Below are 57,671 nucleotides of genomic sequence, written 5' to 3'. Positions count from 1 at the left end.
CGGCGCGAGGGCGGCGCGCAAGTCGTTCATGTTGACCATCGCGCCGATGGTGATCGTCTCGTCATCCACCGTGATGTCCCGAAGATCGTCGCAGCGGTGCAGGAAGATCAGCGGATCGAGATCGCGCAACTGCTTCGTCACCCAGAGCCCCACATCGGTGGCGCCCGCAACAAGGGTCGCTTCGGGGTGGGCGGCGTAGAGCCCGGCCAGCTCTGCCGAGGAGCGGGGCAGCATGGCCGGTTCCGTGTCCGGCAGGTCGGACGCGGGGTGGGCCGCGATATGATCGGGCACCGGCCTTGTCGCCGCCTCCTCTGCCGCGCGTATGATCGGCGCATAGCCGGTGCAGCGGCACAGGTTGCCCGCAAGCTGATCGTCGTGATCGGTCGCTCCGTTTGCGTGGGCGGCGGTCATCGCGGCGATGAACCCCGGCGTGCAGAACCCGCATTGAGAGCCATGGTGATCGATCATCGCCTGCTGCACCGGATGCAGCGTGCCATCGGGCGCGGCGATGCCTTCGACGGTGCGGACCGATTTGCCGTGAAGCTGCGGCAGAAACAGGATGCAGGCATTGAGCGCCTGTGTGCCGCGATCGTCCTGAACGATGACGGAGCAGGCGCCACAATCCCCCTCATTGCAGCCCTCTTTCGTGCCGGTCAGACAGCGTGTCGTCCTCAGCCAGTCGAGCAGGGTCGCGGTAGGCGCGGGATCGCGCAGCGTGACCGGGTCGCCATTGAGATGGAAGCTGATATTCATGGTGCGGTCTGTCGTCCTTTTCTGTGCCCGGCTCTGTGGAATGGCATCTCGTCGCGATGCGTTGCACAGCTCCGTTTCGACCCGGACGACGATAGGGATCACCCTGTCGTATTGGCAAGGAAAATGTCCCGGGAAAGCCCGTGAAAACGGGGGGTTGCGGAAAATCCGGGCGTTATGTAACTGGCGAAAACCCTTTTACGTCAGGGCGTTGAGGGACCGGAATTTTCAACGTATTGTTGAAAGTGTTGTGGCCTTGGCTGAAAATGAATCCGCGGGGCCCATGGGCGCGAATGGGATTCCATTGCCCCGCGCACTCCGATAGCCTGCGGTCATGAGCAATGATCCCCGATTCATCCACCTGCGTGTGCATACCGAATATTCCCTTCTGGAAGGGGCGGTGCCAGTCAAGACGCTTCCGGCGCTATGTGCTGGCGCGGGCATGCCCGCCGTGGCGGTGACCGACAGCAATAACATGTTTTGCGCGCTGGAGTTCTCTGTCGCCGCCAGCGGCGCAGGCGTGCAGCCGATCATCGGATGTCAGGTGGATGTCGCCATGCCCGAGGGCGACAAGGGCGCGCGTAGCGGATTTCCCCCCGCCCCGGCCCCTGTGGTCCTTCTGGCGCAACGCGAGGAGGGGTATGAGAACCTGATGAAACTCAATTCCTGCCTGTATCTCGATGCGGGCGGGCAGTTGCCGCAGGTTTCGATAGAGGAATTGGCGCAGCATGGCGCGGGGCTGATCTGTCTGACGGGGGGGCCGGACGGGCCGGTGGGGCGGCTTCTGCGCACGGGGCAGGAGACGGCCGCCGAAGACCTGATGCGTCGTCTTCACGGCATTTTCGGCGACCGGCTTTACGTCGAATTGCAACGGCATCCCGGCGAATACGGCCCACCCGAGAAGGAAAAGCTGACCGAGCGCGGCTTTGTCGAGATGGCCTATGACATGGGCCTGCCGCTGGTGGCGACGAATGACGTCTATTTCCCCAAATCAGAGATGTACGAGGCGCATGATGCGCTGATCTGTATCGCGGAAGGGGCCTATGTCGATCAGTCGGAGCCGCGCCGGCGTCTGACCCCGCAGCATTATTTCAAGTCGCAGCAGGAGATGGTGACGCTTTTCGCCGATCTGCCCGAAGCGATTGAAAACACGGTGGAGATTGCGAAACGCTGCGCCTTCATGGCTTACAGGCGCGCGCCGATCCTGCCCAAATTCGCCGATGACGAGGTGGAAGAACTGCGTCGGCAGGCCAAGGAGGGTCTTCAGAAGCGGCTTGCCGTGATCCCCCATGCGGTGCCGCCGGAGGAGTATCAGAAACGGCTCGATTTCGAGTTGGGTATCATCGAGGGGATGGGGTTTCCGGGCTACTTTCTGATCGTGGCGGATTTCATCAAGTGGGCCAAGGATCACGACATTCCCGTGGGACCGGGGCGCGGGTCGGGCGCGGGGTCGCTGGTGGCCTATGCGCTGACCATCACCGATCTTGATCCGCTGCGCTACAGCCTTCTGTTCGAACGGTTCTTGAACCCCGAACGGGTGTCGATGCCGGATTTTGACATCGACTTCTGCATGGATCGCCGCGAAGAAGTGATCCGCTATGTGCAGGAGGTCTATGGCCGCGACAAGGTGGGTCAGATCATCACCTTCGGCGCGCTTCTGTCCAAGGCGGCGGTGCGTGATATCGGGCGGGTGCTGCAAATGCCCTATGGGCAGGTGGATCGTCTGTCGAAGATGATCCCGGTGGAGGGCGTCAAGCCGGTGAGCATCGAAAAGGCGCTCTCGGAAGAGCCGCGCCTGCGCGAGGAGGCCCGCAGCGAAGAGGTGGTGGACCGCCTTCTGAAATACGGGATGCAGGTGGAGGGGCTTTTGCGCAATGCTTCCACCCATGCCGCGGGGGTGGTGATCGGGGACCGGCCGCTCGATGAGCTGGTCCCTCTCTATCAGGATCCGCGCTCCGACATGCCGGCGACGCAGTTCAACATGAAATGGGTGGAGCAGGCGGGGCTGGTGAAGTTCGACTTTCTCGGGCTCAAGACGCTGACGGTGATCCAGAACGCCATCGACCTGATCCACGCCTCCGGCCGCGACCTGCATACGGCCGCCGATGGCAGCACCATCTATCAGCCGATCGCGGGGGCGGAGAACGATATAGGGCAAATTCCGCTTGATGATCCAAAGACTTACGAGCTTTACGCGCGGGCCAGAACGGTCGCCGTGTTCCAGGTGGAAAGCTCTGGCATGATGGATGCGCTCAAGCGGATGAAGCCCAACTGCATCGAGGATATCGTGGCGCTTGTGGCGCTCTATCGGCCCGGCCCGATGGAGAACATCCCGAAATACTGCGAGGTCAAGAACAAGCTGAGCGAACGCGACCGGCTGCATCCGTCGATCGACCATATCCTCGACGAGACGCAGGGCATCATCGTCTATCAGGAACAGGTGATGCAGATCGCGCAGGAGATGGCGGGCTATACGCTTGGCGGTGCGGACCTGCTGCGCCGGGCGATGGGCAAGAAGATCAGGGAGGCGATGGACGAGGAGCGCCCGAAATTCATCGACGGCGCCAAGGCCAACGGGGTCGATGACGCGAAGGCGCTGGAAGTGTGGAACCTGTTGGAAAAGTTCGCCAATTACGGGTTCAACAAGTCCCACGCCGCCGCCTATGCGGTGGTGAGCTATCAGACGGCGTGGCTCAAGGCCAATCACCCGGTGGAGTTCATGGGCGGGGTGATGAACTGCGATATTCATCTGACCGACAAGCTCGCCGTCTATTTCGAAGAGGTGAAGAAGGGGCTGGGCCTGCCCTTTGTGCCGCCCTGCGTGAACCGCTCTGAGGCGATGTTCACGGTCCGCGGCGGGGCGCTGGTCTACGGGCTCGGCGCGCTCAAGAATGTGGGGGGCGAGGCGATGCGCCTTGTCACCGAGGGGCGGAAGGTCGATGGGGCCGATAAGCCCTTCACAACGCTGTATGATTTCGCACGGAGGGTGGATCTCAAACGGGTCGGAAAACGCCCGCTGGAGATGCTGGCGCGGGCGGGGGCGTTTGATGAGCTGGACCGGAACCGGCGGCGGGTGCTGGAGAGTCTTGATGCGCTGGTGGCCTATTCGGCGGCGATTTTCGAGCAGCGGGCGAGCGCGCAGGTGTCGCTTTTCGGGGAGGCGGGCGACGACCTGCCGGAGCCGCGGCTGGCGCAGGTGGATGACTGGCTGCCGGCCGAAAAGCTTGATGAAGAGGCCAAGGCCATCGGCTTTTTCCTCTCGGGGCACCCGCTGGAGGATTACATGCCGGCGCTTCGGCGCAAGCAGGTTCTCACGCTCGACGAGGTGGGCGAGAAGGCGCGGTCCGGCCCTTGCGTGGTCAAGATCGCGGGCCGGGTATCGGCGCGGCAGGAGCGAAAATCTGCGCGCGGCAACCGCTTCGCCTTTGCCCAGCTTTCCGATCCGACCGGCACCTACGAAGTTACGATATTCTCGGAAACCCTAGAGAAATCAAGGCAGTATCTTGAGGCCGGATCGAAGGTCGTGATCACGGCGGAGGCCACGATGGAGAGCGATCAGCTCAAGCTGCTGGCGCGATCGGTGGCCCCGGCGGATACGGTCGTGGCCGATGCGGGCGCGGCGGGGCTGCGGGTCTATCTCGACGATCCGGGCGCGGTGCGGCAGGTGGCGAATGTCCTTCAGGGGGCGACGGATGCGGTGAAAACCGGGGCGCGGGGGCCGGTGAGTTTCTGCCTGATGAGCCCCGATCTGCCGGGCGAGGTGGAGATGGATCTCGGCCTGTCGTTTCCGGTCACGCCGCAGATCAAGGGCGCGCTGAAATCGCTGCCGGGGGTGATGGAAGTGCAGGAAATCTGACATCGCGGCGAATCAGGGTTAACGCGCTGAAATCACGAAAAAACCCGTTTCGGTATCACGTCGGTAAAACGTCGGTATTGCGTCGGTGCCGATGCGGCGCTGCGCGGGCCTTCGGGCATGATGAACGAGGCGCGCGTTGCGATATCTCCCTCGCGCGCGTCGTATACAGAAACGATATTAACAGTCGTGTTTCGGAATTTTGTTGGTGTTACTTAATCTGTTCGGATGCCGGAGTGCATCCCGGCCCAGAATCTGCCGCCTTTCCCGGCGGATTTTCTGCGAGCCAAGAGACAACAGGAAAGGTGACCAACCATGAATATACCCGAAGCAACCAAACCCGCGGTATGGGGCGCCATCGGCGGCGCCATTGTCGCGATGGTTATCGGTTTTGCCTGGGGCGGATGGGTGACGGGCGGAACGGCCCGCCAGATGCAGGCGTCCGGAGCGGAAACAGCCATCGTTCAGGCGTTCACACCGCTTTGCGTGGCCAAGGCCGAACAGGAGCCTGAACAGATCGCCCTTCTGAAGGAAGAACGGCGCTATCAGCGCGACAACTTCGTGGTCGAGGCCGGTTGGGTCGATAGTGTGAGCGAGAAGTATCGCTCTGATGTGGCCGATGCCTGCGCCGATACGATCGTGGAGGGCATGGAGTAACCTTCATGTGACCTGCATTATGTGACCTGCGGGGGCGGATGGTCCTCGCGGGTCGCACAATACCCGGAGCCGTCGGTATGACGGTTCGGACGGAAAGCCGCCGTTTACAGACGCGGCATCCCCACCCCGGATGTATCCGGGGCGGCTTTTTGGTCTGTCGATCTGATCGCAATATCGGGATAGGCCATTCATCGCCCAATCGGCGATGAACTGTGCTGTCAGCCATTGAATACTCAGGGCGGCGAAACGCCCTATGCCTAGTCTTTGACGGTGTCCGCATACCAATGCGTTGGAGGTTTGTGAAAATACCCGCCGCTCACGCAAGACTACGACAGCAACTGGACAGGAAAAATGTCGCGACTCGAAAGAATACATGACTATTTGGAGCTTAACCGGAGGGATCCGGAATACAACCGCTTTTTCATTTCCTACATCTTTCTTTTTTTCGCGCTGGGCTTCCTTGCCGTATTCGCTCTAATAGAAATTTTCTTACTAGATGATCGACACTGGGCACTTATCTTGGCGCTTCTCGCGCTTATCTGCTCTGGCACGATATACTACCTGTTCACCACCAAAGATATCGGTGCGGCGTCCCACCTAACGACAGCAATACTCGCTGTATTTCTATTAACCCAGGGTGCGATGGGTCAGGCGCACGAGTCCACCTTCATGATGGCTGCAATATTTCCCGGCGTGGCGCTTTTTCTTTTGGGCCACCGTCGAGGCGCGCTTTACGTCTTGCTGTTTTTCGCGACCTTCGGCCTGCTGTTCTGGTGGAATATGACTGTCTCGGTGGGGCCGGTATCCCAGGTTGATGTTGCCATAAACACGATCCTCACTCCTGTTATTATCACGCTCCAGCTATTTTTCTATGAAATTGCCCGAAAAGGGGCCAATGACGAGAACGCAAGATTGGTGGAGTATCTTGAAATCCTGTCCTCGAAGGACGGTCTGACCGGTCTTTGGAATCGCCGCCTCAGCGACGGTTTTCTGGAACAGGAGATTGCGCGGTCACAGAGACAGGGCAACAGGTTCTCTGTTGCGATCCTCGATATCGACCACTTCAAGAAGGTAAACGACGCCTACGGTCACGCCGAGGGCGACACCGTGCTCAAGGAAATAGCGCAGGAGTTTCGCACTATTGTCCGCGTTCAGGACAAGGTCGGACGCTGGGGAGGCGAGGAGTTTATCGTGATATGCTCCGATACCGGAATTGAGGATGCGGTTGCGCTTTTCAATCGGATACGCGCGCGCATCGAGGGTCATGATTTCAGCAACGGGGTAAATGTGACTGTCAGCATCGGAGTCGCCGAATACCGTGCCTCCGACAGTCCAACCACCTTGGCGGCGCGCGCCGACAAGGCATTGTATCACGCAAAGCAACATGGCCGGAACCGGGTGTGTACTTACAAACAATTCATCGAAGGGCGCGTTTGAAAAATCGTTGCCGACCCTCGGCATTGAGCCGGGCCAGCGGGCCGGCTGTGAGAGCATGGCGCGGCGGGGGCGGAGTCGTGCGCCCCTGTCAGGTCCAGCTTACATCGCCGAGAAAGATGTAACCGGCGCCGTAGATCGTCTTGATCAGGCGCGGGTTGCGCGGGTCTTCGCAGAGCTTGGTGCGCAGACGCGAGATGCGCACATCCATCGCGCGGTCGAAGCTTTCGCCCGCCGCGCCGCCGAGCGTTTCCTGCATATGCGCGCGGCTGATCAGGCGTTTGGGGCTTTCGAGAAAGAGGCGCAACACCTCGCCCTCGGCATGGGAGAAGGGGGTTTCCTCGCCCTTGTCGTTTTCAAGCGTGTAGCGGTTGAAATGCGCGGTCCAGCCGTTGAACCGCGCGGTGTCCGAGGCGCTTTGCGGCGCGGCGCGGTCGCGGCGCAGGCGGACGCGGACGCGGGCCACGACCTCGGCCGGATCGAAGGGTTTGATGATGTAGTCGTCGGCGCTCAGTTCCAGCCCGGTGACACGGTCCTGCACCTGCGCGCGGCCCGAGATGATGATCACCGCCGCCCCCTGTTCCAGCGCCAGCCGGTGCACGAGGGTCAGCCCGTCGCGGTCGGGCAGACCGAGATCGACAAGGCAGACATCGGGCGTGTGGGATTTCAGCGCGGCCTCGAACTCCGTCGCGCGGGAGAAGCTCATGGTGCGAAAGCCCGCATCCTCCAGCGCGTCGGCCAGCATGCTGCGGATTTCCGGCTCATCGTCGAGAATGGTCACAAGCGGCGCGGTCATGGCATCCCCTTCGGTTGCAGGAAGGCCGACAGCTCTTCGGCGGAGAAGGGTTTGGGCAGGACCGGCGCGCGCGCGGCCCCCTGAAGATAGAGCGGATGCGATTGCGGCAGGCTGGTCATCAGAAAGCAGGGCGGCGCGCCATCGGGCAGCGCGTGGAGCAGATCGACGCCGGTCTCGCCGCCTTCCAGCGAGATGTCGGAAAGCACGAGGGAGATCTCCGGCAACTGGTCCAGCAGGGCGCGGGCCTCTTCGGCGCTGGCGGCCTCGATCACGGCATGGTCCTGCGCGGTGAGCATGTCGCGGATCATGCCGCGCAGGTCGAGGTTGTCCTCGACCAGCAGGACGAGGCCCGGCGCGGCGTCAAGCCGAGCGCGGCGCAGCGGCAGGCGCAGGGTGACGCGGGCGCCGCCCTCGGCCGGGTTGGCGAGCTTCACCTCTCCGCCCATGATCTTGACGGTGTCATAGACCATCGCCAGCCCAAGGCCGGAGCCTTCGCCGCCCTTGGTGGTGAAGAAGGGATCGAGCGCGTGGGTCAGCGCCTCTTGCGAAAAGCCGGTGCCGGTGTCGGTGACGGTGATCTGCACCCATGTCTCCTGCACCAGCGCGGCGTGCAGGGTGATGGCGCCGGAGGGGCCGCAGGCGTCGCGGGCATTCAGGATCAGGTTCAGGAGCGCGTCCTGCAACATGCCGGAATCGAGCAGGATCGGCGCCTCGGGCACGGTGTTGTCGATCCGCAGCAGCAGGTCGCGCGGCAGGGACGGGCCGGCGAGCATTTGCAGATCGCGCAGGAAGGGGGTCATGCTCACCGGCTCCAGCTTGGGGGGGCGGTGGCCGGTCATGTCGGCGATGCGGTTGAGCAGGGCGCCGCCGCGGCGGGCCGCGCCCAGCGTCGCCTCCACCAGGTCGGCGCCTTCGGCGGGCAGGTCCATCCGCCCCAACCGGGATTGCATCCCGAGGATGATGGTCAGCAGGTTGGAGAAGTCATGCGCCAGCCCGCTTGTCATCTGCGCGGCCAGTTCGCGGCGGCGGGTCTGTTGCAGGGCGGCGCGGGTCTGGGTTTCCTCGGTGATGTCCATCGACAGGATATAGACGCCGCGCCGGGCGCCCTCCTCGGTATCGGGGGTGAAGGCGGCGCGGATGCGCCGCGTGCTGGGCGCGTCGGTGAACTCGAACACGCTGGCGCGGCCGTCGAATGCGGCGTCGAGATAGGGACGGATGCTGCGGTAGGCCGATTCGCCCAGCGCGTCGCGGATATGCTGGCCGACGATATTGGAGGGCCGCCCCGGCATCACCGATGTCAGCCGGCGGTTGGAATAGGTGTAATGCCGGTCGGGTCCGACATGGGCGATATGGGCCGGCATCATCTCCGTCGTCAGGCGGGTGCGCGCCTCGCTTTCGGTGATCTGGCGCTTGGCCTCCTCCAGCGCCTTGACGGCGGCCTCAAGCTCGCGGTTGGTGGTGGAGAGTTCCTCGGCGTATTGCAAAAGCTGACCGGAGAGTTCCTCGGAGCGGGTGCGCAGCAAATTCTCCTGCCGCTTGGTGCCGGTGATGTCGGTATAGACCGAGACCCATCCACCCTGCGGCAGGGGGGAGCCCTCCACGCTGACCCAGCGGCCATCGGCGCGCTGACGCTCGAAGTAGTGCGGCTCGAAGGCGAGGGCGCGATCGACCTTTTCGCGGATATACGCCTCCTTGTGCGCGATCTCGCCGTATTCGCCGCGTTCGACCAGAAAGCGGATGGTGTCCACGAAGCGCGCGCCGGGCTGCATCAGGGGATCGGGGATGTCGAACATCTCGCGGAAGCGGGCGTTGGCCACGACGAGCCGCAGGTCGCTGTCATAAATCGACAGGGCCTGTTGAATGAGGTTCAGGCCGGCCATCGTCATGGCCTGTGTGGTGCCGGAGTCGGCGGGCATGGCATGCTCCTTTGCCCTCTATCGCTAGCACCGGGGCGGGGGGGCGCAAAGCGGCAAATGCGGCCTGTTACAATTCGAAAGGATTGCGAAATGTTCAGGAAAAAGTTGACGAACAGGGTCTGCTCAGCCCCTTAATAGGGTCAGAATCGCGTAAGCGGTCGAAGCCTGCACAAGCGGGTGTTTGGGAGGAGAACATTTTGGCACAGTCGTCACAGGCGACCGGGGGGCTTTCGTCCATCCCGGCGCTGTTGCAGCGTAACGCCGAACGGTACGGGTCAAAGGACGCCTACCGCGAGAAGGAATTCGGCATCTGGCAGACCTGGACCTGGGCGCAGGCCGAGAAGGAGATCGAGGCGCTGGCGCTCGGTTTTCTCAATCTCGGAGTGGCCGAGGGCGATTTCGTCGCGATCAGCGGTCGCAACCGGCCGCACTTCTACTGGGCGATGGTGGCGGCGCAGTCGGTGGGCGCGGTGCCGGTGCCGGTCTATCAGGACAGCGGCGCCGAGGAGATGGCCTATGTTCTGGGCCATTGCGGCGCGCGGTTCATGGTGGCCGAGGATCAGGAGCAGGTCGACAAGGTGATCGACGTGCAGGACCAGCTTCATCAACTTGAGCATGTGATCTATATCGACCCGCGCGGGATGCGCAAATACGATCATCACAAGCTGCACCAGTTCACCCACATTCAGGAACAGGGCCGCGCCGCCCGCGAGGAGTTCCTTCCCGATCTCAAGGCGCGGCGCGAGAAGCTGGACTATGACGACACCTGCGTGATGCTTTACACCAGCGGCACGACCGGCAAGCCCAAGGGGGTGGTGCTGTCGAACCGCAATATCATCGAAAGCGCCAAGAACGCCTGCGAGTTCGACAGGCTCAATTCCAGCGACGAGGTGCTGGCCTATCTGCCGATGGCGTGGGTGGGCGATTTCATCTTTTCGATCGGGCAGGCCTATTGGACCGGGTTCTGCGTCAACTGCCCCGAGAGCCCCGAGACGATGATCACCGACCTGCGCGAGATCGGGCCGACCTATTACTTCTCTCCGCCACGGGTGTTCGAGACGCAGCTGACAAGCGTGATGATCCGCATGGAGGATGCCAGCCGGTTCAAGCAATGGCTGTTCCACCGCTTCATGGCGCACGCCAAGAAGGTCGGCGGGCGCATCCTTGACGGCAAGCCGGTGGGCCTGATGGACCGGCTGACATACGCGCTGGGCGACGTTCTGATCTACGGGCCGCTGAAGGACACGCTCGGGTTCGGGCGGGTGCGCGTGGGCTATACCGCCGGCGAGGCGATCGGGCCGGAGATCTTCGAATTCTACCGCTCGCTCGGGATCAACCTAAAACAGCTCTACGGGCAGACCGAGGCGTCGGTGTTCATCACCGTGCAGCCCGATGGCGAGGTGCGCGCCGACACGGTGGGTGTGCCGGCCCCGGACGTGGAGATCCGCATCGACGAGACAGGCGAGATCTACTACCGCTCGCCGGGGGTGTTCGTGGAGTATTACCGCAACCCCGAATCCACCGCCAAAACCAAGGACGAAGAGGGGTGGGTTGCCACCGGGGACGCCGGGTTCTTCGAGGAGGGCACCGGGCATCTGCGGATCATCGACCGCGCCAAGGACGTGGGCAAGATGGCCGACGGCAGTCTGTTCGCGCCGAAATACGTGGAGAACAAGCTCAAGTTCTATCCCGACATTCTGGAGGCGGTGCTGTTCGGCAATGGCCGCGATCATTGCGTCGCCTTCATCAATATCGACCTGTCGGCGATCGGCAACTGGGCTGAGCGCAACAATATCGCCTATGCTTCCTATCAGGAGCTGGCGGGGCATCCCAAGGTGCTGGCGTCGATTCAGGACCATGTGGAGGAGGTCAACCGATCTGTCGCCGAAGACCCGATGCTGTCGGGGTGCCAGGTGCATCGTTTCCTCGTGCTGCACAAGGAGCTTGACGCCGACGACGGCGAGATGACCCGCACGCGCAAGGTGCGCCGCGCGGTGGTGGCCGAGAAATTCAACGATCTTGTCGAGGCGCTTTACGACGGGTCCACCGAAGTCTCCACCGAGACGGAAGTGACCTATGAGGACGGGCGCAAGGGGTCGATCAAGGCGACGCTGGAGCTTTGCGACGCCAAGGTGGTGCCGGTCAACACGCAGAAAGTGGCGGCGGAATGAGGCGGGACGGAGGGACGGCGCTCGCCCTGCGGGCATCGCCCCGCCCACCGTCCCGCAAGGGAACTGCGGGCTGGCCGACCGGGAAAGGAAAGAAAACCGATGCTGGATGACACCGAAGGTTACGTCACCGAGGACGGCCGCAAGATCGGCGGCGTGGTGATGGAGATGAAGAACATCACCCTGAGATTCGGGGGGGTCGTGGCGATCAAGGATATTTCGTTCGATATCCGCGAGGGGGAGATCCGGGCGATCATCGGGCCGAATGGCGCGGGCAAATCCTCCATGCTCAACGTGATCTCGGGCTTCTATCATCCGCAGGAGGGCGAGGTCTGGTACAAGGGGAAGAAGCGTCCCGGCATGCGTCCCTATCAGGTGGCGCAGCAGGGTATCGCCCGCACCTTCCAGAACATCGCGCTTTTCGAGGGGATGAGCGTGCTCGACAACGTGATGACGGGGCGTATCCGTCAGATGAGCACCGGCATGTTCGCGCAGGCCCTTTGGAAAGGCAAGGCCGAGCAGGAAGAGGTCGAGAACCGCGAAACCGTTGAAAAGGTGATCGATTTTCTGGAAATCCAGCATATCCGCAAGACCCCGGTCGGGCGCCTTCCCTATGGTCTGAAAAAACGGGTGGAGCTGGCGCGGGCGCTGGCGGCGGAGCCGTCGATCCTTCTGCTGGATGAGCCGATGGCGGGGATGAACGTCGAGGAGAAAGAGGACATGAGCCGCTTCATCCTCGATGTGAACGACGAGTTCGGCACCACCATCGCGCTGATCGAGCATGACATGGGCGTTGTCATGGATCTCAGCGACCGTGTGGTGGTGATGGATTACGGCAAGAAGATCGGAGACGGCAGCCCCGACGAGGTGCGCAGCAACCAGGCGGTGATCGACGCCTATCTGGGGGTGCAGCATGATTGATCGGGGCAGTCTGCAACACGTCGGCAGAACGTCGGTATCGCGGCGGTGCGGCGCAGGGAACAACGGGGAGACGGGCAATGCCTGAACAGCTACTCTTTGCCAGCGAGGTATTTCTCAACGGGCTGATGGCGGGCGTGCTCTATGCGCTGGTCGCGCTGGGATTCGTGCTGATCTACAAGGCGTCGGGCATCTTCAACTTCAGCCAGGGGGTGATGGCGCTTTTCGCGGCGCTCACGCTGGTGGGGATCATGGAAGGGCGGGTGCCGTTCTCGCATGTGATCAACGCGACCTTCGACACCGAGATCCATCATTTCGGTTGGCATGTGCCGGCCTTCGCGGCGATCCTGATCACCATGGGGGTGATGGTGATTCTGGCCTATTGCGTGCAGCGGTTCATCTTTCGCCACCTTGTCGGACAGGAGCCGATCATCCTGTTCATGGCGACGATCGGGCTTGCCTATTTCCTTGAAGGGGTGGGCGATCTGATGTGGGGGTCGGACATCAAGAAACTCGATGTCGGCCTGCCGCAGGGGATCAACACATGGATCGACGAGACCACGTTCGACGCCTTCGGGTACGGGTTCTTCATCGACAACCTGGACATCTATGCGTCGATCATCGCGGCGCTTCTGGTGATCGTGCTGGTGTTGTTCGCGCAATACACCAAGCAGGGCCGGGCGATGCGCGCGGTGGCCGATGACCATCAGGCGGCGCTGTCGGTGGGGATCTCGCTCAACTTCATCTGGATCATGGTGTGGTCGGTCGCCGGCTTTGTCGCGCTGGTCGCGGGGATCATGTGGGGCACGAAATCGGGGGTGCAGTTCTCGCTGTCACTGATCGCGCTCAAGGCGCTGCCGGTGCTGATGCTCGGCGGCTTCACCTCGATCCCCGGCGCGATTGTCGGGGGGCTGATCATCGGGGTGGGCGAGAAGCTGTTCGAGTTCGCCATCGGGCCGATGGTGGGCGGGGCGACGGAAAACTGGTTCGCCTATGTTCTGGCGCTGATCTTCCTGGTGTTCCGGCCCCAGGGTCTGTTCGGCGAAAAGATCATCGAGAGGGTGTGACGGCATGGCGCATAAATCGCGTATCGGCGGGGTCTGCATCGATTGCCAGACGGACGACCTGACGGAGGCGACGGCCTTCTGGTCGGCGATGCTGGGCAAGCGGGGCAAGATCGACGAGGACGGCAAGTATGCCGAGTTCGACGGGCACAGCGGCTACCCCAAGGTGTTGCTTCAGGCCGTCGATCACGCGCCGCGCGTGCATCTCGACATAGAGACCGACGATCAGGAGGCGGAGTGCGCGCGGCTGACGGCGCTGGGCGCCACGGAAGTGGCCCGCATCAAGGAATGGATCGTCATGGAGGCGCCCACCGGGCACCGTTTCTGTCTGGTCGCCGCGCCGCAGGGCGAGGACTGGCCGGGCGACGCGGCCGAGTTCGACGGGGGCGCGCGGGAATGAAGAAACTGATCGCCATCGTCAATGTGGTCGCCTGGTCCGGGTTCTGGGCGTTCGGCTATCTGGCGCTGACGGCGGAGCGGCTCTCGCGGGGGCAACTCACGGTCGCGGCGGTGCTGGCCTTTGCCGGGTTCATTACCGGGATCTTCGCCTATCTGAAACTGGTGCGCGCTGCGGAAGCGAGCGGATACGCCAGAAAATCAACACAACTCGACGCGGCGGAGCGAAACCGCGCGCAATCGCAGGGGGGCCTTTGAGCCATGATCTATCGTGAAGCGGGCGACTTCAAGACGTCCTATGCCGCCGACAGCCAGACCTTTCCGATCAGGCTGGACAGGCTCGGGTATTACGTCATCCTGCTGGTGGCCTTCCTTGTGGTGCCGTTCGTGGTCAACGACTACTGGGCCAACTCTGTCCTACTGCCGTTCCTGATCTATTCGATCGCGGCGATCGGTCTCAACATTCTCGTGGGGTATTGCGGGCAGGTGTCGCTTGGCACCGGGGGGTTCATGGCGGTGGGCGCTTATGCGGTCTACAAGCTGATGACCGCCTTTCCCGATGTGAGCATCTTCTTCCATGTCATCATTGCGGGCGGAATCACGGCGTGTGTCGGAGTGTTGTTCGGGCTGCCGTCGCTGCGGATCAAGGGGTTCTATCTGGCCGTGGCGACGCTCGCGGCGCAGTTTTTCCTTGTCTGGCTGTTCAACCGGGTGCCGTGGTTCTACAACTATTCGGCCTCGGGGCAGATCACCGCGCACGAGCGGACGGTTTTCGGCATCCCGGTCACCGGGCCGGAGACATCGGCCTGGGCGGCGTATCTGTTCTGCCTCGTGTTTCTGGTGGCCAGCGCGATCATTGCCCGCAACCTGACTCGCGGGATGGTCGGGCGCAAATGGATGGCGATCCGCGACATGGACATCGCCGCCGAGATCATCGGGGTCGATCCGCTGCGTGCGAAACTGAGCGCCTTTGCCGTCAGTTCGTTCTTCATCGGCATTTCCGGCGCGCTGTTCTTCGCGGTGTATCTTGGCGCGGTGGAGGTCGGCGAGGCGTTCGGCATCAACAAATCGTTCCTCGTGCTGTTCATGATCATTATCGGCGGGCTGGGTTCGATCTTCGGCAGCTTTGCCGGGGCGGCATTTCTGGTGCTGCTGCCGGTGTTTCTCAAGAACGTGCTGGTGGGCACGCTGGGCTGGCCCACGGATACGGCCGCGCATCTGGAACTGGTGATCGTGGGAGGGTTGATCATCATCTTCCTGATTGCCGAGCCGCATGGGCTAGCGCAGCTCTGGCGACTGGCGAAGGAAAAGCTTCGGCTTTGGCCCTTCCCATACTAGGGGCGGGCCAGGGACGGGCGCTGCCCGTTCCGAATTGACGACATCGGACAAAAACCAAGGGAGGATAGACCCGATGAAACTGAAACTGACAACATTGGCACTGGGCGCCATCATGGCGGCGGCGCCTGCGATGGCGGAACTTGTGTTCCCCTCGCTGAGCTATCGGACGGGGCCCTATGCGGCGAACGGCATTCCGTTCGCGGATGGCTATGCCGATTACTTCACGCTGCTCAACGAGCGCGATGGCGGTATCGGTGGGGAGCCGATCCGCATGATCGAGTGCGAGACAGGCTATAACACCGAAAAGGGTGTTGAATGCTATGAAGCGACCAAGGGCGAAGGCTCGCTTGTCTATCAGCCGCTGTCGACCGGCATTACCTATCAGCTCATTCCCAAGGTGACGTCGGATGGTATTCCCATGCACTCGATGGGGTATGGCCGGACCTCTGCCAAGAACGGCGAGGTGTTCCGCTACATCTTCAACTATCCGGCCAACTACTGGGACGGGGCCTCGCATGCGATCAAGCACATCCTTGACATCAATGATGGCGACATCAGCGGCCAGAAGATCGCGCTCGTCTATCACAACTCGGCCTATGGCAAGGAGCCGATCCGCACGCTGGAGGATCTTGCCGAAAAGCACGGCTATGAGCTTATGCTGTTGCCAGTGGATCACCCCGGCCAAGAGCAGAAATCGCAGTGGCTTCAGATCCGCCGCGAACGTCCGGACAATGTGATCATGTGGGGCTGGGGCGTGATGAACCAGGTCGCTATCCAGGAAGCCGTGAACATCCGCTATCCGATGGAAGATTTCATCGGCATCTGGTGGTCGGGGTCCGAGAACGACGTGAAACCCGCCGGTGACGGGGCCGATGGCTACAAGGCGCTGACCTTCCACAACTTCGGCACCGATTACCCGTTGTTCGAGGACCTTCAGGAGTATGTCATCGATGCGGGCAAGGCCGCCGGCGCCGGCGATCAGGTCGGCACCGTGCTTTACAACCGCGGGCTTTATGCGGCGATGCTGGCGGCAGAAGCGGCCAAGACCGCGCAGGAGATCCACGATACTGCAGCCATCACCCCGGAGATGATGCGCGACGGCATGGAGGCGCTGGAGATCACCGAAGAGAAGATGGCCGATCTTGGCCTTCCAAACTTCGGGCCGGAGTTCAAAGTGTCCTGTGAGAACCACGGCGGTAACGGTTTTGGTGCCGTTGCGCAGTGGGATGCTTCGGCGGGCGACTGGACCATGATCACCGACTATTTCCAGTCGGATCAAGAGGTTCTGGCGCCGCTGATCGAGGCGGATTCGATGGCCTATGCCGAAGAAGCGGGCATCGAGCCGGGCTGCGACTAAGCCAAAACAGGCGGGCCGCCCCGGTGGCGGCCCGCCCCAACCTGAACGGAGCGCGGAACATGCTGGACGCCGGTAAAGTCACCCAGGACACCCTGCTGGAAGTCAACAATATCGAGGTGATCTACAACCATGTGATCCTCGTGCTGAAGGGTGTGAGCCTTTCGGTGCCCAAAGGCGGGATCACCGCGCTTCTGGGGGGGAACGGCGCGGGCAAGACCACGACGCTCAAGGCCGTGTCCAACCTGCTGCATTCGGAACGCGGCGAGGTGACGAAGGGCAACATAAGATACCGCGGCGACCGGGTGCAGGGGCTCGATCCTTCGACGCTGGTGAAGATGGGCGTGGTTCAGGTGATGGAGGGGCGGCATTGCTTCGAACATCTGACGATCGAGGAGAACCTTCTGACCGGCGCCTATACACGCGGGTCGTCCCGCGCCGAGATCACGCAGGATCTTGAGAAAGTCTATGAATACTTCCCGCGCCTGAAGGAGCGCCGCAAGAGTCAGGCGGGCTATACCTCTGGCGGGGAGCAGCAGATGTGCGCCATCGGGCGCGCGCTGATGAGCCGGCCGGAAACGATCCTTCTGGACGAGCCGAGCATGGGGCTTGCGCCGCAACTGGTGGAGCAGATCTTCGGGATCGTCAAATCGCTCAATGAGGAGGAGGGGTATACCTTTCTTCTGGCCGAGCAGAACACCAACGTGGCGCTGCGTTTTGCGCATTACGGATACATCCTCGAATCGGGGCGCGTGGTGATGGACGGTCCTGCCGACGATCTGCGCGAAAACCCGGACGTGAAGGAATTCTATCTCGGGGTGTCCGAGGAAGGGCGACGGAGTTTCCGGGAGGTGCGGAGCTATCGCCGCCGCAAACGCTGGCTGAGCTGAGCCGGCCGGCATCGGGCGACAGCGCCCGCGATTTGAGAGACAGACATTCACCCCATCGCGCCGGTGTGGCCATGAGGACAGAGCCAATGACCCAGTATTTTGACACGCTCGAAACCCGCAGCCCCGAAGAGCGCGCCGCCGACATCGCGCGCGCCCTGCCCGGACAGATCGCCCTTGCCCGGGCGTTGCCCGGATATGCCGAGGCGCTGGCCGATGTGGACCCCACGGCGATCACCGGACCAGAAGCGCTTGCCGCGCTGCCGGTGCTGCGCAAGTCGTCGTTGGTGGCGGCGCAGAAGGCGGCCTCCCCTTTTGGCGGGTTCACCCCGCGCCCGGCGAGCGGCTATGCCCATGTGTTTCAGTCGCCCGGCCCGATCTATGAGCCGGGGGGCGAGAGCGCGGACTGGTTCCGGTTCGGGCGGGTGCTGCATGCCGCCGGAATCGGCACGGGCGATATCGTGCAGAACTGTTTTTCCTATCACCTGACACCGGCGGGCATGATGTTCGAAAGCGGCGCGCGGGCGGTGGGCGCGGCGGTGATCCCCGCCGGGATCGGCCAGACCGAATTGCAGGTGCGGGCCGCCGCCGACATCGGCGCGACGGCCTATGCGGGCACGCCCGACTATCTCAAGCTCATACTCGACAAGGCCGACGAGATGGGCGAGCGGTTGCAAATCACCAAGGCGGCGGTGGGCGGCGGGGCGCTGTTTCCGTCGTTGCGGCAGGAATACGCCGATCGCGGAATCGCCTGCTTGCAGGGGTATGGGACCGCCGATCTGGGCAACATCGCCTATGAAAGCGCGGCGATGGAGGGGATGATCGTCGATGAGGGCGTGATCGTGGAGATCGTGACCCCCGGCACCGGCGATCCGGTCGCCGAGGGCGAGGTGGGCGAGGTGGTCGTGACCACGCTCAACCCCGACTATCCGTTGATCCGCTTTGCCACCGGCGATCTGAGTGCCGTGATGCCGGGGCAAAGCCCTTGTGGGCGCACCAACTTGCGCATCAAGGGCTGGATGGGCCGGGCCGACCAGACGACCAAGATCAAGGGCATGTTCGTGCGTCCCGAACAGGTGGCCGCGCTGGTGGCGGCGCATGACGAGATCGCCCGCGCCCGCGTCATCGCCAGCCGCGAGGGCGAGATGGACGTGATGACCGTGCAGGTCGAGGCGGAGGGCGGCGACGCGGCGGCCTTTTCCGAGACGGCGGCGGGGCTTCTCAAGCTCAGGGGCAAGGTGGAAGTCGTGGCGCCGGGCAGCCTTCCGAAGGACGGTCTGGTGATCGAGGATCGGCGCAAATACGACTGAATCCGCCTGCGCCCTTTCCTTGAAGCCGATTCTGAGCGATACTTGCTCTCTTTCGCGTTCCAGCGTGAGCGATGTCTTCGAGGAGGATGCGATGCGATTTATTACGGCAATACTTGCGGCCGGTATGATGCTGGTCCTTGGCGGGACGGCGCAGGCGCGCGATATGGCGCTTGTGATCGTCAATGAGGTTGGCGATGCGCGGATGTCCGACAGGGCACGGTATGAAGCCCGGCTGCGCGAGGCCGGGTTCACGGTTCTGACAGGGCGCAACCAGAGCACGGCCGAATTGAACGATACCGCAGGCGAGTTCGCGAACGCGGTCGGGAAAGGCGCGGATCGGGTTTTGATCCTTGTGATCGGGCGCGTGGTCTCGGATGAGCGGTCCTCATGGCTTTTGGGTGAGGATACGGCCCGGCCCGAGCGGCTCAACCTCGACCGGCAGGGGTTGCCGCTTGATGCGCTGGCCGATCTGCTGGCCGGGTTTCAGGGCCGGGCGGTGCTGATGGTCGGCGAAAGCCGCGCCGCGTTCGACACCGGATTCGGGTTGCGGACGGATGCGGAAACGATGGAGGTGCCCAACGGCGTGACGTTTCTGCGCGGGGATGCCCCGGCGATGGAAGGCGCGCTGGTCGAGGTGCTGCGGCCCGGCCGGAGCCTTGCAGCCATGAGCGATGCCTTGCCCGGCAGGGTCGAGGCGAGCGGATTTGTTCCTGATCATCTCGGCTTTGATGGCGGCGCGGTGGCGGACCCGGAGCAACCCGGAGACGGGGGCGAGAATGCCTATTGGAACGCGGTGCGTGACATTGGTGGCGATGATGCGCTGCGGGCCTATCTTCGCCGATATCCCGACGGTCGGTATGTCGCCGAAGCGCGGCGTATCCTGAAAGGTGAGGCGGACACGCGCGAGCGCGATCAGGACGCGCGGGAACGCGAGAAAGAGGAACGCGCGCGCGCCACCGAAGCGCGACTTGGCCTCAGCGCGCAGGACCGGCGGCAGATTCAGGCCGATCTCAAGCTTCTGGGTTTTGACCCGAGGGGCGTTGACGGGGTGTTCGGGCCCGGTTCGCGGGCCGCCATCGCGGCCTGGCAGCGTGCCAACAATGCGCCCGAGACAAGCTATCTGACAATCGATCAGGTTGCGCGGATCGAGAGACAGGCTGCCGGGCGGCGCGAGGATCTGCGCGCCGAACGCGAGCGGGAAGATCGCGCCTATTGGCGGCAGACCGGCGCGGATGGAAGTCCGCAGGGTCTTCGGGCCTATCTGGAGCGTTACCCCGAGGGGATATTCGCAAGCGAGGCGCGCACGCAGTTGGAGAAGGTCGAGCGCGAGGCGCGTGAGGCGGCGTGGCGGCAAGCCGAGCAGCGCGGCACGGCGGAGGCCTACCGCGTGTTTCTGGACCGCTTCCCCGAGGGGCCTCATTCGGAGGAGGCGCAGCGCCGGTTGGAGCGGATTCAGGTGGAGGAGCAACGCGGCAAAGACCGCCGCGAAGAAGAGCAGGTGATGTCGAGCCCGGTTCTGCGGGCGCTTGTCGAAACACGTCTGATGAGCCTTGGGTTCAACCCCGGGCAGATTGACGGAAAATTCGACGAGGCCACGCGCCGGGCGATTGCCGGATTTCAGCGGCAACGTGGCATCGTGCCAACCGGCTACCTGTCGCGGCGGACAGGGGAGCTGTTGCTGCCGCAACGATAGGCGGGCCCCCTAAAACGAGAGGCGGTGGCACCCCGGTCGGGGTGCCCGCCCTCACGGGCGATGGACGGCAGCGGTATCTATCGCTGGCAGGTGCTCATGCCGAGGATGCGGTAGAGCGGGCAGAATTTCAGCGCGGATGTGACGATCAGCACCAGACCGATGATCACCGCGCCATAGGCGATGACCGGGTTGGCCCAGATCGTGGATGTGGTGAAGATTGGCAGGACCACCAGCACGATGCCGACGATGAGGCGGATCACGCGGTCGATGTTTCCAACATTTGCAGTCATGGAGACCTCCGAATGGGTCAGGGTTGAAAGTTTCGCTTCCATGGCCTGAATCTATGCGGTTTCATGAATAGTCAAAGCATTTGTTGGGCCGCACCCTGATAACGGTTGGGTTGTGTGCTTTCGAGGGCGCTATCGCTATGCGATCAGGTTTTCCGCATCGCGTCGCGTAGGGCGTCGCCAAGGGAGCCGGTGCTTTCGGCGCGGGCGTCTTCCTTTGCCTCGGCTCGCCCCGGTTGCTCTTTGCCCCTGCGCGGCCCTTTCCCGCCCGGTTTACCATCCGGCGCGGCGTCGCGTGCGGCGCTGGCGTCGCGGGCCGAGGCGCCGCCATCCTTGCGCATGGTCAGGCCGATACGGTTGCGGGGGATGTCGATTTCGGTCACGCGGACCTTCACCACGTCGCCGGCCTTGACCACCTCATGGGGATCCTTGACGAAGCGGTCGGCCAGTTGGCTGACATGCACCAGCCCGTCCTGATGCACGCCGATGTCGACGAAGGCGCCGAAGGCGGCGACATTGGTGACGGTGCCTTCCAGAACCATGTCGGGTTTGAGGTCGCGGATATGCTCCACGCCGTCGGCAAAACTGGCGGTGACGAAATCGGGGCGCGGGTCACGGCCGGGCTTTTCCAGCTCGGCGATGATGTCGCGCACGGTGGGCAGGCCGAAGGCATCGTCGACGAAATCCTGCGGGTCAAGGCGGGTCAGCGCCGCGCTGTCACCCATGACCGAACGCAGATCGCGCCCGCAGGCGGAAACGATGCGCCGGGCCACGCCGTAGGCCTCCGGGTGGACGGCGGAGGCGTCGAGCGGTTCGCCCCCGTCCGTGATCCGCAGAAAACCGGCGCATTGCTCGAACGCGCGCGGGCCGAGACGGGCGACCTTCAGAAGCGTCTTGCGGGTGGGGAAGGCGCCATGCGTGTTGCGGTGCGCCACGATCGCCTCTGCCAGTCCGGGGCCGAGGCCGGAGACATGCGACAGAAGCGGCACCGAGGCGGTGTTGAGATCGACGCCGACGGCGTTGACCGCATCCTCCACCACCGCCTCCAGCGTGCGGGACAGGCGGTGCTGGTCCACGTCGTGCTGATACTGGCCGACGCCGATGGATTTCGGTTCGATCTTCACCAGTTCCGAGAGGGGGTCCTGAAGTCGCCGCGCGATGGAGACCGCGCCGCGCAGGCTCACGTCGATGTCGGGAAACTCGCGGGCCGCCAGTTCGGAGGCGGAGTAGACCGAGGCGCCGGCCTCGGACACGACCACCTTGGCGGGCGGTTTGGCGCCCTTGGGCAGGGACTTGAGCGTGTCGGCCACAAGACGTTCGGTTTCGCGGCTGGCGGTGCCATTGCCGATGGCGACAAGTTCGATCCCGTGTTTTGCGATCATGGCGAGAAGCGTCGCCTGCGCGCCGCGCAGATCGTTCTTTGGCTGAAACGGGTAGAGCGTCGCGGTCTCCACCAGCTTGCCGGTGCTGTCCACGACCGCCGCCTTCACCCCGGTGCGAATGCCGGGATCGAGGCCGAGCGTGGGGCGCTGCCCGGCGGGCGCGGCCAGCAGCAGATCGCGCAGGTTGCGGGCGAAGACGACGATCGCCTCGTCCTGCGCGCGGGCGCGCAAATCGCCCATCAGGTCCACCATCATCGACAGGCCGAGCTTGACGCGCCAAGTCCAGCCCGCCACCTTGCGCAGCCATTGATCGCCGGGACCGTCGCCGCGCGCGTCAAGGCGGGCGGCGATCATCGCCACGGCGCGGTCGCTGCCGGTATCGTCCGGGGGTGCGATGTCGAGGGTCACGATCCCTTCCTTGGAGGCGCGCAGCATCGCCAGCGCGCGGTGGGAGGGCATCTTCGACCACGGCTCGCGGTGATCGAAATAGTCGGAGAATTTCGCGCCCTTCTCTTCCTGCCCCTCGACCACGCGGGAGATCATCACCGCCTCCTTGTGCATGTAGCCGCGCAGATCGCCGAGAAGCCCGGCATCTTCGGCCAGCCGTTCGGTGAGGATGTCGCGCGCGCCGTTCAGCGCGTCCTTCACCGTGGGCACGGCGTCGGTAATGTAGCTTTCGGCGAGCGTTTCGGGGGGCGCGCTCCGGTTGGCGAGGATCGCCTCTGCCAGCGGCTCCAATCCGTTTTCGCGGGCGATCATCGCCTTGGTGCGGCGCTTGGGTTTGTAGGGCAGGTAGATGTCTTCGAGTGCGGATTTGGTCTCGGCCCGCGTGATCGCGCGGGTCAGATCGTCGGTGAGCTTGCCCTGCTCGCGGATCGAGCGGAGGATCGTCTCACGCCGGGTTTCCAGTTCCCGCAGGTAGATCAGCCGCTCGCCCAGCGTGCGAAGTTGCGTGTCGTCGAGCCCGCCCGTCGCCTCCTTGCGGTAGCGGGCGATGAAGGGGATCGTGGCGCCCTCGTCGATGAGGGCGACCGCCGCGCCGACCTGTTCGGGGCGGGCGCCGATCTGCGTGGCGATGCTGCGGGCGATGCGGGCGGTGGTGTCCAAGGGGGCCTCGTCTCATGCTGCTGGAGGGTCTTTCTAGCGGCGCGGCCCGGTGGGGGGAAGGGGCGGCTTGCCCCCTGCGCGGCGGCGTGAAAGAAAGTTTGGCAGGATGCGCAGGGAGACGGGCATGAGCGGACAGTGGGAATTCTGGATCGACCGGGGCGGCACGTTCACCGATGTCGTGGCGCGCACGCCCGAGGGCGAGGTGAAGACCCACAAGCTTCTGTCGGAAAACCCCGGACGCTACCGCGATGCGGCGGTGCAGGGCATCCGCGAGATGATGGGGCTGGCGGGCGAAGATTTTCCCGAAGGCGCCATTCGCGCGGTCAAAATGGGCACCACGGTGGCGACCAACGCCCTTCTGGAGCGCAAGGGCGAGCGGGTGGTTCTGGTGATCACAGGCGGGTTCCGCGATTTGCTCAAGTTCGGGTATCAGACGCGCCCGCGCCTGTTCGATCTGGAGATCCGGCGACCCGAGCTTCTTTATGACAGCGTTATCGAGATGGACGAGCGGCTTGATGCCGGGGGGGATGTCGTGCGCCCGCTGGACGAAAGTGCGCTGCGCGAACAGATGCAGGCCGCGTTCGACGGCGGGGTGCGGGCCATCGCGATTGCGGGGTTGCATGGATACCTCAACCCCGCGCATGAGGCGCGCGCGGCGCGGATCGCCCGCGATATCGGGTTCACCCAGGTGTCGGTGAGCCATGAGGTCAGCCGTCTGGCCAAGCTGGTGGGGCGCGGCGATACCACGGTGGTGGACGCCTATCTCTCGCCGATCCTGCGCCGCTATGTGGAACAGGTGGCGGACGCGCTTGATATGGGGCGGGCCTGCGAGCGGCTGCTGTTCATGCAGTCCAATGGCGGGCTAACCGATGCTGCGCTGTTCCAGGGGCGCGATGCGATCCTGTCGGGTCCGGCGGGCGGTATTGTCGGCATGGTCAAGACGGCGGAGGCGGCGGGGTACGACCGCCTGATCGGCTTTGACATGGGCGGCACCTCCACCGATGTGAGCCATTATGCCGGAGACTACGAACGCTCTTTCGAGACGGAAGTGGCCGGTGTGCGGATGCGCGCGCCGATGATGGACATTCACACCGTTGCGGCGGGAGGCGGGTCGATTTGCAAGTTCGAGGACGGGCGCTATCAGGTGGGACCGGAAAGCGCGGGCGCCGATCCGGGGCCGGCGTGTTACCGCCGGGGCGGGCCGCTGACGGTGACCGACTGCAACGTGATGCTGGGCAAGCTGAACGCGGATCATTTCCCGCAGGTGTTCGGCCCACAAGGCGATGCGCCGCTGGATGCGGATGCGGTGCGCGAGACATTCGGCGCGCTGTCAAACGAGATCGCGCAGGCCACCGGGCAGAAGGCGCAGCCACCCGAGGTGGTGGCCGAAGGGTTCCTTCGGATCGCGGTGGACAACATGGCCAATGCGATCAAGAAGATCAGCGTGCAGCGCGGCCATGACGTGACCGGCTATACCTTGCAGTGTTTCGGTGGGGCCGGGGGGCAGCACGCCTGCCTCGTGGCCGATGCGCTTGGCATGACGCGGGTGTTTCTACATCCCCATGCCGGTGTGCTGTCGGCCTATGGTATGGGGCTGGCGGAGATTCGGGCCATGCGCGAGGTGCAACTCGATACCTCCCTGAGCGATGACGATGCGGCGCGCGCGGCGCTGGCCAAGATCGAAGGCGAGGCGCGCGAGGAGGTGCGCGCGCAGGGCGTCGAGGACTGCCGGATCGAGGCGAAGGCGCATCTGCGCTATGACGGGTCGCATCAGGCGCTGGAGGTGCCCTTCGGCGCGGTGGAGGCGATGCGAGACGAATTCGAGGAGACGCACCGGCAGCGGTTCGGGTTCGCGTCACCCGAGCGGGCGATCCTGTTCGAGATGCTTAGCGTCGAGGCGATCGGAGAGACCGGAGAGGCGCCCATCGCATTGCCGACCGGGCAATCGGAGACGCCGAAGGCCCGGATCACGGTCTTCACCGGCGGGGAATGGTGCGACGTGCCGCTTTATGCGCGCGACGATCTGAGCGGGTCCGCGCGGATCAAGGGGCCGGCGGTGATCACCGAAGCGACCGGCACGAATGTGGTCGAGCCCGGATGGGCCGCGCGGTTGGACGGGTTCGGCAACCTCATCCTTGAGCGGGTGGAGGCGAAGGCGCGCGTCCATGCGGCGGGAACGGAGGCCGATCCGGTGCTTCTGGAGGTGTTCAACAACCTGTTCATGTCGGTGGCCGACCAGATGGGCGCGACGCTGGCCAACACATCATGGAGCGTGAACATCAAGGAGCGGCTCGATTTCTCCTGCGCGATCTTCGATGAGGCTGGCGATCTGGTCGCCAATGCGCCGCATGTGCCGGTGCATCTTGGCAGCATGTCCGACTCGATCCGCACTGTCATGCGCGAGAATGCCGGGACGATTGCCGAGGGCGACGCCTTCATGCTCAATTCCCCCTACAACGGCGGCACGCATCTGCCCGATGTGACAGTGGTCACGCCGGTGTTCGTCGATGGCGCGGTGATGTTCTGGCTTGGCTCACGCGGGCATCACGCCGATATTGGCGGGCGCACCCCGGGATCGGGGCCGCCCGACAGCACCCATATCGATGAGGAAGGCGTGTTGATCGACAATGTGCGGCTGGTGAAGGAGGGCCGGTTTCAGGAGGATCTGGCGCGGCTGGTTCTGGGCGGCGGGCGGTATCCCGCGCGCAACCCCGATCACAACATGGCCGATCTGAAGGCACAGGTGGCCGCGAACGAGACCGGGCGGCGCGAGCTTCTCAAGGTTGTCGGGCAATACGGGCTCGATGTGGTGCGGGCCTATATGGGCCATGTGCAGGATAACGCCGAGGAAAGCGTGCGGCAGGTCGTCGACCGGCTGCGGGACGGGGCGTTCAGCTACCCGATGGATCACGGCGCGCGGATCGAGGTTGCGGTGCGCGTGGATCGCGGCGCGCGCGAGGCGGTGATCGACTTCACTGGCACCAGCCCGCAGCACAGCGGCAACTACAACGCGCCGCTGTCGATCTGCCGGGCGGTGGTTCTTTATGTTTTCCGCACGATGGTGGGGGCGGAGATCCCGCTCAACGAAGGGTGCCTGAAGCCGCTGAAGATCGTGGTGCCGGATGGCTCCATGCTCAACCCGGTGTATCCGGCGGCGGTGATCGCGGGCAATACCGAGGTGTCACAGGCCACCTGCAACGCGCTTTATGGCGCGCTGAAGGTGATCGCCTGTTCGCAGGCCACGATGAACAATTTCATCTGGGGGAATGACACCTTCCAGAACTACGAGACCATCGCGGGCGGCACCGGGGCGGGGCCGGGGTTCAACGGCTGCGACGCGGTGCAAAGCCATATGACCAACACACGAATGACCGACCCGGAGATCCTTGAAAAACGCTTCCCCGTGCGGCTGGAGGAGTTCGGTATCCGAGAGGGATCGGGCGGCGCGGGACGCTGGCGCGGCGGACACGGTGCCTTGCGGCGCTTGCGGTTTCTTGCGCCGGTGACGGTGACGACGCTGTGTTCGCATCGTATCGTTCCGCCTTTTGGCGTCGATGGCGGAGAGAGCGGTGCGGTGGGCGAGAACTGGGCCGAGATGCCGGATGGAGAACAAATCGGGTTACGGGGCAATGACGAGATCGACCTGCCCGCAGGGGCGGTGTTCGGTCTGGCCACACCCGGCGGAGGCGGCTGGGGCCGGGCGTGACCCGGCCCGGTCGCGGCCCCGCTGTCAGCCCGCGTTGCGCAGATCCTGGATCAACTGGTTGATATTGCCGCCGCGACGGTCCAGCATGGCGCCGATCTCTTCCTTTTCACTCAGCCGAAGGCTGATGCCTTCGATGATCATGTCAAAGAAAAGATCGCGGCCCGAGCGGTCGGAGACGAGGAAATTCACCTCGAACGGGGCTTCTCCGCGCAGTTTGACAGTGGTGCGCACCTCGTGGAAGGTCTTGACCTTGCGGGCATCCTTCACGGTGACCTGACCGCCCTTGAACTCGTTGAACCGCTTGCCGTATTTCCGCGTGATATACCCCTTGAACGCATCGACATAGGCGTTGAGCTGCGCGCCGGAAAGCCCCCGCGCGTCGGGGCCAAGCGCGGACCGGGCGATGATCGGCACATCGGCGTAGCGTTCGAAAATCCGTTCGAAATCCCTGATCATGCCGGAAAGAGGCTGGCCCGACGAAATCACACGATTGATATCGGCCACGACCTGATCAATCAAAGCCCTCGCCCTCGCGTCGGTCAAGGCATGGGCCATGCCCGGAAGCAACAGGGCCACCGAACCGGCGGCCGCCGTGGTTCCGAGAAAGCGGCGGCGGGAGGTCATGGTATTACTCATTCAGATCCTCATAAGGGTCGCTATAGGCGGAATCATACGGATCGCTATCGGCATCTCCGTAGGGGTCATCATAGTCGTCCTGACTGCGTCCGCCAAGTTCGTAGCGGCGGTTTTGCAAATAGAGGCTTCTGGCCTGCGTGTAGCTGTCGACGCTCTCGTAAAGGACCGAATCAATCGTCGCGGTGTATGTATGCCGATCTCCGAGCCGCGCCGCCACCATGGCGAGAGTCGAGATATACCTTTCGGGCGTGGGCAGAAGCAGGCGTACCGGATCAAGCGAATAATCCACCACGAGTCCGACCGTATCGCGGGAAGTCGACGGGCCGAAGAACGGCAGTTCCACATAGGCGCCTTCCTCCACGCCCCATACGTAGAGAGTCTCGCCGAAATCCGTCTTGCTTCTTTCGAGGCCCATTTGCGAGGCTGGGTCGAACAGGCCGCCGATGCCGAGCGTCGTGTTGATGGCAAATCGCAGGATGTTCCGGCCCAGCCCTTCGCCGTTGCCTTGCAGAATGTGGTTTGCGGCGTCGCCGGGTAGCGACAGGTTGTCGGAGAAATGGCCAATGCTGTCTTGGAGGCCGGTCGGAATCGCGGTGCCGTATGTCGACGATGTCGGCCGGACAAGAACCTTGTCGAGGCTGCGGTTGAACTCATGCGTTCCGCGGTTCTGTTCCTCGTAAGGATCATTGATTGTTCCGCGCGATACCGTAGTGTCGGGCGCGGCACAGGCCGAAAGGAAACTGGCACAGACAACCGCACTCCATAGAACGGGCTTGCCAGAGAAGGTATGCTTGAAAGATAACGGCAATGAAAACTCACATATTGGTTCGAGAAATAATTTAGAGCTTCGGCGTGGAGTCCCCAAATGGCGTTTGATCGCGGCAGATTCAATGTGGCAGTTGCGTCACTTTGCGGGGACCACAGGTGACCCTGTCACAGTTTGCAGGTTCTGAAAGACCAAAATGCCGAGGGGCGGGATGCAGAAGACCATGATTCAGAGCGGTTCCGACGAGCTGCGCGCCGCACGGCAGGAAAGTCGCAGGCTCTACTGGGCGGTGGCCGTATTCAGCTTCTTTGCCAATTTGCTGATGCTGACCGGCCCGATCTACATGCTTCAGATCTATGATCGCGTGCTGGGAAGCCGGTCGGTGGAAACGCTGGTGGCATTGACGGTCCTCGTGGCGTTCCTGTTCGGGATCATGGGGCTGATGGACTATGCCCGGGGCCGAATCATGGCCCGTGTCGGTGCGCGTTTCCAGACCCGGCTTGACAAGCGGGTGTTCGATGCGGTGGTGCGCAAGTCGGCGGTCCAGAAGGATGAGCGCGCCGAAACCGGGCTTGCCGATCTCGAATCGATCCAACGGCTCATGTCGTCTCAGGCGTTGATCGCGGTATTCGACATTCCATGGACGCCCTTTTTCCTGGCGGCGATTCTGATTTTCCATCCCTGGCTTGGATATCTGGCGATCACCGGCGGGGCGATCCTGATTCTGGTGACAGTGATCAACCAGGTGACGACGAGACGACCGATGGCGCGGGCCAACACGGTGTCGCACCAGTCGCAGATGATAGCCAATCAACTGCGCGAAGAGGCCGAGATGGTGCAGAGCATGGGAATGCGCGACGCGGCCTTTCAGCGGTGGCAGAAAGCGCGGGATGCCAGCCTCAAGGAATCCATCCATGCCGCCGATCTTGGTGGCACCTATTCGTCGATCACCAAGACGTTTCGGCTTTTTCTACAATCCGCGATACTCGGTCTCGGGGCGTATCTCGTGTTGCAGGACGAACTGACCCCGGGCGCGATGATCGCGGCGTCCATTCTTCTGGGCCGGGCGCTGGCGCCGATCGAGCTGGCCATTGGTCAGTGGCCGGTGGTACAGCGCGCAGTTCGCGGATGGTCCAATCTGGAAATCCTGCTCAGCGAGGTGCGCCCCGAAGTCGAGCGGACCGAGTTGCCCAAGCCCGAGTCGCGGCTTGATGTGGTCCAGCTTACAGTCGTTCCACCGGGCGAGGCGCAGGCGGCGCTGCGTGTGCTGAGCTTCAGCGTTCAGCCCGGTCAGGCACTGGGTGTGATCGGTCCCAGCGGCGCGGGGAAGTCCACGCTGGCGAAAGCGCTGACCGGGCATTGGCGGCCTGCCGGGGGCAAGGTGCGCCTTGCCGGTGCGTCGCTGGAACAATACGAACCGGAGGCGCTTGGTCACTACATCGGATACCTGCCGCAGCGGGTCCAGCTTTTCGATGGCACCATCGCGGAGAATATTGCGCGGCTCTCGCCAGACCCCGACCCCAAATTGATCGTTTCCGCGGCGCAGAAGGCCGATGCCCATGAGATGATCCTGCAAATGCCCGATGGTTATGATACCCAGATTTCGGCCAGCAGCGCGCGGCTTTCCGGTGGACAGATTCAGCGGATCGGTCTGGCGCGGGCGCTCTACGCCGATCCGATCCTGCTTATTCTGGATGAGCCGAACTCGAATCTCGACAATTCCGGCTCCGAGGCCCTGAACGCCGCGATTCGAAACATGAAGGCAGAGGGGAAATCGGTGATCGTCATGGCGCACAGACCGGGTGCCATTCAGGAATGCGACACGCTCATGGTACTTGACAACGGTGTGAAGGTCGCGTTCGGACCGCGTGACGAGGTGCTGCGCGAACGTGTGCTGAATGCCGAACAGATCCAGAAATCAAGCGCGCCCGGAGGTGTCCAATGAAGCGGTCGGGGGCATGGTCGGCCACGCGGCCCCTGTTCGTGGGCCTGCTCGCGCTGGTGGCGCTTCTGGGCGGTTTCGGCACATGGGCGGTCATGGCAGAACTGTCCGGGGCCATCGTGGCCAGCGGCCGTATCGAGGTGGAACGCAATCGACAGATCGTGCAGCACCCCGATGGCGGCGTCGTGACGGAGATCAACGTGGAGGAAGGCGATACGGTTGAGAAGGGGGAGCTTCTGATCAGGCTCGATTCCTCTTTCCTCGAATCGGAGCTGTCGATCAACGAGGGGCAGCTTTTTGAATTCATGGCCCGCCGCGCGCGGCTTGAGGCCGAAAGCGACGGTGCAAACGAGATCACTTTCGACCCTGAACTGGTCGAAAGAGCGAAAACCGATCAGGACGTTGCGAACCTAATCGCGGGCCAGAACAGACTGTTCCAGGCGCGGCGCGACTCGATTGAACAGCTTGAGGAACAGCTTCGGCAGCGGCGCATGCAGGTCGACACACAGATCCAGGGGATCGTGGCGCAGCAGGAGGCGCTGGAGACGCAGCTTGAACTGATCAACGAGGAGCTTGCCAACCAGCAATCCCTTCTGGACAGGGGTCTTGCGCAGTCGAGCCGGGTTCTTGCGCTTCGGCGAGAGCAGTCGCGTCTGGCCGGGCAGGTGGGCGATCTGACGGCCCGCCGGGCACAGGCGGGCGAGCGGATCGCCGAAATCAATATCGAGATCAGCAACCTGACAACCCGCCGCCGCGAGGAGGCTGTCACACAGCTCCGCGATCTGCAGTTCCGCGAAATGGAGCTGCGAGAGCAACGCCGCTCCCTGCAGCGCAGGCTGGAACGACTGGAGATTCGCGCGCCGGTTTCGGGGGTGGTTTACGGACTGAAGGTGCATACGCTGGATTCGGTGATCCGTCCGGCCGAGCCGCTGCTCTATATCGTGCCGCAGGACCGCCCGCTTGTGGTGGCCGCGCAGGTTCAGCCGATTCATATTGATCAGCTATATCTCGGCCAGAATGTGAACCTGCGCTTTTCCGCCTTCGATCAACGCCGGACGCCGGAACTTCTGGGCCGTGTGGTGCTTATTTCGGCGGATGCCCACGAGGATGAGGGGACGCGCGTGAGCTATTACAGCGTTGAGATCGTGATCGAAGAGGGCGAGCAGGACAAGTTGCCGCCCAACATGAACCTCATTCCCGGCATGCCGGTGGAGTCCTTCATCCGCACAGAGGACCGATCCCCGATTGTTTACCTCACCAAGCCTTTGAGCGACTATTTCGCCAAGGCGTTCCGCGAGAATTGAGTGTCAGTCAATGCCCGCACGCCCCTGTGGCGGCATGCGGCTTTTCGGCTTTCGCCGGCTGCGGCGACGGTCTAGCTTTGCCAGCAAAGCGATCGGAGGAAGTATTACGATGAGCGACTATGAAGACAAGCTTGCCGGGTTGGGCGTGACCCTTCCCGATGCCCCCGCGCCGGCGGCGAACTACGTTCCCTATGTGCAGATTGGCGATCTGCTTTATGTCTCGGGTCAGATTTCCAACGGACCGGACGGGCTGATCAAGGGCACATTGGGCGCCGGCATGGACACGGCAGCCGGGGCGGAAGCGGCCAAAAGTTGCGCAATCAGCCTTCTGGCACAGGTCAAGGCCGCCTGTGAGGGGGATCTGGATCGGCTGGTGCGCGTGGTGAAGCTGACGGGGTTCGTCAATTCCACTACCGATTTCATTGAGCAGCCGAAGGTGATCAACGGGGCGTCGGATTTCATGGTTGCCGTGTTTGGCGATGCGGGGCGGCATTCGCGTTCCGCGGTTTCCGCGCCCTCCCTGCCCCTCGGTGTCGCGGTGGAGATCGAGGGGATCTTTCAGATCAGATGACCCCGCTCGATCCGGCGTTTCTTGGCCCGCCGCTGGCGCATCGGGCGTTGCACGATGTGGCGGCGGGACGGCCGGAAAACAGCCGCGCGGCGATTCGCGCGGCGATGACGGCGGGATACGGAATCGAGATCGACCTGCAACAGTCGCGCGATGGCCGGGCAATGGTGTTTCATGACTACACGCTCAACCGGCTGACGGGGGAAACCGGCGCGGTTCGGTCGCGAGATGCCGATGACTTGCAGCAGATCGCGCTCAGAGGCGGAGCGGAGCGCATCCCCTCCTTGAAGGATGTGCTTGCGCTTGTCGCTGGCAAGGTGCCGCTTCTGATCGAGGTCAAGGATCAGGATGGCGCGATGGGCCCGGAGACCGGCGCGCTTGAAGCGGCGGCGATCGCCGATCTTGAGGGATATGGCGGGCCGGTCGCGCTCATGTCGTTCAACCCGCACAGCGTTGCGCATTGCCTACGGCATGCGCCAGGGATTGCCTGCGGACTGATCACAAGCGCGTTCGCCGCGAAAAACTGGCCGCATCTTCCGGCGCGGGTGCGTCGTCACTTGCGCGGGATACCCGATTTCGAACGTCTGTCGCCCGCCTTCATCAGCCATGAGCGCGCAGATCTGAAAAGGCCCCGTGTGCAGGCGATCCGGGAACAGGGCACGCCCGTGCTGTGTTGGACGGTGCGTTCCCCCGGGCAGGAAGCGTGGGCACGCCGCCATGCCGACAATATCACCTTTGAAGGCTATGCCGCGCCAATCCCCGGTTGAACCCGTCCGGGTCAGGGCCACATAAGCAGGACAAGGGCAGGGACAGGCATGGAAAAGCAGATCGAGATCGAGAGCCACCCTTCGCTCGGCGGTATCGACGCGGCCGAATGGGATGCCTGCGCCTGTCCCGAGGCCGCGGATGGCGGGCGGCCGGACGATCCCTTCACAACCTATCGGTTTCTGAGTGCGCTGGAGGAAAGCGGCTCTGTCGGTCCGGGCACAGGGTGGCAGCCGCGCTATCTCGTGGCGCGGGAAGAGGGGGTGAGTATCGCCTGCGCACCGCTATACGCCAAGTCCCACAGTCAGGGCGAATACGTCTTCGATCACAACTGGGCCTATGCCTATGAGCGCGCGGGCGGGCGGTATTATCCGAAACTTCAGATCGCCGTGCCCTTCACCCCGGTTGCCGGGCGGCGATTCCTCACCCGGCCGGAATACGAGGAGATGGGCGTCGCGGCGCTGGTGCAGGGGGCGGTTCAGATCGCCTCCGACAACGGGCTGAGTTCACTGCACGCCACCTATTGCACGCCGCAAGAGGCCGAGGCGGGCCGCGCGATGGGGCTTTTGCATCGCACGGGGCAGCAGTTTCACTGGCAGAACCGCGACTACGCGGATTTCGATGCATTCCTCGCCTCGCTGAGTTCGCGCAAGCGCAAGAATATCCGCCGGGAACGCGCGCAGGCGCAGGACTTCGGCGGCACGATACGGTGCTACACCGGGGCGGAGATCACGCCGGAACACTGGGACGCGATGTGGCGGTTCTATCAGGATACCGGCGCGCGAAAATGGGGCACCCCATATCTCAGCCGGGCCTTTTTCGACATCGCGCACGAGCGACTGCGCGACGACATCCTGTTGGTGCTTGCAGAGCGAGACGGGCGCCCGGTGGCGGGCGCGATGAACCTGATCGGGCGCGATGTGCTTTATGGCCGATATTGGGGCTGTATCGAGCATCATCCCTGCCTGCATTTCGAACTGTGTTACTATCAGGCGATCGACTGGGCGATCCGCCACGGATTGAGCCGCGTCGAGGCGGGCGCGCAGGGCGAACACAAGCTGGCGCGCGGCTATCTGCCGGTGGAGACGCATTCGCTGCACTGGATGGCGGACGCCGGGTTTGCCGATGCGGTTGCGCGCTATCTGGAGGCCGAGCGAGAGGCCGTGTCTCAGGATATCGAGGTTCTCACCGCGTGGGGGCCGTTCCGAAACACCAATCAGGAGGATCACGAATGACCGAGAAACTGAGCGAGGAAACCCGCGGGCCGCTTCTCAAGCCGCTGTTCGATACCGGATGGTCGCTGGTCGAAGGGCGCGATGCGATCACCAAGACCTACAAGTTCGACAACTTCGTCGATGCGTTTTCATGGATGACCCGGGCGGCGATCTGGGCGGAGAAATGGAACCATCACCCCGAATGGTTCAATGTCTTCAACCGGGTGGAGGTGACGCTCAGCACCCATGACGTCGACGGGCTGAGCACGCTTGACGCGAAACTTGCGCGGAAGTTCGATACGCTCTGACAGGGTGGGACGTCCGCCTAGAAATCCACCGTCACGCCGGGCAGGTTCAGCGCCCTGACCAGATCGCGCAATTCCTGCCGGGCGGCGATGTTGGACAGGTTGAGCTGCTTCACCCCGATATCCTTCAGATCGAGAAGGGTCAGCCCGCGCGGGAACAATTCGCGGAATACCACACGTTCGTTGAATCCGGGGACCACGCGAAAGCCGATCCGCTTGGCCAGCCGGTCGAGGGCGCGGCCCATCTTCTCCTTGTTGACCATCGCCTGCGCGCCAAGCCGGTTGCGCATCACGATCCAGTCGATCGGGCGCAGGCCCGCCTGTGCGCGAAGCTGCCGCGCGTTCCACACCATCTCGGAATAGACCGACGGGCCGATGATCCGGTCGCCGTCGCTGTCGATCCGCGCCAGAAGATCAAAATCCACGAAGCTGTCGTTCAGCGGTGTGATGAGCGTATCGGCGAGCGAATGGGCCACCTGGCTCAGCCGCGTGTGCGATCCGGGGCAGTCGATCAGGATGAAATCGGTCTGCGGCTCCAGCGCGGCGACGGCGGCGGACAGGCGCAAGTCATAGATGTTCTCGCCGGGCTGGACGGTTTCGGGATCGACCTCTGGCAGGTCGCTAAAGTGGGCGCCCGGCAGATCGAGGCCGGAGTTTTCCAGAAATCGGCTTCTGTTTTCAAGATAGCGGCCCAGAGTGCGTTGCCGCAGGTCGAGATCGAGCACACCGACCTTGTGCCCCATGCGGGCCAGGGCGGTCGCAATGTGCATCGACATGGTGGATTTTCCCGCGCCACCCTTTTCGTTGCCCACGACAATGATATGCGCCATCTGCCTACTCTCCTGTCCGGGCTCCGCCCCGGACCCGGTTTGACCATGCCTGCCTTATTCACACTATATGTTGTGGGGAGCAATAGGGGAAGCGACAGTGCGACAGGCACCGCACGGGGCGACGCCTCCGCAAAAGGTCGGATTTTTTCGCTTGCGGGACGTGGCGCAAGGCGGTTTTGTCGCCCTGTCAGACAGGAAGGGCAGAGTCGATGGCGCAGAGTGACTGGAAACCGGCGACGCTGGCGGCGCAGGCGGCGGGCGCGGTCGATCCGCAAAGCGGTGCGGTGGTGCCACCCATACAGCCATCCACAACCTTCGCGCGCGATCGAGACTATGAGCTTGTGAACCCCGACAACACCTATCTGCGCTATCACAACGATGCGGTTCGTGTGGCTGAAAAGGTGCTCTGCGGGCTGGAAAGGGCGGCCGATAGCCTTGTTTTTCCGTCTGGTATGGCGGCCATCGCGGCGGTGATGCGCACCGTGCCCAATGGTGGACGGGTGCTGCTGCAATCGGGCATCTACTGGGGCACGACGAAATGGGTACGCGCGTTCTGTGCCCGGCGGGAGATCGTGCTCGAGGAGGTGGAGGCGAGCGATACCGGCGCGCTTCGGGCCGCTTGCGAGGCGGGGCCGGTGTCCCTTGTCTTTGTCGAGACGCCATCGAACCCGTGGCTGCGCACCGTGGACATCGCGGCGGCCGCGGATCTGGCCCATGCGGCAGGCGCTGCGCTTGTTGTCGATAGCACCGCCGCCACGCCGATCCTGTCGCATCCGCTCGCCCTTGGCGCCGACATCGTGATGCATTCGGCGACCAAGGCGATCAACGGGCATACGGATGTGCTTGGCGGGGTGCTCAGTTGCCGGACACCGGGCGCGCTTTGGGATGAGATACGCGATGACCGCGACGGGGCAGGCGCGGTGATGGGCCCGTTTGAGGCGTGGCTTCTGGTGCGCGGGATGCGCACGCTGCCGCTGCGGGTGGAGCGGATGTGCCAGACCGCGCAGGCGCTGGCGGAGTATCTCGACGATCATCCGGGCGTTGCCGCTGTGCTTTATCCGGGCCTGCCGTCGCATCCGGGGCACGATCTGGCCGCACGACAGATGACGGGGGGATTTGGCTATCTCCTCTCCGTTCTGGTGAAGGGCGGGCGCGAGGACGCGCTGCGGGTGGCCGGGCGGCTCAACCTCTTTCACCGGGCGACATCGCTTGGCGGGGTGGAAAGCCTCGTGGAGCATCGCCACACGATAGAGCCGCATACAGGCATCCCCGAGAACCTGCTGCGGCTGTCCATCGGGATTGAGGATGCGGGCGATCTGCGGGCTGATCTGGGGCAGGCGCTGGGGCAGTGATCAGCCCTTGTCCTGCGCCTCGCAGTAGGCCTTCCACATGTCGGGACGCCGGGCACGGGTGAGCGCCTCCGCGTTCTCGCGCCGCCAGCGGGCGATTTCCGCGTGGTGGCCGGACATGAGCACGTCGGGAATCGCGCGCCCCATCCATTCGGCGGGGCGTGTATATTGCGGATGCTCCAGCAACCCGTTGGAATGGCTTTCATCTTCGGTCGAGGCCGCATTGCCGAGCACGCCGGGCAAGAGGCGCACGGTTGCGTCGACCATTGCCTGCGCCGCGATCTCGCCGCCGGTCAGGACGAAATCACCAAGGCTCACCTCCTCGATTCCGTAGTGATCGAGCACGCGCTGATCCACGCCCTCAAACCGGCCGCAGAGCAGCATCACGCCATCGGCGCGGGCCCAGTCGTGCGCCATCGCCTGATCGAAGCGACGCCCGCGCGGGCTCAGGTAGACAAGCGGCCAGCGCCCCTGCGCGCCGCGCATGGCGGTCTCGATCGCGGGGCCAAGAACATCGGCGCGCAGCACCATGCCCGCGCCGCCGCCCGCCGGTGTGTCATCGACATTACGGTGCCGGCCGATGCCGAAGTTGCGCAGATCGGTGGTGTGAAGCTGCCATTTGCCGTCTTTCAGGGCCTTCCCGGTCAGGCTCTCTCCCAGAACGCCGGGAAACGCCTGCGGAAACAGCGTGATGACTCGCGCCGCCCAGACCCCGGAAAGCGCGGGGTTCTGCTCCATCAACTCGCGCGGCTTGAGCGAGGCGGCAATGGATTTTCGGCCATGGGATCGGGGTGCGTCGGTCATGGCCGCTCTCCTAGACGGTTTTGCGGCAGCGCGGAAGGGGAGCCGGACAGCAGCGCGCGCTTGGCGTCGCGGCGCGCGGCAGGGTCGTGGACGGTGCGGTTGATCGTCAGAAGCTGATCGAGCACGGGCTGCGGCGGGCGGGTGTTGGCGGGCGGAACCGCTTGCAGCTCAAGCCCCGCCGGAAGATCGAAGAACCGCAGAATGTCACCAGCGTGGCCAAGGGGGTGATCGCTTGTCGGCGGCAGCGCATGAACAGAGGCGGGGGCCACGGCGCGGGCGGTCTTCTCAACGACAGGGGCGAAGTCCGCGGCCCGTGGCAAGCGTGCGGCGAACGCCTCGTAACTCTCTGTCAGGGAAGAGGATTTCACATGTTCCCAATAGCTGCTTGGAAGCCAGTCCGCCGCCGCGCGGGTGGTGAAAACGATATGCAGATCGGAGAGCGGAAAGCGGTTTTGCAGGGCACCCGCAATCTCTGACATCAGGATCGGGACGGCGCTGTAGTCGTCGATGCCGGGGCGGCCAGGCATGTGGCCGGACAATTCCTCGGCCGAGAGGATCAGACCGCGCGATTTCAGGCCCGGAAGCGTCTCGGTCAGCTCTGTCAGCCGGATTGCCAGCTTGGCTCGCGAGGGCGCGTCGCGCCATGTGGAAAAACCACGGGCAGCAAGAACGGTGGGTCGAAGCCGGGGGCGCATCCAGATCGCCAGATGCGGCAGAAGCGCGGTGCGGTTGGCGCGCAGGGTCGCCTGAACCGTGGTGGTGCCGGTCTTGTGAAACCCGGCGTGGACCACGATCGGGCCGGTCATCGGATATCCCGCGCCCCCTGCAAGACTACAAGAGTCCGTCGGGCGGATCTGCCACGATCCGGCCTTGCGAGAGATCCACCAGCGGCACGGCCTCGCGTGTGAAGGGCAGCAAAACGGTGGTCTTCAACCCCGGCCCGTGAATTTCCAGAAGATCCGCAGAGCCATGATTCTGCACGGATTTCACATGCCCGAGAAGCGTTCCGCCGGTGTCGCGCACCTCCAGACCGATCAGATCGGCATGGTAAAATTCGTCCTCGGGCAGTTCGGGAAGCCGCGCCCTCGGGGCATAAAGCCGGGTCCCGCGCAGGGCATCGGCCTCTTCCTTCGTGTCCACGCCGGACAGGCGCACGGCGAGGCCGTTCTTGATCGCCCGCGTGACGGTGACAGAGAACTCGCGCGCCCCGTCCTCGGTGCTGAGCGGGGCGTAGTCGGCGATGGCCTCGGCCTGCGCCGTGAAGCTCTTGAGGCGTACTTCGCCGTTGACGCCGTAGGCGCCTGCGATGGCTCCGACACAGATCATCTCCGACATGGGCTTTCCGTTTTCCCGGGCCTTATCAATCCTGTTTTCCCCCATCGGGAGGGGCTGTGCAAGGGAAAGCGCGAATCATGTGTTAACGGGCTGATTTTGAACGAAAACCCAATGCGGTAAAACGTCGGTATCGCGTCGGTATTACGTCGGTGCCAGAAACGGCGCCGCGCCGTCTCGGGCCGTAGTGAACGCGGCGCGCGTTGCTTTTTCGAGTATTTTCGGAACAGAGAAAGGGTCATGCCCTCTGCCGCATCTTCCCGGTCCAAATACCTCGGGGTCCGGGGCAGCGCCCCGGTGCGTTCGGTCAGGCGCCGCGCTCGATTTCCCGGCGCAGCGCCTGCATCAGGTCGCCAAGAGACTTCTGATAGAGATCGGAGGTCAGGCGGCCGCCCTCGTCGAACTGGTTGCGGGCATCGGCCACGCCGATCTCCGGCCCCGGCACAAGGCGCACGCGAAAGGGGGTCATGCAGTGGCGCAGCATGCTTTGCCCGCGCACGCCGCCCGCGCGGCCCGCAGCGGCGCTCATCACGGCGACGGGTTTGCCGGACCAGGGTTTCACATCCGTGCGGCTGATCCAGTCGAGCGCATTCTTCATCACGCCGGAAATGCCGCTGTTGTATTCGGGTGTGGAGATCAGCACCGCGTCGGCATCGCGAATCTGTTTGGCGAGCGTGATGACTACCCCGGGCACGCCGTCGCGGTCCTCGTTGTCACCATTGTAGAGCGGCAGGTCGAGATCGGCCTCGGTATAGTCGGCCTCGCCGAAGAGGCGCGCGGCCTCGCGCAGCAGCTTGCGGTTGGTGGACCCGCCGCGCAGCGAACCGGAGAGGCCAATCAATCGGGTGGTCATGCGAATCTCCCTTCATCGTTGGGGTCGGGCGCCGTACATGCGGTTGGGACAGAACCTAGGCGGCGCATGCTGCCCGGCAAATGCAAACCGGCGCACAAGGGCTGTGCGCCGGTTCGATGACGTTGCGACGGTTTGCCGACGTCCGCGATCAGCCGCTGTTCGGCAGGATCACGATTTCCACCCGCCGGTTCTGCGCCCGGCCTTCGACGGTCAGGTTGGTGGCCACGGGCTGATCCTCGCCGCGGCCGATGGTGCGGATGCGCGAGTTGGACACCCCGTTGTCGAGCAGCACATTGGCCACCGCGCCCGCGCGGCGTTCGGAGAGTTGCTGGTTATACGCCGCCGATCCGGTGTTGTCGGTATGGCCGAGCACCTGAATCCGGGAGTTGGGGTAGTTCCGCAGGTTGGTCGAAAGCGCGCCAAGGTCGCGACGCAGATCCGGGCGGACCGTAAAGCTGTCGGTGGCAAAGAGGATGTCCTGCGCCATTGTGACGATCAGGCGGTCGCCGGTGTTGTTGATCACGACGTCGTCATTGTCCATCTGGCGGCGCAGATCCGCCTCCTGCTTGTCGAGCTGGCTGCCGATGATGGCCCCTCCGGCCGCGCCAAGCGCACCGCCCACAAGCGCGCCCTTGGCCTTGTCATCCGTGGAGAACAGACCCGCCGCGGCGCCGAGCGCCCCGCCGAGAAGCGCGCCTTGCTGAGTCCGGTTGTCGGCGCCGACCTGTCCGGGGTCGGTGCAGGCGCCAAGGGTGATGGCCGCGGTCAGCGCAATGGCCAGAGAGTGGTGTGTTCGGATCATCATTGTCATGCCTTGTTGCTGGATCTCGGGTCTGTCCGGATCATTTAATCCGTTCCGCACAGTCTGCGCCCTATGGCGTGCGGCAACAAGGGGGCATCGGCAGCATTTCGCCGGTGCGGGCCATGGCCTCAACCCGCCGCGCGGGCCGATTCATAGGCGAGAATGGCGCGTTTGACCGGCAGGCCCCAGTGATAGCCGCCAAGCCCGCCCGACTTGCGCAGGGCCCGGTGGCAGGGGATCAGAAAGCTCACCGGGTTGCGGCCGATGGCGGTGCCCACCGCCCGCACGGCGCGCGGGTTTCCCACCGCCTGCGCGATTTCCGAATAGGTGCTGACATGACCCGAGGGGATGCGCATCAGCGCCTCCCAGACCTTGATCTGCATCGGTGTGCCGATCATGTGCAGCCGTGCCTCGCCCTTCTGGGCAAACGCCGCCTCGACCCAGCCGCGAACAGATTCCGGGTCGTGGGTGAAGCGCGCCATTGGCCAGCGGGCGGTCATGTCGGCGAAGGCGGCCTCCGGCCCCGTCTCCTCGGCGAAGGCCAGCCCGCAAAGCCCGCGGTCGGTGCCCATGGCGAGCGTCTGGCCGAAGGGCCCGTCGAACCAGCCATGGCGAACGGTCAGCCCGGCACCGCGGCGGGCAAACTCCCCCGGACTCATCGCCTCCCACCGCAGAAAGAGATCGTGCAGCCGCCCGCTGCCCGACAGGCCGAGGGCGTGGCTCGCCTCCAGCGTGGTGAACCGATCCTGCAACAGCCGCTTGGCGTGGCCAAGGGCGAGATACTGCTGAAACCGCTTGGGAGAGACCCCGGCCCAGCGGGAGAAGACGCGCTGAAAATGCGCGGGACTCATGTTCATCTCGTGCGCCAGTTCCTCCAGCGGCATCGCCTCTCCGCCCCGGTCGATCAACTCGATCGCGCGGCGCATGACGTGGTAGTGATAGCCTTGATCAGGGGTGTCGAGTGTCATCGGGACCGTTCCATCGCTTTACCGGCACAGGTTTACCGCGCCGCGCGGCGCCCGGCGACCCGAATGTTGCGCATAGGGAAAAATGCGGGCATATCCGTCCTCATGGCCCGGCAGCTCGATTATCACACGATCCGCGAGATCTTTACCCGGTTTCAGGCGGCGGAGCCGGAACCGAAGGGCGAGCTTGAGCATGTGAACGCCTTTACGCTTCTGGTGGCGGTGGCGCTGTCGGCGCAGGCCACGGATACGGGGGTGAACAAGGCCACGCGCGCCCTTTTCGCGGTCGCCGATACGCCGGACAGGATGCTGGCGCTGGGCGAAGAGCGGCTGACCGAGCACATCAGGACGATCGGCCTTTACCGCAACAAGGCGAAAAACGTCATGAAGCTCTCGCGCATTCTCGCGCAGGAGTATGGCGGCGAGGTGCCCTCCTCGCGCGCCGCGCTGCAAAGCCTGCCCGGCGTGGGGCGCAAGACCGCCAACGTTGTTCTGAACATGTGGTGGCAGTATCCGGCGCAGGCGGTCGATACCCATATCTTCCGTTTCGGCAATCGCTCGGGCGTGTGTCCGGGCAAGGACGTGGTGGCGGTGGAGCACGCGATCGAGGATCATGTCCCGGTCGAGTTTCAACGTCACGCCCATCACTGGATGATCCTGCACGGGCGCTATGTCTGCAAGGCGCGCAAGCCGCTTTGCGCGACCTGCGTGATCCGGGATCTCTGTGAATTCGAGGACAAGACTCTATGAGCACCTATCAGGTTGTCGGAATAGGCAACGCCATCGTCGATGTCATCAGCCAGGCCGATGACGCCTTTCTGGAGCGTATGGGAATCGGCAAGGGCATCATGCAACTGGTCGATCAGGACCGCGGCGAGATGCTCTATGGCGCGATGGAGGACCGCTGGCAGGCGCCGGGCGGGTCGGTCGCCAACACGCTGGCCGGGCTGGGCAACCTTGGGCTGTCCACGGCCTTCATCGGGCGGGTGCACGACGATGCGCTGGGCCGGTTCTATGCCGATGAAATGGCGGCGGGCGGCACCGATTTCGTGAACCCGCCGGTGGCGTGGGGCGAATTGCCCACCTCGCGGTCGATGATCTTCGTCTCGCCCGATGGCGAGCGGTCGATGAACACCTATCTCGGGATTTCCTCGGAACTGGGGCCCGACGATGTCGCCGACGAGGTGGCGGGGCAGGCGGCGATCCTGTTCCTGGAGGGGTATCTTTACGACAAGCCCAAGGGCAAGGCGGCGTTCGAACGGGCGGCGCGCCTGTGCCGCGAGGCGGGCGGAAAGGCCGGGATCGCGCTGTCCGATCCGTTCTGCGTGGATCGCCACCGCGCGGATTTCCGGCGGCTGGTCAAGGATCTCGATTACGTGATCGGCAATCAGCACGAATGGGAATCGCTCTACCAGACCGATCTGAGCACGGCGCTGGAACAGGCGGCACAGGACAGCGGGCTGGTGGTCTGCACACGTTCGGGCCATGATGTCGTGCTGGTGCAGGGCGACGAGGAAGCGGTCGTGCCGGTGCGCGAAATCATCCCCGTCGATGCCACCGGCGCGGGCGATCAGTTCGCCGCCGGGTTCCTTTACGGCATGGCCACCGGGGCGCCGCTGGAGCAAGCGGGCCGGATGGGCTGCGTTGCGGCGGCGGAGGTGATCACCCATTTCGGCGCGCGGCCCGAAACCGACCTCAGGGCACTGTTTCGCAAGCAGGGACTGATTGCCTGAGCGGCGCGTGCGCCCCATCCGGTCACGCCGGTCGGCACTGCGCCGATGCTTACGGGCCGGATGGGGCGGCGTCTCCTCGGGCGGTCATCGGCTTCCCAGCCTGTTCCGCGCCCTCATGAAATATCGATTCGGGTTAACAAACCCTTGTGCATCTTCTCGGGACAAATATCCCGGGGTCCGGGGCAGAGCCCCTGGGCCTGCGCGGCCCGAGCGCAATGATGAAAGAGAGCGCCGCAAGGCGCCCCGCCAGGACACCGCCGGTTCCGGTCAAACCCGGCGCAGCTCTTCGAGAATCGCCTGCGCGGCCTTGCGGGGGTGTTCGGCGGTCCAGACCGGACGGCCCACGACGATATGATCGGCCCCGCCGGAGATGGCCTCTGCGGGGGTGGCGATGCGCTTCTGATCGCCGGGCGCCGCACCTGTGGGGCGCACGCCGGGTGTCACGATGAGCCGGCCCTCCGCCTCCGGCAGGGCGCGGATCATCGCCGCTTCCTGCGGCGAGGCGATCACCCCGTGCGCCCCGGCCCCGAAGGCACGCCCCGCGCGTTCGCAGACCAGATCGGCCATCGCGCCCGGCTTTATCAGGCTGTCGTCGAGATCGCCGCGGTCGAGCGAGGTGAGAATCGTCACGGCGAGGATCTTCAGGTCCGTGCCGGCCGCCCCTTCGCGGGCGGCGCGCACCACATGCGGATCGCCATGCACCGTCAGGAAATCGAGATCGAACTGCGCCAGCCCGCGCACCGCCGTCTCCACCGTCGCGCCGATGTCGAACAGCTTCATGTCGAGAAAGATGCGCTTGCCGTGCTCCTGGGCGAGTTCATTGGCCAGCGCCAGCCCGCCACCGGTCAACATCCCGAGCCCGATCTTGTAGAAGGACACGGCATCGCCGATCTCCTCGGCCAGTTTCAGCCCGGCCAATGCGTTGGGCACATCGAGGGCGACGATCAGGCGGTCATCGGACATTCGGGGCTCTCCTTGCTGTCGGGGTGGCCCCTTGTTGCCCCGCGGCCCGGCGCCGTCAAGGGCGCGTCGGGACGCCAGACTTGAACGCGGCCCCGGCCTGTGGCAGCGTTCGGCTATGGCGCGTGTTGCGAGAACCGAACCGGTGCCGATCTGGCGCCTGTTTCTCCGGATGGGCGGGTGGTTCACGCTCATCTTCGCCGCTGTGGCCGTGATCCTGACCCTGATCGGCAGTCGCGAAAGCACCTTGGCGAAACGGTTCGAGACCGAGGGCCGCACCGCCACGGCCACGGTCATGGAACGGTCCACCACCACCAGTCGTGACAGCGACGGCAACAGGTCAACCACCTACTACCTGTCCCTGCGCTTCGAGACCCGGGAAAACCGTGTCATGAACGTCCGGCGCAGTGTGAAGCGCGGCATCTACTCGTCGGTCGCGGAGGGCGATACGCTGCCGGTATGGTATCTGCCAAGCGACCCGGACACCGTCGCCATGTCGGAGAATGAAAAGCAGGCGAGTGCGAACCTTCTGCAAATGCTTTCGCTTGGGTTCGGGGCGCTGACGCTGGGGATGCTTTGGTATTCGGGTCACGGTGCGGTGGCGGCGGTGCGGGCGCGGCGCTTTGGCAGGCGCGAGACCGCTACGGTCACAGGGCTCAAGCGCACGAATACCCAGGTGAACAAGAAGTACCGCTACCGGCTGACATGGCGCGAACGGAACGGCCGTGTCGGCGAGAGCCTGATGTATCCCCGCGAAGCGTTGGAGGATATCCCCGAAGGCAGCGAGATCGCGGTTTATCAGGGGCTCAAACGCGCCTGGTGGACGGGCGATGTCGGCGAACGGCGGGGCAGGGGGTAGGCGCCCCGGTCGCGGTGGGCGCCTTGCGTGGATGCACATCGCCGACCTCGGAGGGAAACTGGAATATTGCGCCATGGCAAGGCCTTGGCGCGCAACTGCGGTCCGCTTCGCCGAAGAAATCTTCTCTTCTGTCTTGAACCTCACAGCGCCGTTACCCATTTCATTTGCAAGGTTCCCGAACGCCGCACGCCTAACGCTGGGTGCGCAACCGGGGTAACGCTTGTGTAAAGGAGAATTTCTATGGACTTGAGCAAGTTCACGGAACGGTCGCGTGGTTTCATCCAGGCGGCCCAGACGATCGCGATGCGCGAGAACCATCAACGGATGGTGCCCGAGCATATCCTCAAGGCAGTGATGGACGACGATCAGGGGCTGGCGTCCAACCTGATCAAGAGCGCTGGCGGCGCGCCGGAGCGCGTAGTCGAGGCGCTGGAGGCGGCGATGCGGAAGATCCCGCAGGTGACCGGCGATTCCGGTCAGCCCTATCTCGACAATGCCACTGTGAAGGTTCTGACCGAGGCCGAGAAGGTCGCCCAGAAGGCGGGCGACAGTTTCGTGCCGGTGGAGCGTATCCTGATGGCGCTGGTCATGGTCAAGAGCGGCGCGAAAGAGGCGCTGGAGGCCGGTGCCGTGTCCGCGCAGAAGCTCAACGAGGCGATCAACGACATTCGCAAGGGCCGCACCGCCGACAGCGCCAGTGCCGAGGAAGGGTATGACGCGTTGAAGAAATATGCGCACGACCTGACGCAGGCGGCACGCGAGGGCAAGATTGACCCGATCATCGGCCGCGACGAGGAAATCCGCCGCGCCATGCAGGTTCTGAGCCGCCGGACCAAGAACAACCCGGTTCTGATCGGCGATCCCGGCGTGGGCAAGACCGCCATCGCCGAGGGCCTCGCGCTTCGGATCATTGATGGCGACGTGCCCGAATCGCTGCGCAACAAGCGGCTGATGGCGCTTGACATGGGCGCGCTCATCGCCGGGGCGAAATACCGCGGCGAGTTCGAGGAGCGTCTCAAGGCGATCCTGAAGGAGATCGAGGCCGCCGCCGGTGAGGTCATCCTTTTCATCGACGAGATGCACACCCTTGTCGGTGCGGGCAAGTCGGATGGCGCGATGGATGCCGCCAACCTGATCAAGCCGGCACTGGCGCGCGGGGAGTTGCATTGCATCGGTGCGACGACGCTTGATGAGTATCGCAAGTATGTCGAGAAGGACGCGGCCCTTGCCCGCCGGTTCCAGCCGCTGATGGTGGACGAGCCGACGGTGGAGGACACGATTTCCATCCTGCGCGGGATCAAGGAGAAATACGAGCTTCACCACGGGGTGCGCATCTCCGACTCCGCGCTGGTGGCGGCGGCGACATTGTCGAACCGCTATATCACCGACCGTTTCCTGCCGGACAAGGCCATCGACCTGATGGACGAGGCGGCCAGCCGTCTGCGCATGGAAGTGGACAGCAAGCCCGAAGAGCTTGACGCGCTGGATCGTGACATCCTGCAAAAGCAGATCGAGGCCGAGGCCCTGCGCAAGGAGGATGACGCGGCATCGCGTGACCGGCTTGAGACGCTGGAGCGGGAGCTTTCGGAGTTGCAGGAGAAATCCGCCGAGATGACCGCGCAATGGCAGGCCGAGCGCGACAAGCTCGCCTCTGCGCGTGAGCTCAAGGAGCAGCTTGACCGGGCGCGCGCCGATCTCGACATCGCCAAGCGCGAGGGCAATCTGACCCGCGCGGGAGAGCTCAGCTATGGCATCATCCCGCAGCTTGAAAAGCAGCTTTCCGAGGCCGAGAAGCAGGAAGACGATGGCGTGATGGTCGAAGAGGCCGTACGCCCCGAGCAGATCGCGCAGGTCGTGGAACGCTGGACCGGGATTCCGACGGCGAAGATGCTCGAAGGCGAGCGCGACAAGCTTCTGCGGATGGAAGACGGGCTGCACAAGCGCGTCATCGGTCAACACACCGCCGTGCGCGCGGTGGCCAATGCGGTGCGCCGGGCGCGTGCGGGGCTTCAGGATGAGAACCGCCCGCTGGGCTCTTTCCTGTTCCTTGGCCCCACCGGCGTCGGCAAGACGGAGCTGACCAAGGCGTTGGCGGAATTCCTGTTCGACGACGAGGACGCGATGGTGCGTATCGACATGTCGGAGTTCATGGAAAAGCACTCTGTCTCGCGCCTGATCGGTGCGCCTCCGGGCTATGTCGGCTATGACGAGGGCGGCGTTCTGACCGAGGCCGTGCGGCGCAGGCCCTATCAGGTCGTGTTGTTCGACGAGGTGGAAAAGGCGCACCCGGATGTGTTCAACGTCCTGTTGCAGGTTCTCGATGACGGTGTGCTGACCGACGGTCAGGGCCACCGTGTCGATTTCAAGCAGACGCTGATCGTTCTGACCTCCAACCTTGGCAGCCAGGCGCTCAGCCGTCTGCCCGAGGGGGCCGATTCCGACCAGGCCAAGGCCGAGGTGATGGAGGCCGTGCAGGCCCATTTCCGGCCCGAGTTCCTCAACCGGCTGGATGAGACGATCATCTTCGACCGGCTGGGCCGCGAGGACATGGGCGGCATCGTGGACATCCAGCTTGGCCTGCTGCGCAAGCGGCTCGCGGCGCGGAAGATCCACATCGAGGTGGACGACGCGGCCAAGGAATGGCTGGCCAACGAGGGCTATTCCCCGGTCTTCGGGGCGCGTCCGCTCAGAAGGGTGATCCAGACCGCGTTGCAGAATCCGCTGGCCGAGATGCTGCTGGCCGGTGACATCCGCGATGGAGAGACGATTCCGGTGACGGCCGGGGTTGACGGGCTCATCATCGGGGACCGCGTGGCCAACTCGGATCGCCCGCGGCCAGACGATGCGGTCGTCCACTAGCACCACATCGGCAGAAAAACGAAAGGCCCGCCAGAGATGGCGGGCCTTTCTGATGTCGGATCAAGGTGCGCGGTTCAGAATTCCAGCGCGGATTGCACGATCTCGTCGAGCATTTTCTCGACCTTTTTCATCGGACCTTCGGGCATGACGCGATAGCCGACCACCGTTTCGTCGGGGTTCTCGGCGGTCTGCATGACGAAGATGCCATAGGGGCAGTATTGCAGGTTCATCGGATCGGCCTCCATCACCTCGCGGGAGACCTGCGCCGAGCAGAAGGTAAAGACCTTCGCATTCAGATAGAGCGTCACGTCAGAGCCGACATCGCCCTTCGTGCGTTCGAGCATGTCGCCCACATGGCTTACGTGGTCGATCACAAGGCCCTGATTGGTGATGGCGTTTTCCACCCCGAACGCTACATCCTCATAGGCGGTGTCGGTGGTGTAGGTGCGCGCCTCTTCGGCCACGGCGGCGCCGGTGGCGAGCGTGGCGGCGGTAACGATTGCGGCTAGGATTTTCATGGGCTTCCCCCCTATGGTGACAATGCTTGCCCGCAAGGTTGACACATTCAGCAAATTTAATCCATGCGGCATATGAGAAAAGGGAGGAGAAATGCTGAGCGCGTTCACCATTGCCGAGGCCCTTGCCCTGATCTTCGTGGTGCTGATCGGGCTTGCCGTGCTGGCGCTGCTGGTGCTGTTCGTGATCGATCGGTCCCAGACCGGCGATGCGATCCGGCGCAACTATCCTGTGATCGGGCGGTTCCGGCATCTGTTTTCCACACTGGGGGAATTCTTCCGGCAGTATTTCTTTGCCATGGACCGCGAGGAGCTTCCGTTCAACCGGGCGCAGCGGGAGTGGGTGGATCGCGCGGGGCGGGGCAAGGGGAACATGGTGGCCTTCGGTTCCACCCGCAATCTTGGCGTGGTGGGCACGGCGATTTTCGTCAACGACCCGTTCCCGCCGCTCAACGACGAGTTCGCGAGCTCCGAGCCGCTGATTATCGGGCCGGGTGCGCGCGTGCCCTATAAGGCTCAAAGCATCTTCAACGTGTCCGGCATGAGCTATGGCGCGATTTCGAAACCGGCGGTGCAGGCGCTGAGCCGGGGTGCGAAAGAGGCGGGTATCTGGCTCAACACCGGGGAAGGGGGGTTGTCGTCCTTTCATCTTGAAGGGGGGTGCGATCTTGTCTTCCAGATCGGCACCGCGAAATTCGGCGTGCGCGACGCGCAAGGCACGCTCAGCGATGAGCGGCTTGAGGCGGTGGCGGCGCATGAGGCCGTGCGCATGTTCGAGATCAAGCTGTCGCAGGGCGCGAAACCCGGCAAGGGCGGCATCCTTCCCGGCGCCAAGGTGACGGAGGAGATCGCGGCCATCCGGGGTCTGCGCGTGGGGCAGGATGCCCTCTCGCCCAACCGTCACCTTGAGATCGACGATTTCGACGCGCTTCTCGACATGGTGGCGCATGTGCGCGAGGTCACGGGAAAGCCGGTGGGGATCAAGCTCGTGGTGGGCAGCGAAGGCCCGTTTCGGTCGCTGTTCGAGACGATCACCCGGCGCGGCCCGCAATCGGCCCCGGATTTCATCACCATCGATGGCGGAGAGGGCGGCACCGGGGCGGCGCCCATGCCGTTGATGGATCTTGTCGGGATGCCGATCCGCGAGGCGGTGCCGCTTGTCGTCGATCTGCGCGACGCGTTCGGCCTTCACGATCGTATCCGCATCATTGCCAGCGGCAAGCTGATCAACCCCGGTGACGTGGCCTGGGCGATTGCGGCGGGGGCTGATTTCGTCACCACCGCACGCGGGTTCATGTTCGCGCTTGGCTGTATTCAGGCGATGAAATGCAACCGCAACACCTGCCCCACCGGGGTGACAACGCATGACCCGCGCCTGCAAAAGGGGCTGGTGGTGGAGAGCAAATATCGCCGCGTTGCCAATTATGCGCGGTCCATCATCTCGGAGGTGGAGACCATCGCCCATTCCGTCGGCGTCAGCGAGCCGCGCAAGCTCGGCCGTCGCCATGTGCGCCTTGTGCAGGCCAATGGCCGGTCCGAACCGATGGACAGGATCTATTCGGGCGCGACGGTTTCCACGTCATCGTGATCGGGTGGCATTTGGGCTTTGCCCTGTTTCGCCCTAAACTCCTCTGCACGGGTGACAAACAAGGTGACACATGGCCGGACGCTGGATCAATGACCTGACACGGGCGGATGCGACGCCCGAGGCGGGGTTTCTCAATCGCCGGCAGATCATGGCGGGGATGGCGGGCGCGGGGCTGGTCGCGATGGCGGGCGGGGCGCGGGCCACCACGCCTGAGCCCGATGATTGGGACGTGATAACCCAATACAACAACTACTACGAGTTCGGCACCGGCAAGGACGATCCGGCCGAAAAGGCCCACCGCCTGACGACGGAGCCGTGGAGCGTGACTATCGACGGGATGGTGGAGCGCCCCGGCGCCTATGGCTTTGACGAGATCATGCAGGCGATGACGATGGAGGAGCGCATCTATCGCTTCCGCTGTGTCGAGGCGTGGTCGATGGTTGTGCCGTGGAACGGGTTCGAGCTGGCCGATCTTCTGGACATGGCGGGGGTGAAGGAGGGCGCGAAATACGTCGCCTTCGAGACCGTGCTGCGCCCGGACGAGATGCCGGGCGTGCGCTTTCCGGTGCTTGACTGGCCCTATGTGGAGGGGCTGCGCCTCGATGAAGCGGTGCATCCGCTGACCATCATGGCAACAGGCATCTATGACCGCCCGATCCCGAACCAGAACGGCGCGCCGCTGCGGCTCGTCGTGCCGTGGAAATACGGGTTCAAGTCGATCAAGTCCGTGGTGCGGATCACACTGACCGATACGCAGCCGCCGACGAGCTGGAACACGTCAAATCCGCGCGAATACGGGTTCTATAGCAATGTGAATCCCGAGGTGGATCATCCCCGCTGGAGCCAGGCGTCCGAACGGACCATCGGTGGCGGGTTCTTCGCCAAGCGCAAGCCGACGCTCATGTTCAACGGGTATGAATCGGAGGTTGCCGCGCTTTATGAGGGAATGGACCTGCGGGAGCATTTCTGAGCCATGCAGTATCACAGCGATCTGACCTGCCCCCGGTGCGGGCACACCGCACGGTTCGAGATGCCGGGCGATGCGTGCCAGTTCTTCCTCGAATGCCCCGGCTGCGGCGTTGTTCTTCGGCCAAAGCCGGGTGATTGCTGCGTGTTTTGCTCCTATGGCACGGTGCCCTGTCCGCCGGTGCAGGCGGGTGGGGGATGCTGCGGGGCGTGATGCGCGACCGGATCAACGGGGCGCTGCGGCGGGTGCCGGCGTGGCCGTTCTATCCGCTTGCCGCGCTTTATCCCGCATGGCTTTTCTATCGTGGGCTGACCGGGGGGCTGGGCGTCGATCCGGTCAAGGCGATGGAACACGCGATGGGGGAGGCGGCGCTGCAACTGCTGGTGCTGGGTCTGGCGATCACGCCGCTGCGCCGGTTTGCCGGAATCAACCTGTTGAAGTTCCGCCGCGCGCTTGGGTTGGCGGCGTTCTTTTATGTCTGCGTGCATCTGCTGGTCTGGCTGGTGCTGGACGTGCAGATTCCGGCACAGATCTGGGCCGATATTCTCAAGCGTCCCTATATCACCATCGGGATGGCCGGATTCGCGTTGCTCGTTCCGCTGGCGATCACGTCGAACAACCGATCGGTGCGGCGTCTGGGTCCGGCGGGGTGGCGACGCCTGCATCGGCTGACCTACGCGGCGGCGATTCTGGGGGCGGTTCACTTCCTGATGCTGGTGAAAGGGTTCCAGATGGAACCGATCCTCTATCTCGCGGCGATTCTGGCGCTTCTGGGTATGCGACTCGCCCCGAAACCACAGCGCAAGGCGGCCTGAGTCGCGTGAGTCTGTGGGTAGCTTTGTGGATAACTCTGAAGGGGCGGCGCGGGCTCTTCAGACTGCGGAACAATATTGCGCGAAGACCCGGTGTTTGCGCAATGAGATTTGCGTAAACCCCTGTTTTTCGGGGAAAAACCGGGTTCATGAAAAAAAGATGACATCGGGCGAAAAAACCGCTTGCGGGTTTGGGTGAGTAACCTTAGAACCCCCTTCACCGGCGGCGCAGAGGCGCGGTTGGGGCGGCTGGGCCGCGGTGCTGCAAGGCGGCGCGGACCTGGTTGAGGACTTTAGAGGCAGGTGATACGGGTTGCGCCGTTTGATTTGGGGCGCTTCCGGTTGATTTTGTCTCTGCGCTTTTTGACATTGATGTATGACTGAAGAGATATGTGGGCGGTTTGGTTCATTTCGATGGACGGACGTTTGCATATCGGGTCTCTAGGGGTTTTGCCCCGATGATGAGATTGAACAGCTTCACTGTTTGACGGACTTCGTTTCTTTTGGAGACGATGTGCATCAGACAGAAGAGTGCACCGGGTTTAGCCACTCGGTGCGATGTGCAGAGGTTCGAACGTCATGGATACGCCCGCGAGGGCGTTTCAACTTGAGAGTTTGATCCTGGCTCAGAACGAACGCTGGCGGCAGGCTTAACACATGCAAGTCGAGCGAAGTCTTCGGACTTAGCGGCGGACGGGTGAGTAACGCGTGGGAACGTACCCTTTTCTGCGGAATAGCCACTGGAAACGGTGAGTAATACCGCATACGCCCTTCGGGGGAAAGATTTATCGGAGAAGGATCGGCCCGCGTTAGATTAGGTAGTTGGTGGGGTAATGGCCTACCAAGCCTACGATCTATAGCTGGTTTTAGAGGATGATCAGCCACACTGGGACTGAGACACGGCCCAGACTCCTACGGGAGGCAGCAGTGGGGAATCTTAGACAATGGGCGCAAGCCTGATCTAGCCATGCCGCGTGAGTGATGAAGGTCTTAGGATCGTAAAGCTCTTTCGCCTGTGAAGATAATGACGGTAGCAGGTAAAGAAACCCCGGCTAACTCCGTGCCAGCAGCCGCGGTAATACGGAGGGGGTTAGCGTTGTTCGGAATTACTGGGCGTAAAGCGCACGTAGGCGGATTGGAAAGTTGGGGGTGAAATCCCGGGGCTCAACCCCGGAACTGCCTCCAAAACTCCCAGTCTTGAGTTCGAGAGAGGTGAGTGGAATTCCGAGTGTAGAGGTGAAATTCGTAGATATTCGGAGGAACACCAGTGGCGAAGGCGGCTCACTGGCTCGATACTGACGCTGAGGTGCGAAAGTGTGGGGAGCAAACAGGATTAGATACCCTGGTAGTCCACACCGTAAACGATGAATGCCAGTCGTCGGGTTGCATGCAATTCGGTGACACACCTAACGGATTAAGCATTCCGCCTGGGGAGTACGGTCGCAAGATTAAAACTCAAAGGAATTGACGGGGGCCCGCACAAGCGGTGGAGCATGTGGTTTAATTCGAAGCAACGCGCAGAACCTTACCAACCCTTGACATCCTCGGACCGCCGGAGAGATCCGGTTTTCTCGTAAGAGACCGAGTGACAGGTGCTGCATGGCTGTCGTCAGCTCGTGTCGTGAGATGTTCGGTTAAGTCCGGCAACGAGCGCAACCCACATCCTTAGTTGCCAGCAGTTCGGCTGGGCACTCTAGGGAAACTGCCCGTGATAAGCGGGAGGAAGGTGTGGATGACGTCAAGTCCTCATGGCCCTTACGGGTTGGGCTACACACGTGCTACAATGGCAGTGACAATGGGTTAATCCCCAAAAACTGTCTCAGTTCGGATTGTCGTCTGCAACTCGACGGCATGAAGTCGGAATCGCTAGTAATCGTGGAACAGCATGCCACGGTGAATACGTTCCCGGGCCTTGTACACACCGCCCGTCACACCATGGGAGTTGGTTCTACCCGACGGCCGTGCGCTAACCTCTTCGGAGGGGGCAGCGGACCACGGTAGGATCAGCGACTGGGGTGAAGTCGTAACAAGGTAGCCGTAGGGGAACCTGCGGCTGGATCACCTCCTTTCTAAGGATGATCGTAGCTGGATGGCTTGCCATTCACGTCGATCACTTAGCAAAGATCAACAAACAAAGTTGGTCAAACTCAGGACCAGGCCGTCCTCATATCTCTTCAGTATCAGACATGCGGGCTACCGCCCGTTACTATGGGTCGGTAGCTCAGGTGGTTAGAGCGCACGCCTGATAAGCGTGAGGTCGGAGGTTCAAGTCCTCCTCGACCCACCATGACTTCCCGCGAGGGAGCCAGTGGGGGCCTTAGCTCAGCTGGGAGAGCGCCTGATTTGCATTCAGGAGGTCACCGGTTCGATCCCGGTAGGCTCCACCAACCCCACGATTCGACCGCCAAGCGCTTTCGAGTGTTTGGCCGTCCAATCGGACGGATTTAACATCGTGAAGAGAGAAACATTACGACACTGTCGGTCGTCACGAGTGGGTGACGATCTCTGCCGGTGCCCTTCGGGGCCGGTGGCGCGCAACATGCATTCCTTGGGTGTTGTCGTCATATCCTGGCCGAAACAGGCAGTGTTGTCCAAGTCAAGTACACTAACCCGAGCAGCCGCAAGGTTGCTCATTGTCCGCTTCACCGACATGAAGCGGGCGGGAAAAGTATGACTTTTGGTTCGGAAACAGGATCTTGATGCTGACCAGCTGCAAGATCACGACAGGCATGAGTTTGTGTCTGTCTCTTTCTGGATCAAATCAAGCGCGAAAAGGGCGTTTGGTGGATGCCTAGGCAGTAAGAGGCGATGAAGGACGTGATACTCTGCGATAAGCTTGGGGGAGCCGAGAATAGGCTTTGATCCCAGGATCTCCGAATGGGGCAACCCACCTGACAGTTTGTTATAATAGCCCTCGGGCTGCTTATAACGGGCTGAAACAGGTACTTGAGACCTGAATACATAGGGTTTTAAGAGCGAACCCGGGGAACTGAAACATCTAAGTACCCGGAGGAAAGGAAATCAATTGATACTCCCTCAGTAGCGGCGAGCGAACGGGGACCAGCCGAGCCTTGAGAGTGAGAAGAACATGCTGGAAAGCATGGCCATAGCGGGTGACAGCCCCGTATTCGAAGCTCAATGGGACGCATTAAGTAGGGCGGGACACGTGAAATCCTGTCTGAAGATCGGGGGACCACCCTCGAAGGCTAAGTACTCCTTACTGACCGATAGCGAACCAGTACCGTGAGGGAAAGGTGAAAAGCACCCCGACGAGGGGAGTGAAACAGTACCTGAAACCGGACGCCTACAATCAGTCGGAGGGGCCTTGAGCCCTGACGGCGTACCTTTTGTATAATGGGTCATCGACTTGGTCTCACGAGCAAGCTTAAGCCGTTAGGTGTAGGCGCAGCGAAAGCGAGTCTTAATAGGGCGCATGAGTTCGTGGGATCAGACCCGAAACCGAGTGATCTAGGCATGACCAGGATGAAGGCAAGGTAACACTTGCTGGAGGTCCGAACCCACACCTGTTGAAAAAGGTCGGGATGAGTTGTGCCTAGGGGTGAAAGGCCAATCAAACTCGGAGATAGCTGGTTCTCTGCGAAATCTATTTAGGTAGAGCGTCATCCGAATACCCCCGGGGGTAGAGCACTGGATGGGTAATGGGGCCCCACAGGCTTACTGATCCTAACCAAACTCCGAATACCGGGGAGTACTGGGTGGCAGACAGACTGCGAATGCTAACGTCCGTAGTCGAGAGGGAAACAACCCTGACCTACAGCTAAGGCCCCCAATTCATGGCTAAGTGGGAAAGCAGGTGGGACGACCAAAACAACCAGGAGGTTGGCTTAGAAGCAGCCATCCTTTAAAGATAGCGTAACAGCTCACTGGTCTAAACAAGTTGTCCTGCGGCGAAGATGTAACGGGGCTCAAGCCATGAGCCGAAGCTTAGGATGCACATAGTGCATGGTAGCAGAGCGTGGTGTGACATAGCTCCATGCCTCTTTTGCGGACGGTGGGATCAAACCCACCCTACGTAATGGAGGCACGGGAGCTTTCTGTGAAGCCGGGGCGTGAGCCATCCGGTGGAGAGATCACCAGTGAGAATGATGACATGAGTAGCGACAAAGAGTGTGAGAGACACTCTCGCCGAAAGTCCAAGGGTTCCTGCTTAAAGCTAATCTGAGCAGGGTAAGCCGGCCCCTAAGTCGAGGCAGAAATGCGTAGACGATGGGAACGGGGTTAATATTCCCCGGCCAGGAGGATGTGACGGATCGCGGATGTTGTTCGCCCTTATCGGATTGGGCGGGCCGCTGAGCGGTTCCTGGAAATAGCCCTCCATCAGACCGTACCCTAAACCGACACAGGTGGACTGGTAGAGAATACCAAGGCGCTTGAGAGAACGATGTTGAAGGAACTCGGCAAAATACCTCCGTAAGTTCGCGAGAAGGAGGCCCGGTTTGCACGCAAGTGTTGGCCGGGGGCACAAACCAGGGGGTGGCGACTGTTTACTAAAAACACAGGGCTCTGCGAAGTCGCAAGACGACGTATAGGGTCTGACGCCTGCCCGGTGCCTGAAGGTTAAAAGGAGGGGTGAGAGCTCCGAATTGAAGCCCAGGTAAACGGCGGCCGTAACTATAACGGTCCTAAGGTAGCGAAATTCCTTGTCGGGTAAGTTCCGACCTGCACGAATGGCGTAACGACTTCCCCGCTGTCTCCAACATCGACTCAGCGAAATTGAATTGCCTGTCAAGATGCAGGCTTCCCGCGGTTAGACGGAAAGACCCCGTGCACCTTTACTACAGCTTCGCACTGGCATCAGGATTGTGATGTGCAGGATAGGTGGTAGGCTTTGAAACGGGAACGCTAGTTCCCGTGGAGCCTCCCTTGAGATACCACCCTTCGCACTCTTGATGTCTAACCGCGGTCCGTTATCCGGATCCGGGACCCTGCGTGGCGGGTAGTTTGACTGGGGCGGTCGCCTCCTAAAGCGTAACGGAGGCGCGCGAAGGTTGGCTCAGAGCGGTCGGAAATCGCTCGTTGAGTGCAATGGCAGAAGCCAGCCTGACTGCGAGACTGACAAGTCGAGCAGAGTCGAAAGACGGCCATAGTGATCCGGTGGTCCCGAGTGGAAGGGCCATCGCTCAACGGATAAAAGGTACGCCGGGGATAACAGGCTGATACTGCCCAAGAGTCCATATCGACGGCAGTGTTTGGCACCTCGATGTCGGCTCATCTCATCCTGGGGCTGGAGCAGGTCCCAAGGGTACGGCTGTTCGCCGTTTAAAGAGGTACGTGAGCTGGGTTTAGAACGTCGTGAGACAGTTCGGTCCCTATCTGCCGTGGGTGTAGGATACTTGAGAGGAGTTGCCCCTAGTACGAGAGGACCGGGGTGAACGATCCACTGGTGGACCTGTTGTGGCGCCAGCCGCAGTGCAGGGTAGCTATGATCGGAAAGGATAACCGCTGAAGGCATCTAAGCGGGAAGCCCCCCTCAAAACAAGGTATCCCTGAGGGCCGTGGTAGACCACCACGTCGATAGGCCGGAGATGTAAGCGCAGCAATGCGTTCAGTTGACCGGTACTAATGGCCCGATAGGCTTGATTTGATCCAGTAAAAGACAGACATACCGGATCCAGAAGCCATACATCAAAAGTGACTGACTTGGACAAAAATCAACGGGGGCTTTCCTCGGTTTGGTGGTCATAGCACGAGCAAAACACCCGGTCCCATTCCGAACCCGGTCGTTAAGTGCCGTAGCGCCGATGGTACTGCGTCTCAAGACGTGGGAGAGTAGGTCGCCGCCAAACCTAGAAAAGCCCCCCGTTTCTCTCTTCACAAAACACCCTGACGCGGGGTGGAGCAGCCCGGTAGCTCGTCAGGCTCATAACCTGAAGGTCGTAGGTTCAAATCCTACCCCCGCAACCAAA

General features: G+C 63.0%; 45 protein-coding genes, 3 tRNA genes and 3 rRNA genes (1 of these 51 running past the window's edge). 35 read left to right on the top strand and 16 right to left on the bottom strand.

From position 1 onward, the window contains the following. On the bottom strand, positions 1-753 hold the 5' portion of the coding sequence (xdhA, locus tag BMW66_RS09910) for a xanthine dehydrogenase small subunit (protein ID WP_093117979.1). It extends 615 nt beyond the left edge of the window; the window shows 753 of its 1,368 coding nt (coding positions 1-753); the start codon lies at positions 751-753; its stop codon lies off the left edge, out of view. A gap of 331 nt (positions 754-1,084) precedes the next feature. Here xdhA and dnaE point away from each other — a divergent pair, with 331 nt between their 5' ends. The 3 genes from dnaE to BMW66_RS09895 all read left to right on the top strand — a co-directional run bounded on the left by dnaE (position 1,085) and on the right by BMW66_RS09895 (position 6,697). Beyond that, entirely contained in the window at positions 1,085-4,606 is a 3,522-nt protein-coding gene (gene dnaE, locus BMW66_RS09905) for a DNA polymerase III subunit alpha (protein ID WP_093117977.1), read from the top strand. A 312-nt stretch (positions 4,607-4,918) separates the two neighbouring features. Further along, positions 4,919-5,260, top strand: coding sequence for a hypothetical protein (locus BMW66_RS09900; protein WP_093117975.1), 342 nt, complete (start codon positions 4,919-4,921; stop codon positions 5,258-5,260). A gap of 351 nt (positions 5,261-5,611) precedes the next feature. Further along, on the top strand, positions 5,612-6,697 hold the full coding sequence (locus BMW66_RS09895; protein WP_093117973.1) for a GGDEF domain-containing protein: 1,086 nt from the start codon (positions 5,612-5,614) through the stop codon (positions 6,695-6,697). A gap of 88 nt (positions 6,698-6,785) precedes the next feature. On the opposite strand, the gene BMW66_RS09890 is transcribed toward BMW66_RS09895, so the two are convergent. After that, a complete protein-coding gene (locus BMW66_RS09890; RefSeq protein WP_093117971.1) occupies positions 6,786-7,490 on the bottom strand; it encodes a response regulator transcription factor in 705 nt (234 codons plus the stop codon). Next, complete coding sequence (locus BMW66_RS09885) at positions 7,487-9,406, bottom strand: PAS-domain containing protein (RefSeq protein WP_245729435.1); 1,920 nt, start codon at positions 9,404-9,406, stop codon at positions 7,487-7,489. Before BMW66_RS09885 ends, BMW66_RS09890 begins: the two co-directional genes overlap by 4 nt. A gap of 197 nt (positions 9,407-9,603) precedes the next feature. Between BMW66_RS09885 and BMW66_RS09880 the strand changes: the two genes are divergently transcribed. From BMW66_RS09880 to BMW66_RS09835, 10 genes are all read left to right on the top strand, one after another. Next, positions 9,604-11,577 carry an AMP-binding protein gene (locus tag BMW66_RS09880; RefSeq protein ID WP_093117969.1) on the top strand — a complete coding sequence of 658 codons (1,974 nt, stop codon included), beginning with the start codon at positions 9,604-9,606 and terminating at the stop codon, positions 11,575-11,577. 99 nt (positions 11,578-11,676) lie between these two features. Next, positions 11,677-12,495, top strand: coding sequence for an ABC transporter ATP-binding protein (locus BMW66_RS09875; RefSeq protein ID WP_093117967.1), 819 nt, complete (start codon positions 11,677-11,679; stop codon positions 12,493-12,495). A gap of 77 nt (positions 12,496-12,572) precedes the next feature. Continuing rightward, complete coding sequence (locus BMW66_RS09870) at positions 12,573-13,559, top strand: branched-chain amino acid ABC transporter permease (RefSeq protein WP_093117965.1); 987 nt, start codon at positions 12,573-12,575, stop codon at positions 13,557-13,559. Positions 13,560-13,563: 4 nt separating this feature from the next. Continuing rightward, positions 13,564-13,956 carry a VOC family protein gene (locus BMW66_RS09865; RefSeq protein WP_093117963.1) on the top strand — a complete coding sequence of 131 codons (393 nt, stop codon included), beginning with the start codon at positions 13,564-13,566 and terminating at the stop codon, positions 13,954-13,956. After that, a complete protein-coding gene (locus tag BMW66_RS09860; RefSeq protein WP_093117961.1) occupies positions 13,953-14,210 on the top strand; it encodes a hypothetical protein in 258 nt (85 codons plus the stop codon). The genes BMW66_RS09865 and BMW66_RS09860 overlap by 4 nt, the downstream gene beginning before the upstream one ends. A gap of 3 nt (positions 14,211-14,213) precedes the next feature. Beyond that, on the top strand, positions 14,214-15,290 hold the full coding sequence (locus tag BMW66_RS09855) for a branched-chain amino acid ABC transporter permease (protein WP_093117959.1): 1,077 nt from the start codon (positions 14,214-14,216) through the stop codon (positions 15,288-15,290). 73 nt (positions 15,291-15,363) lie between these two features. Then, positions 15,364-16,647, top strand: a complete 1,284-nt coding sequence (locus BMW66_RS09850; RefSeq protein WP_093117957.1) for an ABC transporter substrate-binding protein — start codon at positions 15,364-15,366, stop codon at positions 16,645-16,647. A gap of 59 nt (positions 16,648-16,706) precedes the next feature. Further along, positions 16,707-17,534 (top strand): ABC transporter ATP-binding protein, encoded by an 828-nt coding sequence (locus BMW66_RS09845; RefSeq protein ID WP_093117955.1) that lies wholly within the window; start codon positions 16,707-16,709, stop codon positions 17,532-17,534. Between the two features lie 86 nt (positions 17,535-17,620). Further along, positions 17,621-18,841 (top strand): phenylacetate--CoA ligase family protein, encoded by a 1,221-nt coding sequence (locus BMW66_RS09840; protein WP_093117953.1) that lies wholly within the window; start codon positions 17,621-17,623, stop codon positions 18,839-18,841. Between the two features lie 91 nt (positions 18,842-18,932). Further along, the gene (locus BMW66_RS09835) at positions 18,933-20,534 is read left to right on the top strand and encodes a peptidoglycan-binding domain-containing protein (RefSeq protein ID WP_139196149.1); all 1,602 of its coding nucleotides are present in this window, start codon (positions 18,933-18,935) and stop codon (positions 20,532-20,534) included. Positions 20,535-20,611: 77 nt separating this feature from the next. On the opposite strand, the gene BMW66_RS09830 is transcribed toward BMW66_RS09835, so the two are convergent. After that, positions 20,612-20,866: a YgaP family membrane protein gene (locus tag BMW66_RS09830; RefSeq protein ID WP_245729433.1), complete on the bottom strand. Its 255-nt coding sequence runs from the start codon at positions 20,864-20,866 to the stop codon at positions 20,612-20,614. Between the two features lie 101 nt (positions 20,867-20,967). Continuing rightward, on the bottom strand, positions 20,968-23,310 hold the full coding sequence (locus tag BMW66_RS09825) for a Tex family protein (protein ID WP_093117949.1): 2,343 nt from the start codon (positions 23,308-23,310) through the stop codon (positions 20,968-20,970). Positions 23,311-23,434: 124 nt separating this feature from the next. Between BMW66_RS09825 and BMW66_RS09820 the strand changes: the two genes are divergently transcribed. Beyond that, positions 23,435-27,016, top strand: coding sequence for a hydantoinase B/oxoprolinase family protein (locus BMW66_RS09820; RefSeq protein WP_093118087.1), 3,582 nt, complete (start codon positions 23,435-23,437; stop codon positions 27,014-27,016). Positions 27,017-27,040: 24 nt separating this feature from the next. Here BMW66_RS09820 and BMW66_RS09815 read toward each other — a convergent pair whose 3' ends face one another. Continuing rightward, positions 27,041-27,652, bottom strand: coding sequence for an MlaC/ttg2D family ABC transporter substrate-binding protein (locus BMW66_RS09815; RefSeq protein WP_093117947.1), 612 nt, complete (start codon positions 27,650-27,652; stop codon positions 27,041-27,043). Beyond that, positions 27,645-28,460, bottom strand: a complete 816-nt coding sequence (locus BMW66_RS09810) for an MlaA family lipoprotein (protein WP_093117945.1) — start codon at positions 28,458-28,460, stop codon at positions 27,645-27,647. The genes BMW66_RS09815 and BMW66_RS09810 overlap by 8 nt, the downstream gene beginning before the upstream one ends. Positions 28,461-28,629: 169 nt before the next feature. Here BMW66_RS09810 and BMW66_RS09805 point away from each other — a divergent pair, with 169 nt between their 5' ends. From BMW66_RS09805 to BMW66_RS09780, 6 genes are all read left to right on the top strand, one after another. Continuing rightward, on the top strand, positions 28,630-30,363 hold the full coding sequence (locus tag BMW66_RS09805; protein ID WP_093117943.1) for a type I secretion system permease/ATPase: 1,734 nt from the start codon (positions 28,630-28,632) through the stop codon (positions 30,361-30,363). Beyond that, positions 30,360-31,664, top strand: a complete 1,305-nt coding sequence (locus tag BMW66_RS09800) for an HlyD family type I secretion periplasmic adaptor subunit (RefSeq protein ID WP_093117941.1) — start codon at positions 30,360-30,362, stop codon at positions 31,662-31,664. Before BMW66_RS09805 ends, BMW66_RS09800 begins: the two co-directional genes overlap by 4 nt. A 109-nt stretch (positions 31,665-31,773) precedes the next feature. Beyond that, positions 31,774-32,235 carry a RidA family protein gene (locus BMW66_RS09795; protein WP_093117939.1) on the top strand — a complete coding sequence of 154 codons (462 nt, stop codon included), beginning with the start codon at positions 31,774-31,776 and terminating at the stop codon, positions 32,233-32,235. Further along, entirely contained in the window at positions 32,232-32,999 is a 768-nt protein-coding gene (locus BMW66_RS09790) for a glycerophosphodiester phosphodiesterase family protein (protein ID WP_093117937.1), read from the top strand. The genes BMW66_RS09795 and BMW66_RS09790 overlap by 4 nt, the downstream gene beginning before the upstream one ends. Before the next feature lie 48 nt (positions 33,000-33,047). After that, a complete protein-coding gene (locus BMW66_RS09785; protein ID WP_093117935.1) occupies positions 33,048-34,232 on the top strand; it encodes a GNAT family N-acetyltransferase in 1,185 nt (394 codons plus the stop codon). Continuing rightward, positions 34,229-34,519, top strand: a complete 291-nt coding sequence (locus BMW66_RS09780; protein ID WP_093117933.1) for a 4a-hydroxytetrahydrobiopterin dehydratase — start codon at positions 34,229-34,231, stop codon at positions 34,517-34,519. Before BMW66_RS09785 ends, BMW66_RS09780 begins: the two co-directional genes overlap by 4 nt. Positions 34,520-34,536: 17 nt before the next feature. Here the strand turns inward: BMW66_RS09780 and BMW66_RS09775 are convergent, their stop codons facing one another. Further along, positions 34,537-35,346 carry a division plane positioning ATPase MipZ gene (locus BMW66_RS09775; protein ID WP_093117931.1) on the bottom strand — a complete coding sequence of 270 codons (810 nt, stop codon included), beginning with the start codon at positions 35,344-35,346 and terminating at the stop codon, positions 34,537-34,539. 209 nt (positions 35,347-35,555) lie between these two features. Between BMW66_RS09775 and BMW66_RS09770 the strand changes: the two genes are divergently transcribed. Further along, positions 35,556-36,698, top strand: coding sequence for a trans-sulfuration enzyme family protein (locus BMW66_RS09770; RefSeq protein WP_093117929.1), 1,143 nt, complete (start codon positions 35,556-35,558; stop codon positions 36,696-36,698). Here BMW66_RS09770 and trmD read toward each other — a convergent pair whose 3' ends face one another. The 6 genes from trmD to BMW66_RS09740 form a co-directional block, all read right to left on the bottom strand. Then, on the bottom strand, positions 36,699-37,499 hold the full coding sequence (gene trmD, locus BMW66_RS09765) for a tRNA (guanosine(37)-N1)-methyltransferase TrmD (protein ID WP_093117927.1): 801 nt from the start codon (positions 37,497-37,499) through the stop codon (positions 36,699-36,701). It abuts the gene before it with no gap. After that, positions 37,496-38,305, bottom strand: coding sequence for a hypothetical protein (locus tag BMW66_RS09760; protein WP_093117925.1), 810 nt, complete (start codon positions 38,303-38,305; stop codon positions 37,496-37,498). Before BMW66_RS09760 ends, trmD begins: the two co-directional genes overlap by 4 nt. Before the next feature lie 25 nt (positions 38,306-38,330). Next, positions 38,331-38,834 carry a ribosome maturation factor RimM gene (gene rimM / locus BMW66_RS09755; RefSeq protein ID WP_093118085.1) on the bottom strand — a complete coding sequence of 168 codons (504 nt, stop codon included), beginning with the start codon at positions 38,832-38,834 and terminating at the stop codon, positions 38,331-38,333. A 304-nt stretch (positions 38,835-39,138) separates the two neighbouring features. Continuing rightward, a complete protein-coding gene (locus BMW66_RS09750) occupies positions 39,139-39,684 on the bottom strand; it encodes an NADPH-dependent FMN reductase (protein WP_093117923.1) in 546 nt (181 codons plus the stop codon). A 148-nt stretch (positions 39,685-39,832) separates the two neighbouring features. After that, positions 39,833-40,486, bottom strand: coding sequence for a YiaD family glycine zipper/OmpA-like lipoprotein (locus BMW66_RS20755; RefSeq protein WP_093118083.1), 654 nt, complete (start codon positions 40,484-40,486; stop codon positions 39,833-39,835). A gap of 128 nt (positions 40,487-40,614) precedes the next feature. Next, a complete protein-coding gene (locus BMW66_RS09740; RefSeq protein ID WP_093117921.1) occupies positions 40,615-41,454 on the bottom strand; it encodes a methylated-DNA--[protein]-cysteine S-methyltransferase in 840 nt (279 codons plus the stop codon). Positions 41,455-41,556: 102 nt separating this feature from the next. Here BMW66_RS09740 and nth point away from each other — a divergent pair, with 102 nt between their 5' ends. Further along, positions 41,557-42,201, top strand: coding sequence for an endonuclease III (nth, locus tag BMW66_RS09735; protein ID WP_093117919.1), 645 nt, complete (start codon positions 41,557-41,559; stop codon positions 42,199-42,201). Further along, positions 42,198-43,184 (top strand): adenosine kinase, encoded by a 987-nt coding sequence (locus BMW66_RS09730; RefSeq protein ID WP_093117917.1) that lies wholly within the window; start codon positions 42,198-42,200, stop codon positions 43,182-43,184. The genes nth and BMW66_RS09730 overlap by 4 nt, the downstream gene beginning before the upstream one ends. 267 nt (positions 43,185-43,451) lie before the next feature. Here BMW66_RS09730 and pyrF read toward each other — a convergent pair whose 3' ends face one another. Then, positions 43,452-44,147 carry an orotidine-5'-phosphate decarboxylase gene (gene pyrF, locus BMW66_RS09725; RefSeq protein WP_093117915.1) on the bottom strand — a complete coding sequence of 232 codons (696 nt, stop codon included), beginning with the start codon at positions 44,145-44,147 and terminating at the stop codon, positions 43,452-43,454. Between the two features lie 115 nt (positions 44,148-44,262). Between pyrF and BMW66_RS09720 the strand changes: the two genes are divergently transcribed. Together BMW66_RS09720 and clpB are read left to right on the top strand one after the other, a co-directional pair. After that, the gene (locus BMW66_RS09720; protein WP_093117913.1) at positions 44,263-45,003 is read left to right on the top strand and encodes a DUF3592 domain-containing protein; all 741 of its coding nucleotides are present in this window, start codon (positions 44,263-44,265) and stop codon (positions 45,001-45,003) included. Positions 45,004-45,243: 240 nt separating this feature from the next. Beyond that, positions 45,244-47,862 (top strand): ATP-dependent chaperone ClpB, encoded by a 2,619-nt coding sequence (gene clpB, locus BMW66_RS09715; RefSeq protein ID WP_093117911.1) that lies wholly within the window; start codon positions 45,244-45,246, stop codon positions 47,860-47,862. Between the two features lie 74 nt (positions 47,863-47,936). On the opposite strand, the gene BMW66_RS09710 is transcribed toward clpB, so the two are convergent. Next, on the bottom strand, positions 47,937-48,380 hold the full coding sequence (locus BMW66_RS09710; RefSeq protein WP_093117909.1) for a DUF302 domain-containing protein: 444 nt from the start codon (positions 48,378-48,380) through the stop codon (positions 47,937-47,939). Positions 48,381-48,471: 91 nt separating this feature from the next. Here BMW66_RS09710 and BMW66_RS09705 point away from each other — a divergent pair, with 91 nt between their 5' ends. From BMW66_RS09705 to BMW66_RS09660, 10 genes are all read left to right on the top strand, one after another. Next, positions 48,472-49,965, top strand: coding sequence for an FMN-binding glutamate synthase family protein (locus BMW66_RS09705; protein WP_093117907.1), 1,494 nt, complete (start codon positions 48,472-48,474; stop codon positions 49,963-49,965). Positions 49,966-50,035: 70 nt separating this feature from the next. Beyond that, positions 50,036-50,935 carry a protein-methionine-sulfoxide reductase catalytic subunit MsrP gene (gene msrP / locus BMW66_RS09700; RefSeq protein WP_093117905.1) on the top strand — a complete coding sequence of 300 codons (900 nt, stop codon included), beginning with the start codon at positions 50,036-50,038 and terminating at the stop codon, positions 50,933-50,935. Positions 50,936-50,938: 3 nt separating this feature from the next. Next, a complete protein-coding gene (locus BMW66_RS20590; RefSeq protein WP_093117903.1) occupies positions 50,939-51,145 on the top strand; it encodes a GDCCVxC domain-containing (seleno)protein in 207 nt (68 codons plus the stop codon). Next, positions 51,130-51,747, top strand: a complete 618-nt coding sequence (msrQ, locus tag BMW66_RS09690; protein WP_245729431.1) for a protein-methionine-sulfoxide reductase heme-binding subunit MsrQ — start codon at positions 51,130-51,132, stop codon at positions 51,745-51,747. Before BMW66_RS20590 ends, msrQ begins: the two co-directional genes overlap by 16 nt. Positions 51,748-52,347: 600 nt before the next feature. After that, positions 52,348-53,813, top strand: a 16S ribosomal RNA gene (locus BMW66_RS09685). A gap of 141 nt (positions 53,814-53,954) precedes the next feature. Then, positions 53,955-54,031: transfer RNA gene (locus BMW66_RS09680), tRNA-Ile, on the top strand. 24 nt (positions 54,032-54,055) lie between these two features. After that, positions 54,056-54,131, top strand: a tRNA-Ala gene (locus BMW66_RS09675). A gap of 372 nt (positions 54,132-54,503) precedes the next feature. Then, positions 54,504-57,349, top strand: a 23S ribosomal RNA gene (locus BMW66_RS09670). Between the two features lie 87 nt (positions 57,350-57,436). Beyond that, positions 57,437-57,551 (top strand): 5S ribosomal RNA (gene rrf, locus BMW66_RS09665). Together the 16S, 23S and 5S rRNA genes with 3 tRNA genes alongside form the textbook arrangement of a ribosomal RNA operon. Positions 57,552-57,592: 41 nt before the next feature. After that, a tRNA-Met gene (locus BMW66_RS09660) sits at positions 57,593-57,669 on the top strand. Positions 57,670-57,671 lie beyond the last annotated feature (2 nt).

It is taken from the genome of Salinihabitans flavidus (assembly GCF_900110425.1).
GTDB lineage: Bacteria > Pseudomonadota > Alphaproteobacteria > Rhodobacterales > Rhodobacteraceae > Salinihabitans > Salinihabitans flavidus.
Note: the sequence above shows the minus strand (reverse complement) of the source record. Positions and strands in the feature narration are given on the sequence as shown.

Excerpts from the sequence above, each read along its gene's own strand:
- dnaE (WP_093117977.1), top strand. The coding sequence starts at position 1,085 with ATGAGCAATGATCCCCGATTCATCCACCTGCGTGTGCATACCGAATAT.
- BMW66_RS09900 (WP_093117975.1), top strand. The coding sequence starts at position 4,919 with ATGAATATACCCGAAGCAACCAAACCCGCGGTATGGGGCGCCATCGGC.
- BMW66_RS09895 (WP_093117973.1), top strand. The coding sequence starts at position 5,612 with ATGTCGCGACTCGAAAGAATACATGACTATTTGGAGCTTAACCGGAGG.
- BMW66_RS09890 (WP_093117971.1), bottom strand. The coding sequence starts at position 7,490 with ATGACCGCGCCGCTTGTGACCATTCTCGACGATGAGCCGGAAATCCGC.
- BMW66_RS09885 (WP_245729435.1), bottom strand. The coding sequence starts at position 9,406 with ATGCCCGCCGACTCCGGCACCACACAGGCCATGACGATGGCCGGCCTG.
- BMW66_RS09875 (WP_093117967.1), top strand. The coding sequence starts at position 11,677 with ATGCTGGATGACACCGAAGGTTACGTCACCGAGGACGGCCGCAAGATC.
- BMW66_RS09870 (WP_093117965.1), top strand. The coding sequence starts at position 12,573 with ATGCCTGAACAGCTACTCTTTGCCAGCGAGGTATTTCTCAACGGGCTG.
- BMW66_RS09865 (WP_093117963.1), top strand. The coding sequence starts at position 13,564 with ATGGCGCATAAATCGCGTATCGGCGGGGTCTGCATCGATTGCCAGACG.
- BMW66_RS09860 (WP_093117961.1), top strand. The coding sequence starts at position 13,953 with ATGAAGAAACTGATCGCCATCGTCAATGTGGTCGCCTGGTCCGGGTTC.
- BMW66_RS09855 (WP_093117959.1), top strand. The coding sequence starts at position 14,214 with ATGATCTATCGTGAAGCGGGCGACTTCAAGACGTCCTATGCCGCCGAC.
- BMW66_RS09850 (WP_093117957.1), top strand. The coding sequence starts at position 15,364 with ATGAAACTGAAACTGACAACATTGGCACTGGGCGCCATCATGGCGGCG.
- BMW66_RS09845 (WP_093117955.1), top strand. The coding sequence starts at position 16,707 with ATGCTGGACGCCGGTAAAGTCACCCAGGACACCCTGCTGGAAGTCAAC.
- BMW66_RS09840 (WP_093117953.1), top strand. The coding sequence starts at position 17,621 with ATGACCCAGTATTTTGACACGCTCGAAACCCGCAGCCCCGAAGAGCGC.
- BMW66_RS09835 (WP_139196149.1), top strand. The coding sequence starts at position 18,933 with ATGCGATTTATTACGGCAATACTTGCGGCCGGTATGATGCTGGTCCTT.
- BMW66_RS09830 (WP_245729433.1), bottom strand. The coding sequence starts at position 20,866 with ATGGAAGCGAAACTTTCAACCCTGACCCATTCGGAGGTCTCCATGACT.
- BMW66_RS09820 (WP_093118087.1), top strand. The coding sequence starts at position 23,435 with ATGAGCGGACAGTGGGAATTCTGGATCGACCGGGGCGGCACGTTCACC.
- BMW66_RS09815 (WP_093117947.1), bottom strand. The coding sequence starts at position 27,652 with ATGAGTAATACCATGACCTCCCGCCGCCGCTTTCTCGGAACCACGGCG.
- BMW66_RS09805 (WP_093117943.1), top strand. The coding sequence starts at position 28,630 with ATGCAGAAGACCATGATTCAGAGCGGTTCCGACGAGCTGCGCGCCGCA.
- BMW66_RS09800 (WP_093117941.1), top strand. The coding sequence starts at position 30,360 with ATGAAGCGGTCGGGGGCATGGTCGGCCACGCGGCCCCTGTTCGTGGGC.
- BMW66_RS09795 (WP_093117939.1), top strand. The coding sequence starts at position 31,774 with ATGAGCGACTATGAAGACAAGCTTGCCGGGTTGGGCGTGACCCTTCCC.
- BMW66_RS09790 (WP_093117937.1), top strand. The coding sequence starts at position 32,232 with ATGACCCCGCTCGATCCGGCGTTTCTTGGCCCGCCGCTGGCGCATCGG.
- BMW66_RS09785 (WP_093117935.1), top strand. The coding sequence starts at position 33,048 with ATGGAAAAGCAGATCGAGATCGAGAGCCACCCTTCGCTCGGCGGTATC.
- BMW66_RS09780 (WP_093117933.1), top strand. The coding sequence starts at position 34,229 with ATGACCGAGAAACTGAGCGAGGAAACCCGCGGGCCGCTTCTCAAGCCG.
- BMW66_RS09775 (WP_093117931.1), bottom strand. The coding sequence starts at position 35,346 with ATGGCGCATATCATTGTCGTGGGCAACGAAAAGGGTGGCGCGGGAAAA.
- BMW66_RS09770 (WP_093117929.1), top strand. The coding sequence starts at position 35,556 with ATGGCGCAGAGTGACTGGAAACCGGCGACGCTGGCGGCGCAGGCGGCG.
- trmD (WP_093117927.1), bottom strand. The coding sequence starts at position 37,499 with ATGACCGACGCACCCCGATCCCATGGCCGAAAATCCATTGCCGCCTCG.
- BMW66_RS09760 (WP_093117925.1), bottom strand. The coding sequence starts at position 38,305 with ATGACCGGCCCGATCGTGGTCCACGCCGGGTTTCACAAGACCGGCACC.
- rimM (WP_093118085.1), bottom strand. The coding sequence starts at position 38,834 with ATGTCGGAGATGATCTGTGTCGGAGCCATCGCAGGCGCCTACGGCGTC.
- BMW66_RS09750 (WP_093117923.1), bottom strand. The coding sequence starts at position 39,684 with ATGACCACCCGATTGATTGGCCTCTCCGGTTCGCTGCGCGGCGGGTCC.
- BMW66_RS20755 (WP_093118083.1), bottom strand. The coding sequence starts at position 40,486 with ATGATCCGAACACACCACTCTCTGGCCATTGCGCTGACCGCGGCCATC.
- BMW66_RS09740 (WP_093117921.1), bottom strand. The coding sequence starts at position 41,454 with ATGACACTCGACACCCCTGATCAAGGCTATCACTACCACGTCATGCGC.
- nth (WP_093117919.1), top strand. The coding sequence starts at position 41,557 with ATGGCCCGGCAGCTCGATTATCACACGATCCGCGAGATCTTTACCCGG.
- BMW66_RS09730 (WP_093117917.1), top strand. The coding sequence starts at position 42,198 with ATGAGCACCTATCAGGTTGTCGGAATAGGCAACGCCATCGTCGATGTC.
- pyrF (WP_093117915.1), bottom strand. The coding sequence starts at position 44,147 with ATGTCCGATGACCGCCTGATCGTCGCCCTCGATGTGCCCAACGCATTG.
- BMW66_RS09720 (WP_093117913.1), top strand. The coding sequence starts at position 44,263 with ATGGCGCGTGTTGCGAGAACCGAACCGGTGCCGATCTGGCGCCTGTTT.
- clpB (WP_093117911.1), top strand. The coding sequence starts at position 45,244 with ATGGACTTGAGCAAGTTCACGGAACGGTCGCGTGGTTTCATCCAGGCG.
- BMW66_RS09710 (WP_093117909.1), bottom strand. The coding sequence starts at position 48,380 with ATGAAAATCCTAGCCGCAATCGTTACCGCCGCCACGCTCGCCACCGGC.
- BMW66_RS09705 (WP_093117907.1), top strand. The coding sequence starts at position 48,472 with ATGCTGAGCGCGTTCACCATTGCCGAGGCCCTTGCCCTGATCTTCGTG.
- msrP (WP_093117905.1), top strand. The coding sequence starts at position 50,036 with ATGGCCGGACGCTGGATCAATGACCTGACACGGGCGGATGCGACGCCC.
- BMW66_RS20590 (WP_093117903.1), top strand. The coding sequence starts at position 50,939 with ATGCAGTATCACAGCGATCTGACCTGCCCCCGGTGCGGGCACACCGCA.
- msrQ (WP_245729431.1), top strand. The coding sequence starts at position 51,130 with ATGCTGCGGGGCGTGATGCGCGACCGGATCAACGGGGCGCTGCGGCGG.